This is a genomic window from Clostridium bowmanii, assembly GCF_018861315.1.
In the GTDB taxonomy this organism is placed as follows: Bacteria; Bacillota; Clostridia; order Clostridiales; family Clostridiaceae; genus Clostridium_AD; species Clostridium_AD bowmanii.
Genome location: NZ_JAHLDL010000027.1, coordinates 1 through 57,671, shown reverse-complemented (window position 1 = coordinate 57,671; position 57,671 = coordinate 1). Strand labels below are relative to the sequence as shown.

At 33.0% G+C, this 57,671-nt stretch carries 54 protein-coding genes (1 of these 54 running past the window's edge); 44 read left to right on the top strand and 10 right to left on the bottom strand.

Annotation, left to right across the window (positions count from 1 at the left end; all coding sequences use genetic code 11):
* Positions 1–350, top strand: the 3' end of a protein-coding gene (locus KPL51_RS16775; protein ID WP_216163858.1) for a LacI family DNA-binding transcriptional regulator. Its footprint begins 652 nt before the window's first position; only the last 350 of its 1,002 coding nucleotides appear in the window; its start codon lies beyond the left edge, outside the window; it ends in the stop codon at positions 348–350.
* Between the two features lie 117 nt (positions 351–467).
* Here the strand turns inward: KPL51_RS16775 and KPL51_RS16770 are convergent, their stop codons facing one another.
* Positions 468–1,841 carry an APC family permease gene (locus KPL51_RS16770; protein WP_216163856.1) on the bottom strand — a complete coding sequence of 458 codons (1,374 nt, stop codon included), beginning with the start codon at positions 1,839–1,841 and terminating at the stop codon, positions 468–470.
* A gap of 312 nt (positions 1,842–2,153) precedes the next feature.
* Between KPL51_RS16770 and KPL51_RS16765 the strand changes: the two genes are divergently transcribed.
* From KPL51_RS16765 to thrB, 31 genes are all read left to right on the top strand, one after another.
* A complete protein-coding gene (locus tag KPL51_RS16765) occupies positions 2,154–2,489 on the top strand; it encodes a cupin domain-containing protein (RefSeq protein ID WP_216163854.1) in 336 nt (111 codons plus the stop codon).
* Between the two features lie 211 nt (positions 2,490–2,700).
* Entirely contained in the window at positions 2,701–3,498 is a 798-nt protein-coding gene (gene dapB / locus KPL51_RS16760) for a 4-hydroxy-tetrahydrodipicolinate reductase (RefSeq protein ID WP_216163852.1), read from the top strand.
* Between the two features lie 120 nt (positions 3,499–3,618).
* The gene (locus KPL51_RS16755) at positions 3,619–4,845 is read left to right on the top strand and encodes a Zn-dependent hydrolase (protein WP_216163850.1); all 1,227 of its coding nucleotides are present in this window, start codon (positions 3,619–3,621) and stop codon (positions 4,843–4,845) included.
* A gap of 238 nt (positions 4,846–5,083) precedes the next feature.
* A complete protein-coding gene (locus KPL51_RS16750; protein WP_216163848.1) occupies positions 5,084–5,656 on the top strand; it encodes an ANTAR domain-containing response regulator in 573 nt (190 codons plus the stop codon).
* Positions 5,649–7,058 carry a sensor histidine kinase gene (locus KPL51_RS16745; protein WP_216163845.1) on the top strand — a complete coding sequence of 470 codons (1,410 nt, stop codon included), beginning with the start codon at positions 5,649–5,651 and terminating at the stop codon, positions 7,056–7,058. Before KPL51_RS16750 ends, KPL51_RS16745 begins: the two co-directional genes overlap by 8 nt.
* A 253-nt stretch (positions 7,059–7,311) precedes the next feature.
* Entirely contained in the window at positions 7,312–8,751 is a 1,440-nt protein-coding gene (gene eutA, locus KPL51_RS16740) for an ethanolamine ammonia-lyase reactivating factor EutA (RefSeq protein ID WP_216163844.1), read from the top strand.
* 15 nt (positions 8,752–8,766) lie between these two features.
* Entirely contained in the window at positions 8,767–10,131 is a 1,365-nt protein-coding gene (locus KPL51_RS16735) for an ethanolamine ammonia-lyase subunit EutB (RefSeq protein WP_216163842.1), read from the top strand.
* Between the two features lie 18 nt (positions 10,132–10,149).
* Complete coding sequence (eutC, locus tag KPL51_RS16730; RefSeq protein ID WP_216163840.1) at positions 10,150–11,028, top strand: ethanolamine ammonia-lyase subunit EutC; 879 nt, start codon at positions 10,150–10,152, stop codon at positions 11,026–11,028.
* A 30-nt stretch (positions 11,029–11,058) separates the two neighbouring features.
* A complete protein-coding gene (gene eutL, locus KPL51_RS16725) occupies positions 11,059–11,712 on the top strand; it encodes an ethanolamine utilization microcompartment protein EutL (RefSeq protein ID WP_216163838.1) in 654 nt (217 codons plus the stop codon).
* 14 nt (positions 11,713–11,726) lie between these two features.
* Positions 11,727–12,218: a BMC domain-containing protein gene (locus KPL51_RS16720; protein WP_216163836.1), complete on the top strand. Its 492-nt coding sequence runs from the start codon at positions 11,727–11,729 to the stop codon at positions 12,216–12,218.
* Positions 12,218–13,681: an acetaldehyde dehydrogenase (acetylating) gene (locus KPL51_RS16715; protein WP_216163834.1), complete on the top strand. Its 1,464-nt coding sequence runs from the start codon at positions 12,218–12,220 to the stop codon at positions 13,679–13,681. Before KPL51_RS16720 ends, KPL51_RS16715 begins: the two co-directional genes overlap by 1 nt.
* A 59-nt stretch (positions 13,682–13,740) precedes the next feature.
* Positions 13,741–14,037 carry a BMC domain-containing protein gene (locus KPL51_RS16710; protein WP_216163832.1) on the top strand — a complete coding sequence of 99 codons (297 nt, stop codon included), beginning with the start codon at positions 13,741–13,743 and terminating at the stop codon, positions 14,035–14,037.
* A gap of 87 nt (positions 14,038–14,124) precedes the next feature.
* Positions 14,125–14,880, top strand: coding sequence for a cobalamin adenosyltransferase family protein (locus KPL51_RS16705; RefSeq protein ID WP_216163830.1), 756 nt, complete (start codon positions 14,125–14,127; stop codon positions 14,878–14,880).
* 13 nt (positions 14,881–14,893) lie between these two features.
* Complete coding sequence (gene eutD, locus KPL51_RS16700; protein WP_224854391.1) at positions 14,894–15,550, top strand: ethanolamine utilization phosphate acetyltransferase EutD; 657 nt, start codon at positions 14,894–14,896, stop codon at positions 15,548–15,550.
* On the top strand, positions 15,551–16,336 hold the full coding sequence (locus tag KPL51_RS16695; RefSeq protein WP_216163828.1) for a hypothetical protein: 786 nt from the start codon (positions 15,551–15,553) through the stop codon (positions 16,334–16,336).
* Positions 16,337–16,412: 76 nt separating this feature from the next.
* Entirely contained in the window at positions 16,413–16,694 is a 282-nt protein-coding gene (locus tag KPL51_RS16690) for a EutN/CcmL family microcompartment protein (protein WP_216163826.1), read from the top strand.
* A gap of 58 nt (positions 16,695–16,752) precedes the next feature.
* The gene (gene eutH, locus KPL51_RS16685; protein WP_216163824.1) at positions 16,753–17,865 is read left to right on the top strand and encodes an ethanolamine utilization protein EutH; all 1,113 of its coding nucleotides are present in this window, start codon (positions 16,753–16,755) and stop codon (positions 17,863–17,865) included.
* Positions 17,866–17,900: 35 nt separating this feature from the next.
* Positions 17,901–18,353: a EutQ-related cupin domain-containing protein gene (locus tag KPL51_RS16680; protein ID WP_216163822.1), complete on the top strand. Its 453-nt coding sequence runs from the start codon at positions 17,901–17,903 to the stop codon at positions 18,351–18,353.
* A 21-nt stretch (positions 18,354–18,374) separates the two neighbouring features.
* On the top strand, positions 18,375–18,716 hold the full coding sequence (gene eutS / locus KPL51_RS16675) for an ethanolamine utilization microcompartment protein EutS (protein ID WP_216163821.1): 342 nt from the start codon (positions 18,375–18,377) through the stop codon (positions 18,714–18,716).
* Between the two features lie 2 nt (positions 18,717–18,718).
* Positions 18,719–19,165: a EutP/PduV family microcompartment system protein gene (locus KPL51_RS16670; protein ID WP_216163819.1), complete on the top strand. Its 447-nt coding sequence runs from the start codon at positions 18,719–18,721 to the stop codon at positions 19,163–19,165.
* 12 nt (positions 19,166–19,177) lie between these two features.
* Positions 19,178–20,542, top strand: a complete 1,365-nt coding sequence (locus KPL51_RS16665) for an ethanolamine ammonia-lyase subunit EutB (protein ID WP_216163816.1) — start codon at positions 19,178–19,180, stop codon at positions 20,540–20,542.
* A 14-nt stretch (positions 20,543–20,556) separates the two neighbouring features.
* Positions 20,557–21,453, top strand: a complete 897-nt coding sequence (gene eutC / locus KPL51_RS16660; protein ID WP_216163815.1) for an ethanolamine ammonia-lyase subunit EutC — start codon at positions 20,557–20,559, stop codon at positions 21,451–21,453.
* A 13-nt stretch (positions 21,454–21,466) separates the two neighbouring features.
* Positions 21,467–22,933 carry an ethanolamine ammonia-lyase reactivating factor EutA gene (locus tag KPL51_RS16655; protein WP_216163813.1) on the top strand — a complete coding sequence of 489 codons (1,467 nt, stop codon included), beginning with the start codon at positions 21,467–21,469 and terminating at the stop codon, positions 22,931–22,933.
* 89 nt (positions 22,934–23,022) lie between these two features.
* Positions 23,023–23,304 carry a BMC domain-containing protein gene (locus KPL51_RS16650; RefSeq protein ID WP_216163811.1) on the top strand — a complete coding sequence of 94 codons (282 nt, stop codon included), beginning with the start codon at positions 23,023–23,025 and terminating at the stop codon, positions 23,302–23,304.
* Positions 23,305–23,369: 65 nt separating this feature from the next.
* The gene (eutJ, locus tag KPL51_RS16645) at positions 23,370–24,212 is read left to right on the top strand and encodes an ethanolamine utilization protein EutJ (protein ID WP_224854387.1); all 843 of its coding nucleotides are present in this window, start codon (positions 23,370–23,372) and stop codon (positions 24,210–24,212) included.
* A complete protein-coding gene (locus tag KPL51_RS16640) occupies positions 24,212–24,520 on the top strand; it encodes a BMC domain-containing protein (RefSeq protein WP_216163807.1) in 309 nt (102 codons plus the stop codon). The genes eutJ and KPL51_RS16640 overlap by 1 nt, the downstream gene beginning before the upstream one ends.
* Positions 24,521–24,539: 19 nt before the next feature.
* Positions 24,540–25,865 (top strand): 4Fe-4S dicluster domain-containing protein, encoded by a 1,326-nt coding sequence (locus KPL51_RS16635; RefSeq protein ID WP_216163806.1) that lies wholly within the window; start codon positions 24,540–24,542, stop codon positions 25,863–25,865.
* A 12-nt stretch (positions 25,866–25,877) separates the two neighbouring features.
* Positions 25,878–26,426: a BMC domain-containing protein gene (locus KPL51_RS16630; RefSeq protein WP_216163804.1), complete on the top strand. Its 549-nt coding sequence runs from the start codon at positions 25,878–25,880 to the stop codon at positions 26,424–26,426.
* 62 nt (positions 26,427–26,488) lie between these two features.
* On the top strand, positions 26,489–26,809 hold the full coding sequence (locus KPL51_RS16625) for a cupin domain-containing protein (protein WP_216163801.1): 321 nt from the start codon (positions 26,489–26,491) through the stop codon (positions 26,807–26,809).
* 21 nt (positions 26,810–26,830) lie between these two features.
* Positions 26,831–27,118 (top strand): BMC domain-containing protein, encoded by a 288-nt coding sequence (locus KPL51_RS16620; protein WP_280526777.1) that lies wholly within the window; start codon positions 26,831–26,833, stop codon positions 27,116–27,118.
* Positions 27,119–27,412: 294 nt separating this feature from the next.
* Positions 27,413–28,318 carry a homoserine kinase gene (thrB, locus tag KPL51_RS16615; protein WP_216163800.1) on the top strand — a complete coding sequence of 302 codons (906 nt, stop codon included), beginning with the start codon at positions 27,413–27,415 and terminating at the stop codon, positions 28,316–28,318.
* Positions 28,319–28,486: 168 nt separating this feature from the next.
* Here the strand turns inward: thrB and KPL51_RS16610 are convergent, their stop codons facing one another.
* A complete protein-coding gene (locus KPL51_RS16610) occupies positions 28,487–29,707 on the bottom strand; it encodes an MFS transporter (RefSeq protein WP_216163798.1) in 1,221 nt (406 codons plus the stop codon).
* Between the two features lie 248 nt (positions 29,708–29,955).
* Between KPL51_RS16610 and KPL51_RS16605 the strand changes: the two genes are divergently transcribed.
* From KPL51_RS16605 to KPL51_RS16575, 7 genes are all read left to right on the top strand, one after another.
* Positions 29,956–31,212 (top strand): helix-turn-helix domain-containing protein, encoded by a 1,257-nt coding sequence (locus tag KPL51_RS16605; RefSeq protein ID WP_216163796.1) that lies wholly within the window; start codon positions 29,956–29,958, stop codon positions 31,210–31,212.
* Between the two features lie 143 nt (positions 31,213–31,355).
* Entirely contained in the window at positions 31,356–34,070 is a 2,715-nt protein-coding gene (locus tag KPL51_RS16600; RefSeq protein WP_216163794.1) for a UPF0182 family protein, read from the top strand.
* 139 nt (positions 34,071–34,209) lie between these two features.
* Positions 34,210–34,419 carry a hypothetical protein gene (locus KPL51_RS16595; RefSeq protein ID WP_216163792.1) on the top strand — a complete coding sequence of 70 codons (210 nt, stop codon included), beginning with the start codon at positions 34,210–34,212 and terminating at the stop codon, positions 34,417–34,419.
* A 58-nt stretch (positions 34,420–34,477) separates the two neighbouring features.
* On the top strand, positions 34,478–35,986 hold the full coding sequence (locus tag KPL51_RS16590) for an NAD(P)H-hydrate dehydratase (protein WP_216163790.1): 1,509 nt from the start codon (positions 34,478–34,480) through the stop codon (positions 35,984–35,986).
* 208 nt (positions 35,987–36,194) lie between these two features.
* Positions 36,195–36,731 carry a hypothetical protein gene (locus KPL51_RS16585; protein WP_216163788.1) on the top strand — a complete coding sequence of 179 codons (537 nt, stop codon included), beginning with the start codon at positions 36,195–36,197 and terminating at the stop codon, positions 36,729–36,731.
* Positions 36,732–36,895: 164 nt separating this feature from the next.
* The gene (locus tag KPL51_RS16580) at positions 36,896–38,038 is read left to right on the top strand and encodes a carbohydrate kinase family protein (RefSeq protein ID WP_216163785.1); all 1,143 of its coding nucleotides are present in this window, start codon (positions 36,896–36,898) and stop codon (positions 38,036–38,038) included.
* Between the two features lie 299 nt (positions 38,039–38,337).
* Positions 38,338–39,537 carry a hypothetical protein gene (locus tag KPL51_RS16575; protein WP_216163783.1) on the top strand — a complete coding sequence of 400 codons (1,200 nt, stop codon included), beginning with the start codon at positions 38,338–38,340 and terminating at the stop codon, positions 39,535–39,537.
* A gap of 247 nt (positions 39,538–39,784) precedes the next feature.
* On the opposite strand, the gene KPL51_RS16570 is transcribed toward KPL51_RS16575, so the two are convergent.
* From KPL51_RS16570 to KPL51_RS16555, 4 genes are all read right to left on the bottom strand, one after another.
* Positions 39,785–40,783 carry a DUF5050 domain-containing protein gene (locus KPL51_RS16570; RefSeq protein ID WP_216163781.1) on the bottom strand — a complete coding sequence of 333 codons (999 nt, stop codon included), beginning with the start codon at positions 40,781–40,783 and terminating at the stop codon, positions 39,785–39,787.
* 360 nt (positions 40,784–41,143) lie between these two features.
* On the bottom strand, positions 41,144–42,454 hold the full coding sequence (brnQ, locus tag KPL51_RS16565; protein ID WP_216163779.1) for a branched-chain amino acid transport system II carrier protein: 1,311 nt from the start codon (positions 42,452–42,454) through the stop codon (positions 41,144–41,146).
* Between the two features lie 288 nt (positions 42,455–42,742).
* Positions 42,743–44,086, bottom strand: a complete 1,344-nt coding sequence (locus KPL51_RS16560) for a sigma-54-dependent transcriptional regulator (protein WP_216163778.1) — start codon at positions 44,084–44,086, stop codon at positions 42,743–42,745.
* Between the two features lie 10 nt (positions 44,087–44,096).
* Entirely contained in the window at positions 44,097–46,124 is a 2,028-nt protein-coding gene (locus KPL51_RS16555; protein WP_216163776.1) for a transporter substrate-binding domain-containing protein, read from the bottom strand.
* Positions 46,125–46,335: 211 nt separating this feature from the next.
* Here KPL51_RS16555 and KPL51_RS16550 point away from each other — a divergent pair, with 211 nt between their 5' ends.
* Together KPL51_RS16550 and KPL51_RS16545 are read left to right on the top strand one after the other, a co-directional pair.
* Entirely contained in the window at positions 46,336–46,515 is a 180-nt protein-coding gene (locus KPL51_RS16550) for a DUF421 domain-containing protein (RefSeq protein ID WP_216163774.1), read from the top strand.
* 66 nt (positions 46,516–46,581) lie between these two features.
* A complete protein-coding gene (locus KPL51_RS16545; protein WP_224854384.1) occupies positions 46,582–46,854 on the top strand; it encodes a YetF domain-containing protein in 273 nt (90 codons plus the stop codon).
* A gap of 74 nt (positions 46,855–46,928) precedes the next feature.
* Here KPL51_RS16545 and KPL51_RS16540 read toward each other — a convergent pair whose 3' ends face one another.
* The 4 genes from KPL51_RS16540 to KPL51_RS16525 all read right to left on the bottom strand — a co-directional run bounded on the left by KPL51_RS16540 (position 46,929) and on the right by KPL51_RS16525 (position 53,509).
* Entirely contained in the window at positions 46,929–47,813 is an 885-nt protein-coding gene (locus tag KPL51_RS16540) for a gamma-glutamylcyclotransferase family protein (protein ID WP_216163770.1), read from the bottom strand.
* Positions 47,814–48,037: 224 nt separating this feature from the next.
* A complete protein-coding gene (locus KPL51_RS16535; RefSeq protein ID WP_216163768.1) occupies positions 48,038–49,021 on the bottom strand; it encodes a DUF3231 family protein in 984 nt (327 codons plus the stop codon).
* A gap of 79 nt (positions 49,022–49,100) precedes the next feature.
* Positions 49,101–51,770 carry a chemotaxis protein CheB gene (locus KPL51_RS16530; protein WP_216163766.1) on the bottom strand — a complete coding sequence of 890 codons (2,670 nt, stop codon included), beginning with the start codon at positions 51,768–51,770 and terminating at the stop codon, positions 49,101–49,103.
* Between the two features lie 269 nt (positions 51,771–52,039).
* Positions 52,040–53,509 (bottom strand): sensor histidine kinase, encoded by a 1,470-nt coding sequence (locus tag KPL51_RS16525; protein ID WP_216163764.1) that lies wholly within the window; start codon positions 53,507–53,509, stop codon positions 52,040–52,042.
* A 313-nt stretch (positions 53,510–53,822) separates the two neighbouring features.
* Between KPL51_RS16525 and KPL51_RS16520 the strand changes: the two genes are divergently transcribed.
* From KPL51_RS16520 to KPL51_RS16510, 3 genes are all read left to right on the top strand, one after another.
* Positions 53,823–54,194: a hypothetical protein gene (locus KPL51_RS16520; protein WP_216163762.1), complete on the top strand. Its 372-nt coding sequence runs from the start codon at positions 53,823–53,825 to the stop codon at positions 54,192–54,194.
* A 39-nt stretch (positions 54,195–54,233) separates the two neighbouring features.
* Positions 54,234–54,569: a DUF421 domain-containing protein gene (locus KPL51_RS16515; RefSeq protein ID WP_216163760.1), complete on the top strand. Its 336-nt coding sequence runs from the start codon at positions 54,234–54,236 to the stop codon at positions 54,567–54,569.
* A 193-nt stretch (positions 54,570–54,762) separates the two neighbouring features.
* The gene (locus tag KPL51_RS16510) at positions 54,763–57,465 is read left to right on the top strand and encodes a peptidoglycan D,D-transpeptidase FtsI family protein (RefSeq protein WP_216163758.1); all 2,703 of its coding nucleotides are present in this window, start codon (positions 54,763–54,765) and stop codon (positions 57,463–57,465) included.
* Positions 57,466–57,671 lie beyond the last annotated feature (206 nt).

Genomic DNA, 57,671 nt, shown 5'->3' with positions numbered 1-57,671 from the left:
TGGAAGGTGAATTTACAACACTATGGGGATATGAAGCAGCTAAAAAATTGATTGTAAACAAAGTCAAATTTGATAGTTTATTATGTGGAAATGACTTAATTGCACTTGGTGTTTATAAAGCGGCACATGAATTGGGCATTAATATTCCAAAGGATATAGCAGTTGTAGGATACGATGATATTAGTATGGCTGAGATTCTTGTGCCGAAGCTCACAACTGTAAGACAACCAGCCTATGAAATGGGTCATAAAGCAGCAGAACTTGTGATCAAACATATCAAACATGAGTTGATAAATAAGCATGATTATGAATTGAAAACGGAATTTATTGTTAGAGGAAGTACCAAGTAAATACTCGTATAATTGCAAAATTATAAGAACGGTCATAGGAAAAATAGAATTTCTGTAAATATTAGAATGAGCATCAGTAGCTGGTATAATAGCTGCTGGTGCTCATTCAGGTTTAGTCTATAGTCCTATTTTAGATGGTATTTTAAGATTTGCTTTTTTTGAAAACATGGCACCAATAGCCATTATAATTGCGAAAATAATTAGATATGCAACAACTGCCATTTTATGAGAAAAACAAGCAGCAATTATCATGAACACGCATCCTGCTAATGAAATACTAGGCATTACGAATCTTTTAAATGAACTTAAATCCGTTTCTTTTTTCATTATCATAATAAAAATAGGAATATATAATGCATAAATAGTAACTATAGGTAATTCTGATGAATCAAAACAAAAGAATCCAAACCAAGGTTTTGTTAAGTTAGCGCCGTAAAAGTATAACAACCATATAGCGCAAAGAAGTAGTCCTAGTATAGATGAATTTGTTGGCATATTAGTCTCACTATCTATTTGTTTAAATATTTTTGGTTTTGGCCCAAAGCCTCTTGCTGCTAATGAATAAATACCACGAGTACATCCTAGCATTAATCCATTTAAAGTTCCAAGGCAAGAAATAATAACAAAAACAAATACTAGAGTACCACCTGCAGAAGAAAATATCTTTTGAAATGCCAATTTAGCTCCTGCTTCTCCACCTTTCATCATAACTTCGTTGGTTACGGCTCCAGCTAGTCCTATATAGTAAAGAATATAAACAGCCATAATTATAAATGTTCCTCCAACAAGAGCAAGTGGAAGGTTTTTCTTTGCATCTTTTAATTCCGCATTGATACTTGTAGCAATTATCCAACCCTCATAAGCAAAGGCTGTTGCAACAACTGCTGTAAATAATGCATTTGCGGTATTTACTTTTTTTACTACTGTTGTAAAGTTAATCATAGTCATGCCACTATTGATACCTACGATTGTCCCAATTATAGCCATTAAAATTAGTGGAATGAGTTTTATAATAGTTGTACTAACTTGAAATTTACCAGCTAAAACTGGCGATAATGCGTTTAGTGCATAGCTACCTATCAAATATAGACATGCAATAGTCATACACTCTCCACCTGTAATTGAAAATCCAAATAATACGCAGGTATATCTAGCTGAAACCCATGCTAAAACTGATGTCAATGTTGGATAGTAAATTAGTGCCATGAACCAGCCAACATAAAATCCATATTTTTCACCCATAGCAGCTTCTGCATAATCTACTATACCATTTACTTTCTCATATTTAGTTGCCATTACAGCAAAAGTATAGGCACAAGAAATCATTATAACACCGCCAATAACCCAAGCCAAAATACCCAGTGTAAGACTTCCTCCAGTTGCAGTTAATACTTTTTCAGCCTTGAAAAATACTCCACTGCCAATAACAATGCCAACAACCATTGCTATTGCAGTAATCAATCCATACTTTTTTTCTAATTTTGTATCCATAATTAAACCAGTCCTCTCATAATTTATAATTTATAGTAAATTTATTTATCATTATATCATTATACTTTACTGCTTTACAAGGAAAAAGTGTGGAAATTTTGAAATGGCTTTAAAATATGATAACTTATGTAGTATCGGTCAAAATAGTGATGTTTTAGATTCTTATAGATTAGTACGTTGCAGATATTGAGAATTAATTTTTATTTTTACAAGGAATTATTAAAAACTGTAACGTAAGTTACGGATTTTTACTACTAATAGAGGTATACTATAATCAAGGAATAGAAACCAGAAACTTAAGGAGGTAACAATATGAAAAGTTTAGTTAAAAACATAGAATTTTCAAAAGTGATTAATTTAAAGGACTTAATATCTTATCAAGAGGCTCAGGTTATAAGTAGAACTATTTCGCAGACACCAACTGTGAGCATTACAATATTTTCATTGGATAAGGGAGAAGGTATTAGTACTCATGTAACTCCTGGAGATGCTATAGTTCAAATATTAGATGGTGAAGCAGAAATTACTATAGATAATAATATTTTTAATGTTAAAGCAGGAGAGACAATAATAATGCCTTCCAATGTTCCTCATGGACTTGAAGCGCGCGTGAGATTTCAAATGCTCTTAACAGTTATAAAAGGATAAATAATTTAGTAAACTATAAGACACCTATCAAATTGTAAAAATCAATTTGATAGGTGTTTTAAACTTTATATAGAACAATAAATTACAATTTAATAGAAAGAAACTTTTTAAAATAGATAAGATATAGTAGAATAAATATAATATTGTTTTTATATAAGATAGTGTATTCTTTCATGGATACACTGAAAAGAAGAGAGGGGAAGTATGTACTATGAAACTTATTGTAATTGCACCTAAAGGTAAAATGGGTAAACTCATCGTAAAGGTAGCAACTTCAAGACCTGATATGAAACTTATTTATGGGATTGGTCCAAAGGGAAGAGAATACATCAATAAAGATTTGGGGATTGTGTGTAACCTTGGAGAAGTTATTGCTGTGAGTGTTGTAGATGACCTTGAAAATGTAATTGAAGAATGTGATGTGATTATTGATTATAGTAATCCAGCCACATCTATGGAGGTATTTGAAAGCTCATTGATATCAAAAAAGGCTGTAGTTTGCGGTACTACTGGATTTTCTGTAGATCAATTAGCTAGAATAAAGGAAATTTCCACAAAAATTCCAATAGTGTATGCCGCCAATACGTCAAGAGTGATAAATCTTATGTATTCCTTATTAGAAATCGCAGCAAGTGCCATTGGTAATACTTCCGATATTGAAATTATTGAAATGCATGATAGAAACAAAAAGGATGCTCCTAGTGGAACCTCAAAAGAAATGGGTGAAGTTATCGCAAAGGCACTTGATAAATCTCTAAAGGAAATTGCAGTTTACGGAAGACAGGGCGAATGTTCTCGGGTACCTGGGACCATAGGCTATCATTCCATTCGTGCAGGAAATATTTCTAGTAGTCACACCGTGATATTTGGACTTCAAGGTGAGAGACTAGAAATTACGCATCATGCCCACAACTGGGAATGCTTTGCTGAGGGAGCATGCGATGCAGCTTCTTTTATATATGGAAAAGAACCTGGTTTATATACGGTAAAAGATGTATTGAATTTATAATAGAAAGATGGTAATAGATGGATGGTGCCTGACCCCTGGGAATGATTGGAAATATATTGATGCTAACCAATTGCTTGATAATTAAATTCTTAGGGAAAATTAAAAACGGAGGCTTGTAATATGTTAACTTGCAATAAAGATAGAGTGAAAAATAAAATTGAAACATTCTCCATGTTTGGTGATGCAGGATCTGGAGGTATCACAAGATTTTCTTTGTCGGAAGAAGCACTTAAGGCAAGAGAAGAGTTTGTAAAGAGAATGAGTGCAGTTGGTGCTGAAATCGTAACCGATGATATGGCAAACATGTATGCAACTCTTGGGGGAACGGATGCTGATTTTCCTAGAATAGTAATGGCATCACATTGTGATTCTGTTAGAAATGGTGGTAACTATGATGGGATACTTGGAGTTATTGCAGCAATGGAAGTAATTGAAACAATTGTCTTAGAAAAAATTTCTCATAGGCATCCAATTACAGCTATGATTTGGACCAATGAAGAAGGGTCGCTTTATCCACCTGCGATGATGTCTTCCGGGGTTGTTTGCGGCAAGTTTGATAAGGCCGAGATGCTGAGTTCTAAGAGTTCCCAGGGAAAGACCTTCGGCGAGGCTTTGGAGGAGAGCGGATACGTAGGTGATGCTCTTAACAGATTCAATCCTAAAGATTACATAGCAATGCTGGAGCTACATATAGAACAGGGGCCTGTACTTGAAGCTGAAAAGAAGAAAATTGGTGTTGTAGAAGGTGTTGTAGGAATGGTTAACTACAGAATCAGCACATATGGACAGGCTGATCATGCAGGAACTACACCAATGTCCTACAGAAGAGATGCCCTTTTGGCTGCGGCTTCTGCTATTAAATATCTACATACAGAACTTGATAAGCTCGATAGCAATCTTGTTTACACAACAGGCGAAATTCTTTGCCATCCATGTGTACATACTGTTATTCCTGACTTGGTTGACTTCTCATTAGATGTAAGACATCAGAATCCGGAAGTTATTAGACAGGTTGTTGAAATAATCAAAAATATGCCTAAGACATTTGATAAATGTGAAGTGAAGTATCAAGAGGCATGGGCCCGTAACACAATTGAATTTAATAAGGAATTAGTGGACTTGGTTCAGAAGAACGCGGATGCATATGGCTATACCAGTAAAAGAATGTACAGCGGTGCGGGACATGATGCACAGTTTGCAGCGGAAATTGTACCTACTACTATGATCTTTGTTCCAAGTAAGGATGGGCATAGCCATTGTGAACCTGAATTTACATCTGTTGAAGAATGCTGGAGAGGCATAAACGTAGTTTTGCAAACAGTTTTGGAGATTGATATGGGGGCCTGACCCTTGGGAATATAAGTAAGTTAAAAATAAATTCAAGAAATCTTTTAATAAACACTGTATTTGAAATATTGCAAATATTTCGTCTTTTACATTGACATATTAAATTAAGAAGTGTAATATTTAGTATATAGGAGCACAATGGTGTGCGACTCTTAAATAAATTTATATTTTTGTGTAAATTTAAGAATTATCATTCAACTTGAGTTTTTAAAGTTATTTTAATTTTAAGAGGTGAAAGATGAGTAAAAGATTAGTAATAGCCGATGATGAGCCTATTACAAGGATGGATTTAAGAGAAATGTTAGAAGCTGATGGATACAATGTTGTAGGAGAAGCTTCAGATGGATTTGATGCATTAGAATTGTGCAGAAAACATTTACCAGATTTAGTGCTTATGGATATAAAGATGCCTCTTCTTGATGGACTAAACGCGGCTAAAATAATTCAAAATGAAAATTTAGCTATTGGGGTAGTGTTACTTACGGCATATAGTGGAAAAGAATTTGTAGAAAAAGCTACCAAAGTGGGAGCTATAGCATACATAGTTAAGCCGATAGATGAAAAAACACTTATTCCAACTTTAGAGGTAGCAATATCTAAGTGTGCAGAAATAAAAAAAATAAAGAATGATATCAAAAGAGTATGCAGTAAGCTAGAAGAAAGAAAAACTATTGAAAAAGCTAAAGGATTATTGATGGAAAAGAGCGAAATTATTGAACAAGCTGCTTATGACCAGATTAGAAAACTTAGTATGAATAAAAGGTGTTCAATGAGGGATATAGCTGAGGTTATAATAATGACTTATGATTAGCGAAAACATATATGAATTATGTAGAGCATACACAAATTTAGATGAAGATGATATTTTAAAAATACAACGAATGTCATTTTGCATTAAATCTATATCTGATATTGTAAATGCAGATGTCTTTATAGATTGTCCAACTAGAGATGCTGATGAAGCTATAGTTGTTGCTGAGGCAAAACCTATTAATAGACCATCTATGTATCAAAAAACTGTAGTAGGTGAGTTAGCATTAAGAGAAAATGAACCTGCTGTGCTTAGAACATTGGATCTTGGAATAGTTACCAAAGATCTTAAGGCTTTAACTCAAGAGAATATGAATGTTAGGCAAACAGTGTCACCTATAGAAAACAAAGGCAAAATTATAGGGGTACTAATAGTAGAGAAGGACATAACAGAAAAGTTGAATAAAAATAAGCATATGGAAATGCTGACAGAATCTTATGAGCAGTTAACTAATACATTAATATCCATAACAGAACCTGAAAATAGTATAACAGATCATTTAGATGAAGCTGTTATTATTTTTGATGAGGAAGGCGTCGTTAGGTCTAAAAATCGTACTGCTGATTTATTGTACAAAAAACTTGGGTACAAAGAAAACCTAATAGGTATGGATTATAATAATTTAGCTTTAGATGATATCAACTTTAAGGAGAGAATTAGTTCTCCTGCGCAGAATGAATGCGAAGTGCATTTAGGAAAACTATTTTTTTATGTTAAAAGAATAGTGCTAACTGATAAAAATTTAAAACTTGTTACTATGATTAAGGATATAACAACTATGAAGGAAAAAGAGATGGAGCTAATTTTAAAATCTGTAGCTATTAAAGAAATTCACCACAGAGTGAAAAATAATCTGCAGACTATAGCAAGTTTACTTAGACTTCAAGCAAGAAGAAGTGATAATCAGCAGACTAAAGATGCATTAAATGAAAGCATGAATAGAATTTTAAGTATAGCGACTACTCATGAATTATTATCTAAGGAAGGTTTGGATGAAGTAAGCATAAAAGAGGTTATTTCTAATATAAAAAATAATGCTATAAGATACTTTAATGCAGTTAATAAAAATATTGAAGTAAATGTAATTGGTGATAATTTTAAATTAAGTTCTGATAAAGCAACTTCAATTGCACTTGTAGTAAATGAATTACTCCAAAATTCTATGCAATATGCTTTTATAGATAAACATTTTGGGAATATAGATCTTATAATCGAAAAAAGCAAAATTTATTCTACAATTGCAGTAGTTGACAATGGTATAGGATATGATATCAATAATGTTAGACAAAACAGTTTAGGGCTTAGTATAGTAAATAGCATAGTTAAGGACAAGCTAAATGGAAATATCAATATAGTTTCAGATTCGAGAGGAACTAAGGTGTTATTTGATTTTAAAAATTAAAATTTAATTGATATTGATATTGATATTGATATTGATATTGATATTGATCTAGAGTTATTATCAGTGGCGATAATTAAGTGTTATTTTAAGAATTATCTACTTTATAATTTAATATGGATAACCGAAACACAATGGAGTGTTTCTGGGGTAAGCAATGAGGCTTAAAGTTATTTTTTATAAATGACTTTAAGCCTTTTTGTTCCTTAAAATGTGCTTCTAAAATGCATATAGATATTTGAAAAGAGGAATTGATATGAGAGAAGAAATATTAAGTGTTGGTATAGACATTGGTACGTCTACAACACAGCTTGTATTTAGCAAGATAATTATAGAAAACCTAGCTTCAAATTTTTCTATACCTAGAATATCCATTGTGGATAAGAAAATTATATATAGAAGTGAAATATATTTTACACCGCTTAAATCTCACAGGGAAATAGATGGTGAAAAGATTAGAGAATTAGTAGAAGGAGAGTACCTCGCAGCTGGAATAGCGCCCTTAGATGTTAAAACTGGGGCTGTTATAATAACTGGTGAAACAGCTAGAAAGCAAAATGCTAATGATGTTTTGCAAAAATTAAGTGGACTTGCAGGAGAGTTTGTTGTAGCTACTGCGGGGCCTGACTTAGAATCAATAATCTCAGCTAGGGGAGCTGGATCAGATAAAATTTCTGAGGAGGAGGATGCCACTGTAATTAACTTGGATGTGGGTGGAGGTACTACTAATATTGCAGTATTCAAAGAGGGAAAGCTTTTAGATACAGGCTGTTTAGACATAGGTGGAAGGCTTATTAAAATTGATGAGGCTTCTGGTAAAATTCTATATATTGCAGAAAAGATAAAGGAATTAATTAAGTTAAAGAACATTCCTATAGAAGTAGGGCAGAAGCCTTCCCTTGAGGCTTTAAACATTGTAGTCGATGAAATGGTTAAACTTTTAGAGGAAAGTGTGAATATAAGAGAAAAGAGCGACTTCTATGAAAAAATACTTACCAATAAAGGAATTAGGGATGATATAGAAATAGAGTATATTACCTTCTCTGGAGGAGTTGCTGATTATGTTTACAATCCGAACACTAAGTATTTGTTTAAGTATGGAGATATAGGTATATTGCTTGGTATGGCTATTAGCAAATCAAATTTATGTACTAAAATTAAGGTGAGAAAATCTATTGAAACTATAAGAGCCACTGTTGTAGGGGCGGGTTCTCATACAACAGATATTAGTGGCAGTACAATAACATATACAGAAGATAAGTTCCCAATTAAAAACCTTCCAATATTAAAACTTTCAGAGGAAGAAGAAAATTCAGGTTATGAAAACATGGTTAAGGTTATAAAGGAAAAACTTATGTGGTTTAAATTAGAAAAAGAGTTTCAACCAGTAGCTATAGCTATAAAGGGAAAACTAAATCCCAGCTTTAAGGAGGTGCAAATACTAGCGAAGACTTTGATTTCTGGTCTGGAGGAGATTTTAAAAGAGGATTTTCCCACTATTTTAATAGTGGAAAATGATATAGCTAAGGTACTTGGACAAACTTTATATAGACAACTTGACTTCAAGAAAGAAGTTATTTGTATTGACACTATAAATGTGGAAAATGGGGATTACATAGACATAGGTAAACCTCTAGCAAATGGAAGGGTTGTTCCAGTAATAATCAAAACACTAATATTTAACTCAAAAAAATAAGAGGGGTGAAGTATCTTGAAATTAAAAACAAAGTTATTCGGAAAAGTGTATGATTTTAAATCAATAATGGAAGTTATGGCAAAGGCAAATGAAGAAAAATCAGGAGATAAGCTTGCGAAGGTTGCGGCAGAAACTTCAGAGGAAAGGGTAGCAGCGAAGGTAGTTTTAAGCCATTTAACACTAGAGGATTTAAGAAATTGCCCAGCAGTACCATATGACATAGATGAGGTAACGAGAATAATTCAAGATGACGTTAATGAAAAGATATATGCTGGAATTAAAAATTTAACAGTATCTGAATTTAGAGAGTGGATACTGGATGAAAATACTACTGGTGAAGATATTAAAAGGACAAGCCGTGGCCTTACTAGTGAAATGGTAGCTGCAGTAACTAAGTTAATGTCAAATTTAGATCTAATTTATGGTGCAAAAAAGATAAGAATTACTGCGCATTGTAATACAACAATAGGCGTAGATGGAACCTTATCTGCAAGACTTCAACCTAACCATACTACAGATAATCCACAGGGTATTATAGCATCTGTTATGGAAGGATTAACTTATGGTGTTGGTGATGCAGTTATAGGATTAAATCCAGTGGACGATTCTATTGAAAACGTTGTCAGAATTCTTAAAACCTTTGAGGAGTTTAAAAACAAATGGAAAATACCAACTCAAAACTGTGTACTCGCTCATGTAACAACACAAATGGAAGCTATAAGACGTGGAGCACCTGCAGATTTGATTTTTCAAAGTATAGCCGGTTCTCAAAAGGGAAACGAAGCATTCGGAATAACTGCAGATATGCTTGAAGAAGCAAGGCAGTTAGCACTTAAGCAGGGAACAGGATCCGGTCCTAATGTAATGTATTTTGAAACAGGACAAGGCTCAGAACTATCTTCAGATAGTCATTATGGTGTTGACCAATTGACTATGGAAGCAAGGTGTTATGGATTTGCTAAGAGATATAGCCCATTCCTAGTTAATACGGTTGTTGGTTTTATAGGACCTGAGTATTTATATGATAGTAAGGAAGTAATAAGAGCAGGTCTTGAAGACCACTTTATGGGAAAATTAACTGGTATACCAATGGGTGTTGATGCTTGTTACACAAACCATATGAAAGCAGATCAAAATGATGTTGAAAATTTATCGGTACTTCTTACAACTGCTGGATGTAATTATCTTATGGGGGTACCTCATGGGGATGATATAATGCTTAATTACCAGACTACAGGATACCATGAAATAGCAACATTAAGAGAACTATTAAATTTAAGACCAATAAAAGAATTTGATGTTTGGATGGAAAAGATGGGATTCTCACATAATGGAAAATTAACTAGTATAGCAGGAGATGCATCTGTATTTCTTAAATAATGAGAGGAGGCAAAAATAATGGTATCAGAAAATGAGTTAAAAAAATTGGTTGAACAGGTGTTACTTGAGATGACAGCGAAAGGTACAAAAGCTGCAAATAAAGCTGAAAATATTAACTTAGAAGAGGTTGAAGATGGATTTATTGATGATATTACAGAAGTGGATATTAAGAAACAACTTTTAGTTCCAAATCCAGCAGATGCTAAGGGATATTTGAAAATGAAACAAGCTACTCCAGCAAGATTAGGTATTTGGAGAGCCGGGCCTAGGTATAAAACAGAGACTGCTTTAAGAGTTAGAGCAGACCATGCGGCAGCTCAAGATTCCGTTTTCTCCTATGTTTCAGAGGAATTTCTTAAGGAAATGAATTTGTTTTCTGTTAAAACAGAATGTATAGATAAAGATGAATTTATAACAAGACCAGACCTTGGGAAAAGGATAAATAAAGAGGGTATTAAAGCTATAAAAGACAACTGTAAGATGAGGCCACAGGTACAAATATATGTATCAGATGGATTAAGCTCTGCAGCAATAGAAGCCAATGTTCGTGATGTACTTCCAGCTATGATACAGGGCCTGGAGGGTTACAAAATTTCTGTAGGAACTCCATTTTTTCTTCAAAATGGAAGAGTAGGAGCTATGGATGTAGTGTCTGAACTCTTAGAAGCTGATGTAACTTGTGTACTTATAGGTGAAAGACCAGGACTTGTTACAGCAGAAAGTATGAGTGCATATATAGCATATAAAGCCACTGTAAATATGCCAGAAGCTAGAAGAACAGTTGTATCAAACATTCATAGCGGTGGGACTCCTCCAGTAGAGGCTGGTGCACATATATCTGAGATTATAAAAATAATGCTTGAAAAGAAAGCAAGTGGAGTAAACCTTAAATTATAGTAATAAAATTTTAATTGGGAGGTAAATCACATGAAAAATGAAGCTATTCGTGCAACAGTATTAGGTGTGAAAATAATATCAAATGTGAGTCCGGATTTAGTAGAGGCCTTTAATTTAGCTCCACATCAGAAGAGCTTAGGGATTCTAACAGCAGATATAGATGATGTTACTTATACAGCTTTAGATGAAGCTACAAAAGCTGCAGATGTAGAGATTGTATACGCAAAATCAATGTATGGTGGTTCTGCAAATGCAAATACAAAACTGGCAGGTGAAGTCATAGGAATAATGGCTGGACCAAGTCCAGCAGAGATTAGAAGTGGACTAAATGCTGCTCTTGATTTTATAGAAAATGGAGCAAGTTTTACAAGTGCTAATGAGGATGACACAATAGTATATTATACACACTGTATATCAAGAACAGGAAGTTACCTATCAAAAAGTGCCAACATTAGGGAAGGAGAGCCCATAGCTTACTTAATAGCACCTCCACTTGAAGCTATGTATGCATTAGATGCAGCGCTGAAAGCAGCAGATGTTAAATTAGTAACTTTCTACGGACCGCCATCAGAAACTAACTTTGGTGGAGCATTACTTACAGGTAGTCAATCAGCTTGCAAAGCAGCTTGTGATGCTTTTGCTGCAGCAGTCCAATTTGTAGCTGATAATCCTACAAATTATTAAGTTAGGGAATTCATATGTATAAAGGAGCCTTAGGATTAATTGAGGTATACGGTTATATTGGGGCCGTAGAAGCTGCAGATACGGCACTTAAAGCAGCTAATGTAAACCTCATTGGTTGTGAAATAATAAGAGGAGGTTTAGTTACCGTAAAGATACAGGGTGATGTTTCTTCAGTTATAGTAGCTGTTGAGGCTGCTGAGGTTGCTATTAAAAAATTTAATATTTCAGTATTAGTACATGTAATTCCATGGCCAGACACATCAGTGTGGGATATTATTAATAAAAAAGTAAAAACACAAGATATGAAAGAGACAGAATTTGAATCTAACATTTTAGACATGATTACAAGATTAAAAAAGCAATTACAAAGTAAAAAAGTATATGAACTAAGAACCTTAGCAAGAAGTCTTAGCTTAGATAATATGACTAAGAAACAGATTAAGTTTGCTAAAAAAAATACACTTATAGAGGAACTTATTCTATTTTATCAAAGGAGGGATAAGTAGTGGATATTGATTTAATATCTATTCAAGAAGTTAGAGGCCTTATAGCTAAAGCAAAGATAGCTCAAAGAAAACTTGGTGAAATGAGCCAAAGTGAAATTGACAAAATAGTAAAAGCTATTTGTGACTCTGCTTACACAAATGCTGAAAAGTTAGGTAAAATGGCAGAAGAAGAAACCGGTTTTGGGAAATGGCAAGATAAAATTGTTAAAAACACTTTTGCTAGCAAAGCAGTTTACGAGTATATAAAGGATTTAAAAACTGTAGGAATAATAAATGAAGATAAAGATAAGAAATTAGTTGAAATAGCAGTTCCAGTAGGAGTCATTGCAGGACTTATACCATCAACTAATCCTACCTCTACAGCTATATATAAAGCAATGATAGCTATAAAAGCAGGAAATTCTATAGTTTTCTCACCACACCCAATGGCTAAAAAATGTATATTGGAAACTGTGAGAATAATATCCCAGGCAGCAATGGATGCAGGGGCACCGGAAGGAGCTATTGGATGTATGTCTGTGCCAACCATGCAAGGTACAGAGCAGTTAATGAAGCATAGTGATATTTCATTAATACTGGCAACTGGTGGTACACCTATGGTTAAAGCAGCTTATAGTTCAGGTAATCCAGCTATAGGAGTGGGACCAGGAAATGGACCAGCTTTCATAGAAAAATCTGCAGATATTCCACTAGCAGTAAAGAGAATCTTAGACAGTAAGACCTTTGATAATGGAACTATCTGTGCTTCAGAACAATCTATAGTAGTTGAAGCTTGTTCTAAAGATAAAGTAATAGCAGAGTTAAAAGCGCAAGGAGCTTATTTTTTAAATAAAGAAGAAGCTGATAGACTTTCCGGATTTATACTTAGAAGTAATGGTTCAATGAACCCTCAAATAGTAGGAAAAAGTGTGGAAGCTATAGCCAAAATGGCCAACTTAAATGTTCCAACTGGGGCAAGAGTACTTATAGCTGAGGAAACAAATGTAGGACATAAGTATCCATATTCAAGAGAAAAGTTAGCTCCCATTTTAGGCTTTTATTGTGAAGAAACCTGGAAAAAGGCTTGCGAGAAATGTATTGATATCTTAAACAATGAAGGAGCAGGACATACTCTTATAATACACTCAAATAATGAAGCTATAATTAGAGAGTTCGCACTTAAAAAGCCTGTTTCAAGACTATTAGTTAATACTCCAGGTTCACTAGGGGGGATAGGAGCTACTACAAGTTTAGTACCAGCTTTAACACTAGGCTGTGGGGCAGTTGGTGGAAGTGCAACTTCTGACAATGTTGGTCCTATGAACCTATTAAATATAAGAAGGTTAGCTTATGGAACTTGTGAAATAGAGGATTTAGTAGATACAAGTAACAACAATTCCAATATGAACAAGCAAGATTCAAATGAAGACACTATAAATAAAATAGTAGGAAAAGTTATGGAAAAATTGAGAGAAAAATTATAAAAATAACTAATATAGATAATTTTAATATATATAAAATAAAATTTTAGGAGGAATATAAAATGGCAAGTACAAATGCATTAGGAATGATTGAAACAAGAGGACTAGTAGGTGCAATTGAGGCGGCAGATGCTATGGTTAAAGCTGCAAATGTTACATTAGTAGGAAAAGAACTAATTGGTGCAGGACTTGTAACTGTAATGGTTAGAGGAGATGTTGGAGCTGTTAAAGCAGCCACTGATGCAGGCGCTGCTGCAGCAGAGAGGGTAGGAGAATTAGTTTCAGTTCATGTAATTCCAAGACCACATGCTGAAGTAGATGCAATACTTCCAAAAGTAAAATCAGAAGTAGAAGAGTAATATTACAAAAGGTACTATCCCTACAAATTAAAAAGCTGTAGAGGATAGTATGTTTATATGTAACCTTCTTAAGGGGATGTGAATTATATGAGTTTACTAACTGAAAGTGAACTAAGAAAACAACTCAAAAATACAGATATTAAAGAATATGAAGTAGTAAAGGGTGTTATTATTACACCATCTGCAAAGCAATATCTACAAGATAGAAACATTAAACTGGTAATAGTTGATACCTTGGGAGCAAAAAAACAAAGTGATTCTGACGGTATGAAGGAAGCTGAAGGAAAGATTTTTCCTAAATTTATATGTCTTCAAGGTGGCTATGTAGAGGAAAAGCCAGAGCATATGACACAGTTATATGGGAATAAATTAGTACCTAAGGATCATAGAAGAATAGAGTTTAGAGGACGTCTTGATAGTCTTCAGTCTAAAATTTTGGAAGTGCAGGTAATGGCATCAAAGCTTCAAAATGAAGGTGTAGCAAAGGACTTAGAGGAAATTCTATGTTTTGTACGTAATATATTAAGGGCAGAAGTATTAGAAGAAAAATTACCTGAATTCTCTCTTATAGGAATGAGTGAGGATGAACTTAGAGAAATATCACATAATCCTAATAAGTACTTTAATATGGAGCATTTTATGCCAAGTTATAAAATGGGTGAAATAGTAATTGCACTTAATTCTATAAGAAGTAATGCTCGGGAAGTTGAAATATGTAGCTTTAAGGCATTTAAAGATATTGATGGAGAGATAACAAGGGAGGATATTATTAGATATTTAAATAGATTAAGTAGCTGTTTATATGTAATGATGTTTAAGTTCTTATCAGGAAAATATAAATAGTGGAGGTGCATGGGTGACAGAAATAAACATTGATTATATTGTAGAAGAAGTTGTAAAAAGAGTAGGTAAAAGATTTCAGATTACAGTGGAAGCTTCAGGAAGGCACCTTCACCTTTCAAGGGAGAGCATTGATTTATTATTTGGAGTGGATTATAAATTAACAAAGGCAAAGGAATTATCACAACCAGGCCAATATGGATGCAATGAAAGGGTTAGCATAACTGGTCCTAAAGGGACAATTAAGAATGTAGTTGTGCTGGGGCCAGAAAGAAGCGAAGTACAGGTAGAAATATCTAAGAGTGATGCTCTTGTTTTGGGAATAATAGCTCCAATTCGTCAATCAGGGAAATTAAAAGGTAGTTCAGGTGTAACCATAACTTCGGATAAAGCGTCTTTAACAATTAAGGAGGGCTTAATAGTTGCAAAACGTCACATACATTTATCACCAGAAGATGCAAAAGTATTTGAGGTTCGCGATGAAGAGATAGTTAAAGCACAGGTACTTGGAGAAAGACCGTTAATTTTTGATGATGTTGTAATTAGGGTAAATAAAAATTATAGAACCTTTATGCATATAGATTATGATGAAGCAAATGCATGTGGATATAATAAAGACACCACTGCGAGAATTATAAAACATTGTAAAGCTGATATAAAGGAAGTGATTTAATTGGATATAGAAAAACTAGTGGACATGGTTATAAAGGAAGTTATGAAGAGAATTCCAGAGAGTGCAGCTGATACTGCAATGGATAAAGAAAAGATATTGGTAATAGGTTCATGCAGCGAAGATTTAACAATAGTTGAAGAGCTTTTAGAACATAAATATGAGGTTCATATTTATGATGAAGAAGATATAAACCTTAGAAACTATCAACATATAATAGTTACAAATTTATGTAATAAAGGCTTAGCATCAATGGCACTGGGTTTATGTAATGATAATGTGCAAGAATTTATAGTAGAGGCACTATTTAATGCTAAGAAGCTTTATATATTAAAAGAGGGAATTCAATATAGAAAATATTCAACAAATGCTAATGAAGCACTATATAATTTATATAAACAATACGAATGTAAAATTATGTCTTATGGAGCTAGTGTAGTCCATGAGCATGATTTATTAAAAAACATGGAAATGGGTACAAATTGCAATGTGGATTTAGCACAAAAAGATAGTTTAATAGAATCAAGCATAGTAAACAGTCAAGGTATGACATCAAGCAAGGATATGAATAGTAAATTTGAAGAGGTAGGTAAAATAGTGGTTTCAGGGGATACACTACAAGATCATCAAGTAGCAGAAATAAGTAACAAAAGACTTATTACAGAATCAGATCTGAAAAAACTATATCTGAATGGAATAAAGGAAGTAAAAGTAATTAAGAAGGCTATATTAACCCCACTTGCTCAAGATTATGTAAGAATAAAACGATTACAAATAAATAGAGTATAGTAAAGATTCTAAACCATTCAGCAGCTAACTAACAAAAAAGATAAATAGAATAGTTCGCAACTAAGGGAGGAAGGTAATGATTATTGGTAAAGTTATAGGCAATGTTTGGGCTACAAGAAAAGATGAAAAGTTAAATGGATTAAAATTCTTGGTTATTCAACCATCTAAAGCTGGAGAAGGCGACAAAAGTACAATTTTTGTTGCCGCAGATATGGTAGGCGCTGGTGTGGGTGAGAGTGTATTAGTGACTAAAGGCAGCTCTGCAAGGGCATCCCTAAATATACAAGATGTGCCTATAGATGCTGTTATAGTAGGTATAATAGATAGTCTGGAAGTTGATTCAGAATTCTTAAAATGAAAAGAACACCTGTTGATTATATTAAACAAAATAATTAGGTATATGAAAGGAGAAAAATATGGGGATAAATGAAATTATTATATATGTGATGGTTGTTTTCATGGTTTTAGGTGGAATAGATAAGTGTATAGGAAATAAATTTGGCTTAGGACAACAATTTGAAGAGGGCTTTATGGCAATGGGTTCATTAACTATTGCCATGGTTGGTGTAGTTTGTTTAGCACCAGTACTTGCTAGTGTATTAAAGCCTGTAATAGTTCCAATTTATACTGCACTGGGGGCAGACCCATCTATGTTTGCTACTACGTTGCTGGCCTGTGATATGGGTGGATATCCTCTTGCAAAAGAACTTGCACAAACAGCAGAGGCAGCTAGTTTTTCAGGTGTAATTATAGGATCTATGATGGGACCAACTATTGTATTTACTATACCCGTTGCTCTTGGAATAATTAGAAAAGAAGATCATAAGTTCTTAGCAACAGGCGTTCTTGCAGGAATAATAACAATACCTATTGGAGCATTTATAGGAGGAATTGTAGCTGGGTTTGGAGTAACAATGGTGCTAAAAAATCTTGTGCCAATAATAATAGTTGCAGCATTAATAGCTGTAGGATTATGGTTAATTCCTCAAAAAATGATAAAAGGTTTTAGTGTTTTCGGAAAAGGTGTAGTTATTATTATAACAATAGGACTTGTAGCTATAATAATAGAAACTTTAACAGGATTGGTTATTATTCCTGGCATGGCACCATTATCAGATGGTATAGCTATAGTAGGTTCTATTGCAATAGTTCTTGCAGGAGCCTTCCCAATGGTTTTTGTTATAACAAAAGTATTTAAAAAACCTCTTATGAAGATGGGGTCACTACTAGGTATGAATGATATTTCAGCAGCAGGAATGGTTGCAAGTCTTGCAAATAATATACCTATGTTTGGAATGATGAAGGACATGGATGATAGAGGTAAGGTAATAAACGTTGCTTTTGCAGTTAGTGCAGCCTTTGTATTTGGTGATCATTTAGGTTTTGTTGCTGGAGTAGAAAAAGGAATGATATTTCCTATGATAGTTGCAAAATTAATTGGTGGAGTTACAGCAGTTGCTTTAGCTTGTTTTATACTTTCAAAAAATGTAAATGTGAATATTAAAAAATCTAAGTCGGTTGAATCTTAATATAAATTTAAATAGTTATGAATGGAGGAATTAAATTGGAAAATATAGATAAAAAATCAATTGAAGACATGGTTAGAAAAATATTAGCAGAAAGTTTATCAGTGGAAAAATGCGAATTTGAAAAACATGTAGATGTTAGTGGAGTAATGTCAGTTAAATTAGACACTGTAAAAATGGACAAGTTTGAAACTGGTAAAGAAGGAGATAATGTACTTTTAAAGGATATTGTAACACTAGAAGAAAGTCCAAGACTTGGATGTGGTCTTATGGAAATGAAAGAGACACGTTTTGATTGGACATTAAAATACGATGAAATAGATTATATTATAGATGGAACTTTAGAGATAAATATTGACGGAAGAAAAGTTGTGGGAAATAAAGGGGAAATGATTTATATTCCTAAAAACTCAACAATTGAATTTAGTGTTCCACATTATGCGAAATTCATGTATGTCACATATCCAGCTAATTGGGCGGAGTTAAAGTAGACACTGTTTGGAGGGGAAAATATGAATGAAGAAAAACAGAGAGTTATACAGGAATATGTTCCAGGGAAACAACTTACTCTTTTGCATATTATTGCTCAACCAGTAGATGAATTATATGAAAGATTAGGTGTTGAAAAACGAGGAGCCATAGGAATTGTAACTGCTACTCCAGGGGAAAGTGCCATTATTGCAGCGGATATCGCAACAAAGGCCGGAGATGTTAGTATTGGGTTTTTGGATAGGTTTACAGGAGCACTTATTATTTCAGGTGATGTTGCAAGTGTTGAAGCGTCACTGGAAGCCATCAGTAACTTATTGGGAGATGTACTTAAGTTTACATCTTGCCCAATAACGAAGTCCTAATTATGAAAAAAATGATGCTTGTAGGGGCAATTGATTCCGGCAAAACAACATTAATAATGGCTTTAAATGGACAAACTGGTGTGCCATCAAAGACACAAACACTGAAGTACAGTTCTTTTATGATTGATACACCAGGGGAATATATGGAGAATCCTAGAATGTACACAGCAATTATGAGTACAGCACAGGAGGCAAAGCTAATTTTGTTTACTCAGGATGCTAGTAGTGAAAAATCAATTTTCCCTCCTGGATTTGCTCGGTCCTTTTCCGGCACAACCATTGGTATTGTAACAAAAATAGATTTCCCAAATTCAAATATTGAAAATTCGGTAAAAATTTTAAATAAACTTGGTCTTAAAGGTCCTGTTTTTGAAGTTTCATCTATTACTGGTGAAGGGATTGAAAGTTTAAAAAGTTATATTAATAGTGCGTTAAACAAATCACTTTAAGGAGGGATTTAATTGAACCTTAAAAGCAAAATTAATAATAAAATCTTTGTATTCAACTCTGTCCGTGATGTGCTAGCAAAGGCAAATAATGAGAAATCAGGAGATACATTGGCTGGCATTGCAGCAGAAAGTGCAACAGAGAGAGTAGCTGCAAAACTATGTTTAGCAAATCTTACTTTAAAAGATATATTTGAAAATCCTGTAATTCCCTACGAAAAAGATGAAATCACAAGGGTTATTATAGATGGAATTAATACTACTATTTATAATACAATAAGCCATTGGAGTGTTTCAGAATTAAGAGAATACATTTTAAATAGCCATACAACTCAAAAGGATTTATTGAAAATTAGCAGAGGACTAACAAGTGAGATGATAGCGGCGGTGGCAAAACTAATGTCCAATTTAGACCTTGTGTATGCTGCAAAGAAAATTAAAGTTCAGTCCCATTGCAATACTACACTTGGAATTCCTGGGACCTTATCTTTTAGAAATCAGCCTAACCATCCCACTGATAATATTGAGGGAATTCTAGCATCTATAAAAGAGGGCCTATCATATGGTTGTGGAGATGCAGTTATTGGAATTAACCCAGTAGAGGATAATATTGAAAATTACACGAGGGTTATGAGTGCAGTGAATGAGTTAATAAGAAAATATGAGATTCCTACACAAAGCTGTATACTCTCGCACGTTACAACACAAATGCAGGCATTAGAAAAGGGAGTACCAGTGGATCTTGTTTTTCAGAGTATTGCAGGAACGCAACTAGCCAATGATGCTTTTGGTATTTCCGTTAGCATGCTAGATCAGGCAAAAGAAATGGCGTTAAAACTTGGAACTTCTGCAGGACCTAATGTAATGTACTTTGAAACAGGCCAGGGATCTGAAATTTCATTAGATGCACATCACGGTGTGGATGAAATGACACTGGAAGCAAGATGCTATGGACTTGCCAGAAGATATAATCCATTTATGCTAAACAACGTGTCTGGGTTTATTGGACCTGAAACAATTTACAGTGGTAAAGAAGTTATAAGGGCAGATCTTGAAGACTTGTTTATGGGTAAATTTCATGGAATCCCAATGGGGATAGCACCTTGTTATACTAATCATATGAAAGCAGACCAGGATGACCAAGAGATTGGGACAATGCTGTGTGCTATGGCAGGTGCTAACTTCTTCATGGGTGTTCCTGGAGGGGACGACTGTATGCTCAGTTATCAAGATACAAGTTTCCATGATGATGCAAGTATTAGAGAAATACTAGGACTTAGGCCTGCTCCAGAATTTGAAAAATGGTTAGAACAATATGGGGTAATGAAGGATGGCAAACTAACAGATATTGCAGGAGACCCTTCATTATTTGATAAATAAGGAGGACAAAGCATATGGACAATCAAACGGAAAAGATGATTATTGATAAAGTTTTGAAAGAACTCCATCAAAGGGGGACTATTAAAAACAGTGAAAATATAATAAAAGATACCATAAAAAGTAGCATTCATAGTTTAGAAACCAATGACGATTTGCCAGTTGAACTTGAAAGTAAAGAAAAAATACAAATTGAAAACCCTCATAACATGGAAGCATTGAAAATAATGAGAAGTGCAACACCTGCAAGAATAGCTGTTGGCAGATGTGGGGCTAGACAAAAGACCTCTACATTATTAAATTTTCTAGCAGACCATGCAGCAGCGCAAGATGCTGTATTTATGGATGTAAGTGATGATTTCCTAGAGAAAAATAATTTATTTAAAACTGTAACAGTGGTTGTGGATAAGGCTGAATATTTAAAAAGACCGGAACTTGGAAAAAGATTAAGTGAAGAATCAAAGAAAATGATCCTTGAAAAATGTGAAAGTGGAAAACAGGTTCAGATTATTATTGTGGATGGATTAAGTTCTACAGCAATTGAAGCCAATGTGGCGGATGTATTACCTGCTTTAATACAAGGATTAAAATCAGAAGGATTAAGTGTGGGAACACCGTTCTTTGTTAAATATGGAAGAGTTAGAGTGGAAGATGAGATTGGAATGCTACTTAACTGTGATGTAGTGGTTGAACTTGTAGGAGAAAGACCAGGACTAGTAACGGCTGAAAGTATGAGTTCTTATATGATATACAGACCAAGTTCAAATACAGTTGAAGCAGATAGAACCGTAATATCAAATATACACAAGGGCGGTACACCTCCAACAGAGGCGGGTGCGCATATGGCTACAGTTGTAAAAAAAATATTAGAAAATAAGGCTAGCGGAATAAAATTATCTCAACTCATTAAATAAGTAAGGTGATAGAATGACTACTGAAAATTACGAAAAAATAAAGAGTGTGGGCATTGATATTGGTACAAGTACAACCCAATTTGTAATTAGCCAGCTTACGGTAAAAAATGTTGCTCCTGGAACTATAGTACCTAGAATGCAAATTACAGATAAATTAGTAGTATACAAAAGTCAGATACATTTCACACCTTTTTTAAACGACTCATTGATAGATACTGAAAAAATCGTTGAGTTAATAAAAACCGAATATGATAAGGCAGGAGTTAAACCAGAAGATATTCAAACAGGAGCTGTTATTATTACAGGTGAAACAGCTAAGAAAGAAAATGCAAGGAAAATTTCTGAGCAAATCGCAGGACTTGCGGGAGACTTTGTGGTAGCAACCGCAGGTGGAAAATTGGAAGCTATTATTGCAGGAAAGGGTTCTGGTGCTAGTGATTATTCAAGGAAAAATTATTGCGTCGTGGCAAACATTGATATTGGAGGAGGAACTTCTAATGTAGGTGTGTTTAAAAATGGAAGGTCAATTGACTCTTGCTGTATAAACGTAGGAGGTAGACTTTTAAAATTAGATAAAAATGAGGGAAAAATAGTTTATATAACTGAGCCTATGAAATCTATTTTTACAGAATGTTTGTTGGATTTTAGTGTAGGAGAAGAAATTACGACTCAGGACATTAAAAAGGTTTGTAGCAAAATGAGTCAAGTTGTTTTGGAATGTATAACAGAGGGTAAAATATCTCGTTTATCAGAAACTTTGCTTATGACCCAAAGATTAAGATTGGATTATAAAATTGATGTTGTAATGATATCAGGAGGTGTTGCTGATTTTGTATATGATAAAAATACAATAGATAATATAAAAGATACAGTGATATTTGGTGACATAGGTCCAATGCTTGGAAAAGAAATTAAGATATGTTTTGATGGACAAGAGTTCCAACTTGTAAAACCTACAGAAACCATTCGTGCAACTGTAATTGGTGCAGGATCTCAAACGGTGGACGTAAGTGGAAGTACGATTGTTGTTAATAATCAAATTCTACCTTTAAAAAATGTACCTGTAATTAAGCCTTTTATGGGCAAATTACCATTGGATGAATATGAAATTGGTGATTTTATTAAGAGGAGTATACAAAATTTGTATCAGGAGGATTCAATTGAAAATATTGCAATAGCCATTGAAGATAATGGATATTGGTCTTTCGCAGATACTCGTATAATAGCGAAAGGTATTTTAAAAGGACTTCATAAAATCATACAAATAGGTAAACCTGTAATTGTTGTTTTAGAACAGGATTGTGCAAAGGTACTAGGGCAGACGCTAAAAGCAACAAATCCAAATTGTAATGTTGTTTGTATTGATCAGGTACAAATAAATGAAGGGGATTATATTGATATAGGAAAACTAATAGCTGGAGATTGTGTGGTTCCCGTTGTGATTAAAACTCTAGTATTTGAGACTAGTCAAATTAGCTAGTAATTTATTGTAAATTATTAAGAAAACAGTTAGATGCATGACAAATAATATAAGCAAATAATATGGAAAAATAGAAGGAGGAAATAATAATGAGTTCAAATTCAGCATTAGGAATGGTTGAAACAAAAGGGTTAGTTGCATCGATCGAAGCAGCAGATGCAATGGTAAAGGCAGCAAATGTAACATTAATTGGGAAGGTAATAGTAGGTGGAGGACTTGTAACTGTAATGGTAAGAGGAGATGTAGGAGCTGTAAAAGCTGCAACTGATGCTGGTGCTGCAGCCGCTGAAAGAGTTGGAGAGCTAATATCAGTACATGTTATTCCAAGGCCTCATACAGAGGTTGAATTTATTCTTCCACATATTGAATAATAATTAAGCTCATTACATCCCAAGATGTAATGAGGAAGATACATGCGAAAGAGGAGGGAAGCCTTATGGAGATGTTCAAAAATACTGATAAACTTATAGCAGATTTCGAGCAAACAATTAAAAATCCAATTTTGCCTATTAATAAGCAGAAACTATATGTAGGAGTTGACCTTGGAACTGCGTATATTGTTTTAACTGTATTGGATGAGAACAAAATACCCATTGCTGGAGCATATAAGTTTGCTAAAGTTGTAAAGGATGGACTTGTACTTGATTTTATGGGAGCCATCAATATTGTAAAAGATCTGAAAAAAGAGATTGAAGAAAAAATTGGCTGTGAATTGAATTACGCAGCTGTAGCAGTCCCTCCTGGAACTGGAATAAATGATTCTCATGCCGTTGCGAATGTAGCAGAAGGAGCAGGGTTTGAGGTTACAAATGTAGTGGACGAACCTACGGCGGCCAATGCATTACTTGGGATCGAAAATGGAGTAGTTGTTGATATTGGTGGAGGAACAACGGGACTTGCTATTTTTAAAGATGGAAAAGTTATTTATGTTGCAGATGAAGCCACAGGAGGGACTCAATTTTCACTTGTGCTTGCAGGTGCTAATAAAATCACTTTTGAACAAGCAGAAATCTTGAAACAAGATCCGAAAAAGAAACTAGAAAATGCAGCAGTGTTAAGACCGGTTTGCCAAAAAGTTGCATCTATTATTAAAAAACATATTCAGGATTTTGATGTGAAGGCAATATATTTAGTTGGTGGAACAAGCTGTTTATACAATATTGAAAAAGTCATAGAAAGTGAAACCGGCATTAAAACCTATAAACCACAGAATCCTTTATTTGTAACACCTATAGGAATTGCTATGAATTGCAAGATGAAATATGAAGGTGACGAATAATGGATATAGAAATAATTAAATCTCCATCTAAAGGGACTTTAAGAATGCTAAAGAAAAGATCTTATCAAAGTGATTTTTTAAAAGATTCCATGTGTGATGCAGTAGGTCTTGTCCAAGGCAGACTTTCGGAAATGTTTGTAGCTTCGGACATTGCCGAAAAAGCAGCAGACGTTCTGGTGGAAGAAATTATGGGAGTTTGTCCTCAACACTTCACACTAATTGCAATTTATGGGGATACAGCTTCTGTTACGGTAGCACTTACTGCTATTTCAAAAATATTTAAGGGAAAGTTTGATGTAAATGTTTGATTTGACTGGAGGCTATAAAATGTCAAATGAGTTAATAGAAACAATTCGTTCTAACGGAATTATTGGAGCAGGTGGAGCTGGATTTCCCGCTCATGTTAAATTTTCAGCTAAAGCTGAAAATATTATCATAAACTGTGCAGAGTGTGAACCTCTTCTAAGAGTAGATCAACAATTGATTATTCTGTTTGCAGATGAGATTATAGAGACATTAGAACTAATTATGAAACAAGTTGAAGCTAAAAAAGCTTTCATTGGCATAAAAGAAAAGCACAAGGAGGCTATTGATCTTCTAAAAGAGAAACTAAAAGAACATCAAAATATTGAGGTCTTTCCGCTTGAAGATTTTTATCCAGCTGGAGATGAACAAAATCTTGTAAACGAAGTAACAGGAAGAATTGTACCAGAAGCAGGAATTCCTCTTAAAGTAGGGTGTATTGTAAGCAATGTAGAAACAGTATTGAATTTATCAAATGCATTAAAGGGGAGACCTGTGACGCATACTTATTTAACCATTGCGGGTAATGTGCCTAAACCAGTTACTTTAAGACTTCCTGTAGGAATTTCAGTTCGCGAAGTTCTTACTTTAGCAGGTGTGCATGATGTTTCTAATATCCAGGTGATTGATGGAGGGCCTGTAATGGGGAAAATTGTATCAGATATTGATTCACCAATTACAAAAACTACTAAGGGTCTTGTTGTTCTTCCTAAGGATCATAGTTTGATTCAAAAGAAAAGTATGACTCCGGAAATGGCGATTCATCAATCAAAAGCAGCATGCTTGCAATGCAGAATGTGTACTGATCTTTGCCCAAGATATTTGCTTGGACATAACCTTCAACCACATTTGATGATGAGAAAATCCAACTATGATAAGGGGAATAATACTGAAGGAGCTGAGATGGCAGCTTTGTGCTGCGAATGTGGTATATGTGAATTATATGCTTGTCCTGCAAGTTTATCGCCACGGTTAATTAACATAAAATATAAGCAAAAACTTATGGAAAACAAGATAAAATATGTACCATTAAAAAATGATTATACAGTGCTCCCATCAAAAGAATATCGAAAGATTCCAGTTAAACGGTTGATTGGAAAATTAGGACTTAAGGAATTTGATGTAGAATCACAACTAGAAGAGATAAATTATGAACCTAAAAAAGTAAGAATACCACTAAAACAACATATTGGAAGTCCTTGCATTCCAGTTGTTCAGGTGGGACAAATGGTTAACCTTGGAGATTTACTAGGGGAAATACCGGAAAATGCCTTAGGGGCAAGAATTCATGCAAGTATTGATGGAATAGTAACTGAAGTTTCAAATTTCATTGAAATTGAAAGGATATAAGGAGATGTTATTATGCTAAGAGCAATTGGACTTGTAGAATTTATCAGTATTGCCAAGGGAATTGAAGCTGCCGATGCTATGTTAAAAGCAGCTGATGTAGAGATATTAGTTTCAACTCCTGTTTGTCCTGGAAAGTATATTGTTTTAGTGCATGGAGATGTATCAGCAGTTGAAAGTTCTGTTGATGCGGGAGTGAGAATTGGAGCTACTTATGTAGTTGACAGTTTTATACTTCCCAATGTTCATCCTGCAGTTTATCCATCCATTACATCAACTTCAATTACAGCTGATATTCAAGCACTAGGAATATTAGAATCTTTCTCAATCGCATCTATGATTGTATGTGCAGATGCTGCTTTAAAAGCTGCAGACGTAGATGCAATTGAACTACGACTTGGAACAGGGGTTGGAGGAAAATCATTTTTTACTTTAACTGGTGATGTTGATGCTGTAAAAGTTGCTGTTGAGGCGGGTGCAAGAAATGCAATTGAAAAGGGTGTTCTTGTTGAAAAGGTAGTAATTCCATCTCCTAGTAAGAAATTACTGCAATACTTATTATAGCTATATACTTCCCTTATGGATGTTTGAGGTAAGGGGTCTCACTCATAAAAGGTGGTGATAATGTGAAAAAATTAATTACAGTTAATAAAGTAAAACAAAGCTTTGATGAGGGATGCAAGGTTATTGTAGTGGATAGCGATACATTAGTTACTATGGCGGCTAAGGATAAGGCAATGGAACTGAAAATTGAATTTAAAAATGCCAAGCAGGTAGAATTATGTAATACATTAAATCCACCATTAGAAAAAGAAAAGAGTGGAATAATCACGGAAAAAGATTTGAAAGATCAAGTTCAATGTGAAGAATTAAATTATACGGAGGATTTAATTCAACAAATAATTCAGGAGGTTTCAAAAAAACTTTCTGCAAATGAAAAAACATAGAAAATTTAAAGGAGGAACATAATGGGTAAAAATACGATGGCACTTGGTTTGATTGAAACAAGAGGATTAGTTGGAGCGATTGAAGCAGCAGATGCAATGATAAAGGCAGCAAACGTAACATTAGTTGGTAAAGTATTAGTAGGTGGAGGACTTGTAACGGTAATGGTTAGAGGGGATGTTGGTGCTGTAAAAGCCGCAACAGATGCGGGAGCTGCAGCTGTAGAACGAGTAGGCGAACTTATTTCTGTACATGTAATTCCAAGACCTCATGAAGAAGTAGAAAGTATTCTACCAGTTATTGAAAGGTAATTTAAGGGAGGGGTCAGACCTCTGGGAATGATTGGGAATAAAAAAATACCGAATAGATAGTTTTAAATAACTATCTATTCGGTATTTTCTTGTAAACCGAAAATGGATATTACTTGTTTCCGATATGTGGCTTTTTCTAGGTAAGTAGTGCAGTTTCATTTCTATATAAATCCTAAGAACTTGAATTCTTAGTAAAAACGGTATAATATATATTATAAAATAAATATTGTCGTATTAGGAGGCTGTACATGAATTATTTTAGTATAACAAGAAAAGAAGCAGGTGGAAATAGTTATGTTTGAGATTAAAGTACCTGCTACAAGTGCAAATATGGGACCTGGTCTGGATACTCTTGGGGTTGCTTTCAAACTGTATAATAGATTTATAGTTGAAGAGATAGAAACTGGATTTGAGATTTTTGGTTGTGATGAAAAATTTAGAAATAGTGATAACTTGGTTTATAAATTAATGCTAAAAACTTTTGAAAAGCTTGGAATAGTTCCAAAAGGTGTTAGGCTAACTTTTAAAACAGATTTGCCAGTTATGGGTGGCCTTGGAAGTAGTGCTACATGTATATTAGCAGGGATTACAGCTGCTAATATGCTATGTGGAGATGTTTTAACAAAACAAGAGGTTTTAAATTTTGCTTGCGTGATTGAAGGGCATCCGGATAATGTTACTCCTGCATTGGTTGGTGGCATGACTGCTTCAATTATGAATGAAGGAGTCACTCATTATAATAAAATTCCAATTAGTGGAGGAATAAAATTTTGTGCATTAATTCCAAAGTTCCAACTATCAACGGAGGATTCCAGGGCGGTTCTCCCACAAACAATACCTTTTAAAGATGGGGTTTATAATGTAGGTATGGTTTCGATGCTTATTGCAGCTCTTGTTAATGGTGATTATAAAGGAATAAAACTTGCTTGTAATGATAAGTTACACCAGCCATATAGGACAAGTTTAATTGAAAATTATTCAGATATTACAAGCTTTGTTCAAGATAGTGAAGCTTTAGGGGTATATCTTAGTGGCGCTGGACCAACGATTATGGTAATGCTTAAAAAGGATGATAATAATACTCTGGAAAAGTTAAAAAAATTCTTGAAATGCCTTTCTGGAAATTGGGAGATACTGAATTTAGAAATTGATGAAGAGGGTATACAAATTAGGGGCCTGACCCCTGGGGATATTTGGTAGGAATAAGAAATGATGCCACTTACATGAAATCAGAATTGACTGTTCAGGAAAATAATTAAAAGAAAAATCACGTCCTAGACAAGATTTGTGTAAAAACAAGTCTTGTCTAGGACGTGATTTTAATAATAGCTGATTTAATTATGCTGTTTTATGTTGGGTTGCTTCAATTTATACCTTATCTACAGCATATAATCTATACATCAGTAAAGACGCAATTAAAGCTAAAATAGCAACTAAAAACCATAAGTTTCTTATGTTAGTGTACTTTATATAAAAACCAGCCATCATGGGTCCAATCATAAATCCTAGCTTTCTTATTATAGGAAATACCGAATTAAACCTTCCTCTATGGGTAATGGGGGTTTGACTGGCGATATATACACTTGTATTAGTTGCTACAAGTATTTCTCCCACAGTCCATGTAGCTGCTGATAGAATAAACAAATAATATTCATTTATAAAAAACATCATTCCAAATCCAACCGCATACAATAATCCTCCAATAACTATGCATAAAGATGCTTTAATATTTTTAGTTGCAGAAGTAATAAATATTGTTAGCACGCTGCATATTACTGCATTTACGGTCATAAGACTTCCGAATATAGTAGGACCGTTATTTTTGAATATATCCCCAACTTGTATTGAAAGTCCAAAAGTGAACTGTGAAAATACTATAAAATATATAACTATGATAAAGGAGAACATTAACAATGTAGGTCTTTTTAAAAGAGCGCATACTAAGCTACCATCTTCTGCACTTTCATTAGTCTTAACTTTTGACTGTTCTATTTCCTCTTTAGTTGGCATGCTTTCAGGTACAAATATTGATATAAGGGCTATAGATAGGAAAGTTGTAATAGCATCTCCTAAAAAGAACCACATCAAATAATTTTTATATAGAAACCCAGCCAATAGGGGACCTACTGAAAAGCCAATATTTATTGCCATGTAATTCAGAGAGAATGCCGCATTTCTCTGATCTCCCTGCGTTAAATCTGTAGTTATTGTACTGTATACTGGATGTGAAAATCCACCAACAAAACTTGATACCATTAATATGCTGGTAATAATAATTGGATTATTTATAAATGCACAAAGTCCGTATCCTATTCCTGCTGCAAAACCAAACACTACAAGCACCTTTTTTCTTCCTATGCTATCTATAAGCTTGCCACCTAGCATAGTACCTATCATGCCAAGGCAAGCATTTACTGCAACTATAACACCGACGAGACTAACACTAATTCCAATTCTGTAGGTCAAAAACATTGTTAAAAATGGCCCCACAAAATTTCCCGTATTATTAATTATAGAAGCTAGAAATAGTACATATATGCTCATTGGTAACCCCTTATATGGCTTAAAACAATTAGTTAACCTTTTCATTTTTACCCCTACCCATCTTATTAAATCATTTTTTAATATTCATAAAATATCCTTTTTTTAAAATTGTTATCTATTATAAGCTTAAATAATTTTCATTAAAATATCAAATCATTTATATTGAAAAAATCTTATTAATATCTTCAGTTAATGCTATAATATTATATATAATTCACTATAAATAGTGAAATTTACCTGTAATCTTCATTTAAAGATTAATCTAAATTTATGAATATAAAGGAGCTTAGTTTATGAAAGATACAGTAGAGATATTTGGTAAAGAATTTGAGTATGATTTCTTATCTGGCTGGATTAAATATAATAGATTGCAAAACGAAATTAGTCAAGATGCTTTAGCCTATGGAATATGTTCTGTAAGTCACTTGAGTTATTTTGAAAATGGTAAAAAAACATTAAGAGGTGAAATAATAGAAGCACTTTTAAAAAAGCTAAATATACATCAAATTGAAGAGTTTGGTAATATAGGTCTTATACGACAGCAATTTTACAATATGATGTTTCAAATAGAAAACTTGAATTATGAAGATGCAAAAATAATATATGATGAACTAATAAATGTTGAAGACTTAATAAGTACCTCTCCTTATAATATTGAGTATAAAATATATCTACTTATGTATAATACTTTCGTAGAACATGTAAGTTATAATGATTTGAAACAGGATATAAAAGATTTAGACAAAATTTATTCCTCTTTAAGCCAGGAACTTCAATATTTATATCTATTTGTATCTGGAAAAATTTTATATAAATACGATGATCATAATAAAGGTATAGAAAGATTAACTAATGCCTATAAACTAAAAGAAACCCCTTGGATTAATTATAATTTGGGATTTTCCTATTGTTTTAACAATGAACCCTTGAAAGGAACATATTATCTAGAAAAAGCCCTAGAAAGCTACGAAAAAAACGGAAGGTATATTAATGCATTATGGTGTCATAACTATATAGGGATATGTTATACAAATTTAAAAATATATGAAAAATCAGAAGAACATTTTAAAGCTGCATTGACAGGAGCAAAGCATTTTAGTATCAATAAGATTTTCGGGCATTTATATATTAATTTGTCTTATTTATATTTTTGTGAAGAAAATTATGAAGAAAGCATAGTTTGGACAAAAAAGGCTTTAGAAACAGATAGTGATCCTATTTTATCTGCTTCTAATTATGTAGAGGCATGTATTAAGTTAAACAGAATTGAGGAAAGTAAAGAGGTATTTAATAAGTATTTAACAAAAGAATATGAAGGCTCTATTTACTTTAAATTACTACACTTTTTATATTTAAGTGCTTTTCACTTTGAAGAAAACTTGTTTTATGAAGAGGTTACAAAAAAAATACTTCCTTATTATGAAGGTATAAATTACTTTAACCTTTGTAAACCTATAAAACTAAAATTAATAGAACACCTAGAGAGGAAAAGAAAATACAAAGAAGCTAATATAATATATAAAGGTTTGTATGACATTCATGAATATTAGTGTACTTTATGGGTATTACTTTGAAAATAACCAAAAGGTATTTATTTTTACTTAATAGAAGGAAAAAAATGTTTTGTGTGGAATTGATTAGAGTAATGTATAAATCTCATTAATATCAATCAAAATAAATAAGAGGTGCGTTTATGAAAAAAAAGTTAGTTATATCTACTGTATTTATAATCCTTATTGTGTGTTTGCTTTTTACAGGTAACATAGTTCAATTTATTATTAATATTGAATGGTTTGATCAAGTGGGTTACCTTTCAATATACTTAACAAAGATAATTACCGTGTCTAAGTTTATGATACCTCTTTTTATCATTAGTTATCTTGGTATATGGCTGTATTATAAGAGCATTAGGAAGAGTATCATGCACTTAAAAATAGTAGTTGAGGTAAATGCCAAGAAAAGAGCTATTGAAAATAAAATTTTTATAGCTTGCAATTTAATTTTTTCCTTTATATTTTCTTTTTCTTTTGCATCAGCATATTGGTCTAGGCTTCTTCAATTTATAAATTCAGTTAGCTTTAATGAGAAAGATCCTATTTTTAATATAGATGTATCTTTTTATATTTTCAAACTTCCACTAATTGAATCTTTATATACAGTTATAATGACACTACTTGTATTACTAGTTATTGTTAAAGTAGTAGTTTTCTTTATAATTAAATCAAAGGATTTTTCTTATGTGGGGAAAATACCAAGTCCTTTTGGAGATATAAAACAACTGGGTAAGGAACTTATTGTATTTTCAGGGAGACAGATTGCAATAATATCAGCACTAATAGCACTTTTTCTTTCACTTGGATTTTTGATAAATTCATTAAATTTAGTGTATAGTCCTAGGGGAGTCGCATATGGGGCAAGTTATACGGATATTCATGTAACACTACTATTTTATAAAATATTGATTGTGGCAAGTATACTTTCAGCAGTAGTAATATTTATAAGCGTTTTAAAATCAAAGGTTAAGCCTATAATAATTTCAATTGCTGCTATAGTTTTAATTAGTGTTGTAGAAGTAATATCAGCAGCAGTAGTTCAAAGTAGTATTGTAAAGCCGAATGAAAAGGAATTCGAAAAAACATATATTCAAAATAATATTAATTTTACAAGGAAAGCTTTTAATATAGCGGATATCACTACGAAAACTTTTAATGTGAAAAATGATTTGAAACAAGAGGACATTTCAAATAATCGGCAGACGATAGATAACATTAGAATAAATTCAGCTGCGCAGGCACTTGAATTTTATAATCAAGTTCAAATATTAAGATATTACTATAATTTTAGTGATATAGATGTAGATAGATATAAACTAAACGATAAATATAGTCAGGTATTTCTTGCGGCAAGAGAAATAGACTCAAAGTCACTGACTCCAAGCACTTGGCAGAATACTCACATGATTTATACTCATGGATTTGGTGTTGTAATGAGTAAAGTAAATGTTGTTAACTCAGAAGGGCAGCCTGATTTCGTAATTAAAGATATGCCTATTGCAAACAGTACAAATATTAAGCTAATTAATCCACGAATTTATTTTGGTGAACAAACAAGTGAGTATGCATTAGTAAATACTAATGTCAGCGAATTTGACTATCCTCAAGGTGGGGTTAATAAGGTAACAAATTATGCAGGTAAAGCAGGAATTAAAATGAGTTTTGGTAACAAACTTTTATTCGCAATAAATAATGGTGAACTTAATTTCCTACTATCAAGGGATATTAAGAGTACAAGCAAAATTCTTATCAATAGAAATATAGTTGAAAGAGCAAAGAAAATAGCCCCATTTTTAACTTATGACAAAGATCCTTATGTTGTTATAAGTGGAGAAAAATTATACTATATAATTGATGCTTACACTACATCAACTAAGTATCCATACTCACAGCCTGAAAATGGAATAAACTATATTAGAAATTCAGTTAAGGTTGTAATTGATGCTTATGATGGAACTACAAATTTCTATAAGTCAGATTCAACTGATCCAATTGTGCAAAGCTACGCAAAGATGTACCCTAAGCTTTTTAAGAATATATCAGAGGTTTCTGATGACTTAAAAGCACATTTTAGATATCCAGCTGATATATTTAGTATTCAAAGTACTGTACTTGGAAAATACCATGTAACTGATCCTGGAGTTTTCTATAATGGAGAGGATATTTGGGATGTTTCGAAAAATGCAAATGCTGTAGGTGGTGAAGTAAAAACAACTATTCCACCATATATTGTGGAAAAATTGCCAGGCACAAATAGTGAAGAAATGGTATTGCAACAATATTTTAATATAAAGGGAAAATATAATATGACAGCAATTTTAGGGGCTAGAATGGACGGGGAGAACTATGGTAAACTGTTTTTAAATAAATTTCCAGCAGAAACAACAGTTTATAGTCCGTACCTCTTTAAACAAAGGATAAGTCAGGACACTACGATTTCAGCACAACTATCTTTATGGAACACAGGTGGATCTCAAGTACAGTATGGTGACACTGTAATTCTACCAATAAAGAATTCCTTACTTTATATTGAACCTCTTTATTTAAGAGCTAGTGGGAAAAATAGTATTCCTGAAATGAAAAAGATAATAATTTCCTATGACAATAAGTTATTGATGGTTGATAATATTGAAAGCGGGCTCCAGCAGATATTCAATTATCAGGCACCTAATGTAGTAATTCCAGGTAAATCGGAAATTACTACAACTCCATTAAGCGAAACTAAAATCAAACTAATCAAGCAGGCAAATGATTTATATACAAAAGCGCTTGATGCTCAAAAAGCTTTAGATTGGACTAAATATGGAGAGTATATTAAGCAACTGGGCACTATATTACAACAATTAGATAAATAATAATACAAAAACCATCTGAATAGCTCAGATGGTTTTTGTATTGATTTATTCTTTAATCAGATTTTACTGCCTTATTGAATCTTCTTGTTGATATCAGAAACAATATCAAGCATAGTGACATTTATTAGAACGTTTTCCATTGCTTCTTGTGCATAAGCAAAGTGCATTCAAAAACGCAGTTGACAGAGCATCTGCTTGTAACTATACTAAGTACAACAACGAGGATTATGCATCGGTTCTTCTTGACGAAGTTGCAAATGAAAATTTTCTTGTCAAAGAAATGGTGTATACTTCATTAAAAGAAGCTGAAAATGAGAATATATTTATGAAAGACCTTGTATTAGAATAATAAAAATATTATGTAATTAAGGGACAAGTTGGATAAAATATTTTGGAGGGAAATGAAAATGAAAATTGGAACAACACAAATAATGAGAAGCATAGATCGCTATTGTATAGATATTTTAGGGATTCCAGGTATTGTACTAATGGAAAATGCAGCACTAAAGGTGATGAAAAATATACCAGAAAATAATAAAAATGTTGTAATTGTTTGCTCCAGTGGCAATAACGGTGGAGATGGTTTTGCAGTAGCTAGGCATCTTTTGAATAGAGGAAGAGGAATTTATGTGGAGATATTCTGTCTTGGCTCAGAGGAAAATATGAGCCCAGATACCTTGGTCAATTTTAATATTATAAGAAATATGGGCGCCAAAATAATAAAAGTGAATAACAGTAAGGACTTAGATATTTTAAGAGAGAGCATAAGTCACTGCGATATTACTATTGATGCAATTTTTGGAACTGGAATTTCTAGAGAAATTGAAGGCATTTATTCCTTAGCGATTACAATTATGAATGAAACTAGTAAGTACATTTTATCAATTGATGTTCCATCGGGATTTGAGTGTAATAGTGGAAAGGTTATGGGAACTTGCATTAAGAGTAATAAAACAGTTACATTTGAACTTTTTAAAAGGGGTTTTCTTGCAGGCGGCAGTGAGCCTTATACTGGAGAAGTTGTTGTTGAGAGTATTGGAATACCAAGAAGTGTAGTAGATAAATTTCATGAAGATGAATACATAATGGATATAGATTTTGTAAAAGGGGTAATTAAGAAAAGAAGTAAGTATTCACATAAAGGTGATTATGGAAGAACACTTATTTTGGCAGGATCACAGGGGTTTACTGGTTCTGCGTATATATCAACACAGGCGGCTGTTAGAAGTGGAGCTGGTCTAGTTACACTAGGTTGTGATAGCTCAATTCAAAGCATACTAAGCGAAAAATTAGTTGAAGCTATGACCGCTGCAACTAATGATGAAAAAAGATTGGATTCCTTGATAACTAATAGTAATTGTATTGCAATTGGTCCAGGACTAGGAAATAACCAGGGTACTTTAAAGTTGCTTAGAAAGGTTTTACTAAATTCTAAATGTCCAGTTGTAATTGATTCTGATGGTTTAAATGTGCTTGAGGGGAACCTTGAAATACTTAAAAATACGACCTGCCCTATAGTTCTTACACCTCATATGGGGGAAATGGCAAGAATATCGGGGTTTTCAATAGATGAAATAAATGAAAACAAAATAGATATAGCAAAAGAATTTGCAAAAAAATATGATGTTGTTTTGTTGCTTAAGGGATTTAATACAATAATTACGGATGGTAAAACCCTGCAAATTAATCCTACTGGGAGCAGCGCAATGGCATCAGGTGGGATGGGAGACTGCTTAACGGGTATTATAGCTTCTTTCATCTCTCAAGGGCATGATATATTCACTGCAGCATGCGTTGGCGCGTATGTTCACGGTTACTCTGGGGATAAACTTTCAAAAGAAATGTTTTGTGTAAATGCAAATCATATTTTGGAGGTACTCCCTTTTATAATAAAAGAAATTCAAGAAAGCCGATAAACGTGTGCCGGCCCAGAGACATAGTAATTCAAAATGATTTGCAAAATTTAGCTATTAGCAACCGCAGGTATAAATATAAAGAGTGGAAACCTCCAGCTTATAAGTACTTTTCTATGGTAAAGAAGAATATACTACTAAAGAATTTAACTTACTTAAATAGAAAAGGAAATGCTAGAATATATAAATGAACTTAAATAGGGGGGATACTGTGATATATACTAATAAGGATATTTTGGATTCATATGATAAAAATCTATTAGATGCTCAGAACGGATTAAAGCTATTGAAATTTCGTGCTACTATCAACACACCTAGTTTTGCAGCTTTGGGAGGGTGGGTATTTGAGGAAACAATATGTAATTGCCTTTCAAAAGAATTGAAAAGCTTATCGTCAACTATATTGGACCAACTTCAAATATCGGAACAGTTCAAGCTTAGCAGTTTTAAAACCGGAAGCAAGGGAGTTACTGATTTTAAAATAAGCAAGGGAGATAAGCATATTCTTTTAGAAGTAAAATCAAGTGGTATTCATGCCACTAAGAATCTTGATACTTATAAAGTATACCTGGACATTATTAAGGCACAAGTAGGTTGCGAATATCTATATATAAATGGGTATGAAACATCAAAACACTATAAACAAAAGACTCAGAATATATTTGGAGTTGATAATGCCTTTTTTTTAGACTCTGATGCTGATGCTTGGGAAAAGTTTGTACAAAGAGTAAAGGATATTCTTATTTAATTTTAAACAACCTAAAGAAAAAAACGCAGGGAACTGTGTTTTTTCTTTAGGTAATAAATAAAATATTTCTACGTTTTCTATAGTTATATTGCTAATGCAGTGGACAACCTCTCTTTGTTGTTGTATGATTAAATAAAAAAAGACATAAAATGGGAGGGAAAATTATGATAATGGAATTTAAAACTAAGATTAATGAACTATTGCTTGATTTAGAGAGTAAAAGACCAAGTGATGAAAACGTTTTGATTGGTTTGGATGGTTTTGTTGATAAAATTGTTCATGTGGTAGGGAAAAGAAAAAGTGCAATAGAATTCGATAGAATAAAAACCATTAGTGAATTTGGGCAAAGGATAGTAAAAGCCTCTGGACTTAGCACTAATTTTGAAATGGTAGTATTGCAGGAAAAACTTGGTGGTAACGGCCCAATATTAAGCAATGCATTCTTAAACTATGGACTCGGCCTAACTTATATTGGAGCCCTTGGGTATCCTCAAATAGATAATGTGTTTGAACATATAAAAGAAAAAGGTGTGGTATATTCCATAGCGAGTCCAGGTACTACTGATGCTTTAGAATTTGATGATGGAAAACTAATGATTGGTAAACTTGATTCCCTTAATGATGTAAATTGGGAAAATATAAAAAAAATTATTGGAATACCTAAGCTTATAGAACTTATAAATGATTCAAGCCTCTTTGGACTTGAAAACTGGACTATGCTTCCACATATGAGTAGTATATGGAGGGGCATAATAGAGGAGGTTGTTCCTCATATTGATAATACTAAAGGAAAAAGATTTATGTTCTTTGATTTGGCGGATCCAGAGAAAAGAACTAACGACGATATTATTGAAGCGTTGCAGCTGATACAAACATTTAATATACACTTCAATGTGATACTTGGACTTAATTTAAAAGAAGCTGTTGAAATAGCTGAGGTTTTAGGGATAGAAGGATACAAATGCGATAATCTTGATAAGATTAACTTAAAAGGTTTAACACAGCAAGTATCAAGAAAATTAAATTTATATTGTCTTCTTATACATCCAACAATAGAAGCAACAGCAGTAGTTGGAGAGAGCTACTATCATGTTAATGGTCCTTATACAGCAAATCCAATACTAACAACAGGTGCTGGGGATAATTTCAATGCAGGTTTTTGTATTGGGCAAATTTTTAACCTAAGTCCAGAACAATCCTTAATTTTAGGAGTTGCAACCTCAGGGTATTATGTTAGAAATGCCAAAAGTCCAAGCTTCCATGATATAAAAGAATTCTTGAAAAACTGGTGTGATGATAATATCTAAAAGTAATGGGAAGTTATAAATATAAACTTAATATTAATGGAACGTATTAGTTTTAGAGGTAATGTGTTTGATAATTTTAATATTGCAGATTAATGAAAAATAGTGAATGTATGATTTTAAGTAATCATACATTTTTTTTTATTCAATTTAGACTATAATAGTATAAATAAGTTGCGAAATGGCTGTATTGGACCTATTTCAATTTGTTTAAAATTGTTGTATACTATATGGTGCGCGATACAAAGGAAAACAAATACATTTATGCGAAAGCTAGATAAAAAAAGGAAGCGGAAATTATTTTGACAAATTTTATTATACCTGCAATTATTACTTTGATAATATCAATTACATCGGGGTTAATGCTAGATTATTATAAAAATTTAGCACCTAAAATATTAGGGAATGTACAAAATGGCATACCTATAGAACTGAATAGTAAAAAACTTTGTTCATATATTATTACTGTTAGCAACCCATCAAATAAAACAATTCATGAGCTAACACTAAATATACAAAGTTCACAACCTAATTTAAAAAGTACAGGCGCCACAATAACAAAAGGTTTGAAATTTGATTCTTCAATAAAGGATAACATTTTAGAGGTTTATATCCCTTTTTTAAGTAAGGGAGATAAGTTCTCAGTTACGGCATATGTAGAAAATGAAGATGCAGTAGACACTAAGCCTTTTCTTGTAATTAGATCACCTGAAAATTTTAATCAGATAGACTCTTTAAAACAAAAGGGAAATCAATTGCTATGGTTTAATATACCTAAAAATTTGAACCAGGTAATTTTGAAGGTTATGCAAAGGTTAAAAAGAATAGTTTCTAATACAAAAAATGATTTAACAAAGTTTATGAGTAACAAAGTGAGTACTGAACAAAGAACAAATAAAAAAGGTAGAGAAGTGCCCCCTGGAAATAAGAAGCCCAGTAAGAATAAGAAGGCAATGATAATCACTGTATCAATTATTTTATTTATGCTTATCGGAGTTTTAGAAAAATTTTATCTCAAAGGGACATTTACTAATTTAAAAACGCCTACAGCAAAAATTACTGTTCCTAAACAATCCACTAAAACGGATTCAAAAGCAGGAATAACTGGTGTTACGGGTGAAACAGGATCAACTACGAAAACTACAGATACAACAAAATCAACCGGAACAACCACCGAAAAACCAGGTGCTAAAAAACCTACAGAGACAACAACTGGAACTGCAGGTGTAAAAGATTCGACAGATGAAAAAACTAAAACTACAGGTCAAACCGGATCAACAACTGGAACCGAGGGCTCAACAGATGGAACTAAGGATTCAACAGGAGAAACAACTGGAACAACAGGTTTAGAAGGATCGACATCTGGAACTACGGATTCAAAAGATGGAACCAAGGATTCGACAGGAGGAGCAAGTGGAACTAAGGATTCCACAGAAGGAGCAACTGGAACTACGGGTTCAAAAGAACAATTTGGTGGAACAGCTGAAACTACAGGAAACTAGTTATTTTGATAATTCGCTAATCTCATAAAATCCCTAACACTATATTTAAAAATCTTGGTTATATAGTCATATTTTCCAACTATTGATACAGCTTATTTAGAGTTTTTTTAAGAGTGGGTAATGAGTTGATAAGTTTGCACAAAAAAAAGACCAAGAGAAATACTGGAATCTCATGATCTTATTAAGGACAATTACTCCATAGGGTCATATAAAAAGCTTAAGAATATCATTAAGCTCTGCTTTGCTTTTAAACTTTCACTAGTATTATCTCGCCTTTACTATTAAAATAACAAAGTTTATCATTTACCATATAAAGATTAATCGTTCTATCTTTTTCAATAATATCTAATTTTTTTAATAGCTTTTTATCAGTAGAATTAATTTTAGTCACATATAAGTTTTTATCAATCACTTCATAAAGATTATTGTTTGTTGCAAAGTAGACTGAGGCTGTAGCTTCTGATAAAGTGTAAATGCTAGAAGGTGAAAACTTTGCTTTGCATAATCCAAAAATATCCTTTGAGCTTTTATATGGAACATGCAAACTAGTATAAAATATGTTGCTATCATTTATTGCTTCAATATTGGCATTCCATAAATTATAAGTTATATCCGTTTGTTTACTAAAATTATTGATGTTTGCTTTGAATAAAGTATACCTGTCATTACAATAAGCCCATCCATCATCTTTAATATATATACGATAAGCGCAAGTAGTTCCTAGAGGAGTCTTCTTATTAGTAGCTAAACTTACTTTATACACATCTTTTGGATAATAAAAAGGAGTTCGCATTGCTGGATTTATGGGCTTGAATACAGCATAATAGGCATATCCATTTACTATTTGGAAATTATCATCCACTTTATCTTTTACAAATAATTTTTTTGAGGTGCCATTATTGTTAATTTTATAAATTTCATAAGGACCGTTATTTTGCTTTAAGTAAAATATAGAGTCTTTATAAATACTTATATTAGAGGCTATATCATCGCTTAATTTAATTTTATGAGTACCATCTATATTACATTTATATAATTTACCACTATCTTGCGGATTGGAAAAGTATATATAATTACCCATATAAGCAACTTTACCAGAATTAATTTGATTACCAATGCTATTTCCTCTTATTATAGTTTTGGTCGCAACCTGCGCAGCTTTAACAGCTCCACTTGATAAGATTGTAGTTAAAATTAATGACATAAGTGTAGCTCTTACAAATTTTATTAGAATTTTTTTCTTCACTTAATATTTCCCCCTAAAGATTCAATTTTAATATTTAATATGACTAAGTAATATTTTATAACATAATGAGTAGAAAGTCTATATTTTCATTTAATGGATCTAAAAACCATGTAAAATTATGAAATATGTTATTAAATTTACAATAATATTCGATGAGAATTTTGGGAGTCATTTAACAGATGCTTATTCAATTAAAGATGTTATAGCATTTTCTTTGGTAAAAAAATAAAATACCCCCCTCCATAATTTAACGGGGGAGGGGGGGTGTCTTATCACTCTACTTGATCTTTTTGTAAATAGATTTGTTTTTTCCTCATAATAATTATCAAGTTGTTGTTTTTTAGTGCTGAATTGATATGTTTATGCTGCTTCTGTTTCAGTAGCATCTTCATTTATAGTATCTTCTTTTGCTTTTATTGAAATGTTGGAAATTATAAAAGCTAGCAAAGTAGGTATAAGCCATGAGAATCCAACACTTGCTAGAGGAATAAATTTAAGAAATCCAATACTATTTGGATATACACCATTTATAGTATCCAAAATACTTATAAATAGCGCTGTGTATGTAGTTATAGCAACAACCGTGTTGCTTTTCACAATATCCCCAAGCAAGGTAATAACTATAAGAACTATTACAATTGGATATAAAATTTGCAGCACAGGGCCTGCTAGTGAAATTATAGCATCAACATTTTTTGTAGCTATTAATCCACTTACTACGGCCATAATAACAGCAGCAGTTTTGTAAGATATTTTATTCTTTGAAACCTTAGCAAAGAATTCTGCTCCACTTGCAAGCAATCCTATAGCGGTTGTTAAGCATGCAAGAGCAACACATAAACCAAGAACAACGCTGCCAATGCTACCTAAATCTAACTTAACAAGCTGCGTAACTAGCTTAGTTCTAGCTATATCTGCTGGAAACAAAGTACTTGTTTGTGTTCCAAGATACATAAGTCCACCATATACAAAGGCAAGGCCCGCTACAGCAACTAGTGCTGATTTTATAGTCATTTTCATTATATCAGTTGCATTTTTATATCCTTTTGATTTAACAGATGCAATAATTATTCCTGCAAATACAACAGAAGCCATAGCATCCATTGTTTGATAACCTTCTATTAAAGCTTTTGATAATCCACCTTTGTAAGATGTATTTACAATTGGTCCAACAGGATTTATTATTCCTTTAAATATAATTACAGCAAGCATTAATAAAAGTGCAGGTGTAAGAATTTTGCCTATATTATCAATTATTGAAGAAGGTTTAAGCACAAATGCAAGAGTTATTGCAAAATACAATATAACTGCTATGTTTTGTGACACAGATGGAAATATAGGATGTATTCCAAGTTCGAAAGTTGTTGCAGCGGTTCTTGGAATTGCAAATAAGGGTCCTATAACAAGAATTAAAGCTATGCCGGTTATTATAGCAAATTTTTTACCTACTCTAATGGCCATTTTGTCATAAGTACCATTAATTTTGGCACAGGCAATTACTCCAGCTAGTGGAAGACCAACTCCTGTAACGAGAAAGCCTATTAAGGATGCGAAAAATGCGCTTCCTGCAGCTTTTCCGAGGAGTGGTGGAAAAATCAGATTTCCTGCTCCGAAGAACATTGCAAATAGTGCAAAACCTATAATAATTGAATGTTTTGTTGTATTTTTCATAGTTTGCCTCCTAATTATTTTTAAAGAGTGAATTTTCTGAAAACGTTACTTGCGATTTTATATGTAAGAGTTGTTCCTTACTATTGTATATAGCAATTGTTATGCCTAAATATTTTAATTCTCATATTTATTTAATAAAAATTGTGATTCTGATAACAATTTATGTTTAGCCCCATCTGTAAGGAGCGTTTTTTCAGAGTGAAGTTGTAGTTGTAATGTTTAATTTCTTTTTTAATAATAAAAGTGGGCAATTTTTTTCCGCCTAGTATGGAAAAAAATTGCCCACTTTTATTTTTGAATCTCATATTCATTGACTTTATTTTGTAGTTGCCTTCGAGTAATACCTAAAACTTTTGATGTTTTTGTCATACTAAAGCTATTTTTTTCTAAGACAGTTTCTATGTATTTTTTTTCTATTGCAGACCTAAATGTTTTTAATGTTTGATCTCCCTCATAGTCAGTAGTGGGTATTTCATGTATTAGCAAATCATCTTTTGAGATAACACCATTTTCACTAAACACTACCAGCCTTTCGATTATGTTTTTAAATTCTCGTATATTGCCTGGGTAGTCATACTGTTTTAGATATTCCCAAACTTCAGGCTCTACCTTGTGTATTTTTTTATTCATTTGTTTAGAGGCTGTAGTTATGAAGTTATTAGCCAAACTATATATGTCTTCCTTATGATGCCTTAGAGGGGGTATTTCTATGATGATGGTGTTGATTCTATAGTAAAAATCTTCTCTAAATAAACCTTGCTCTATCAATTTTACTATAGATTTGTTGGTGGCTGTTATAAGTCTAAAGTCTACGGGTGTACTTATGTTGCTACCTATTTTTTCTATAGTTCTGTCTTCAATGACTCTTAATAGTTTTACTTGTGTTGATAAGGGCATGTCAGCTATTTCATCTAGGAACAGTGTTCCCATGTTAGCTGATTCAAATCTACCAATTCTTTCTTCATTTGCACCAGTGAAAGCTCCCTTGCTATGTCCAAATAGTTCAGACTCTAAAATACTTTCAGATAGAGCATGGCAGTTAACTGCTACAAATGGTTTGTTTTTGCGCTCACTCTGAGTATGGATGAAGTCTGCAAATACTTCTTTTCCTACCCCCGACTCTCCAAGCAAAATCACGTTGACTGGTGTTTTGGCAACTTTTAGCGCCATATCAATAATCTTTTTGAACTCACTATTTTCTGATTCTAGAAGTAATTTCTCTTTTTTATCATATATTTTAGAGTTTAGTTCGAATTTTTTGTACTCTTTGTATGCTTTTTCTATTTCATTTATCAGTTCAACAGGATCATTTCCCTTTACAAAATAAGATACTGCTCCCTTTTTCATTGCTTCTACTGCGTTAGGTACAGTGGCATAGGCAGTCATGAGTATGACTTTGATATTAGCGTCTAATGCTACTATTTTTTCTAAAAGCTCTATGCCGTTCATTCCATTCATCATTAAATCCGTCACTACCATCTGATATTTTTTGTGCTTGATTTTTTCTATAGCATCTTCTGCTGACAGTACTGTTTCTAATATATATCCTTCTATTTCAAGTATTTTAGCTAGTCCTTTTGAATAGGCAGCTTCATCATCTACTATTAATATTCCATAATTTTTACTATTCATTAAATTTCTCCTATTTCAATATTAGTATGGGGTCATGTATCTTTGTGGGAAGTGTAACTATAAACTTTGAACCTTCTCCTATTTTACTTTCCACTTTAATAGTTCCTTCCATTTTTTGTACTTCGTTATATACAATAAAAAGTCCAAGTCCTGTGCCTTTGCTAACTTGCTTAGTAGTATAGAATGGATCAAACAAGTACATTTGTGTATTTGGTTCCATTCCGGATCCTGTGTCAGATACTTCTATAATTATATTGTCATTTTTTCTCCAGGATTGTACCTTAAGTATACCACCTTGCTGCATGGCATCAGAAGCATTAGAAAAAAGATTTAGTAAGATATGTTTCAGAGATTCGCTATATAGTTCTACTTGTAAATCTCTTTCCACATATAACTTGAATTCTATATGCTTTTGTTTTAAGGCCTTTTGATTAAGTTCATAAAGATTTGATATGAAATCTTTTACTGCTATATTGTGTACTTTGTTATCAGAAAGTCTTGAAAAGTTTAAAAGATTGTCTATGATTTTATTGGCTCTAGTCACTGAAGTTTCTATTGTATCTATTGCCTCTTTTTTATCTTCTTCTTTTTCCATACGTCTAAGTAAATATGTATAGTTCCTAATGATTCCCAAAGGGGTTCGTATTTCATGTGCAATGCCTGCTACAAGCTGTCCTACTGCAGCCATTTTACTTGATTGCAACATCTTTTGCTCTGAAAGTTTTAGATCTGTGATATCTTCCATCATTACAAGTACTCGCTCTCTAGTGTTTGATACTTTATCTAATAGATAAGTTCTTACTTTAAATGTTCTCTTTTGATATTCTACTTCCTTTTCTATTGAAGTTCTAGTTTCAAACATTTCTTTTATGAGGCATTCGTCACAGTTGCTTCCTAGTATTCCATTGATATTTTTGCAGTGCATATGTTTAACTCCATCTACTGAGTATCCAATATAATCACAAAATGCTGTATTGGATTCTGCAACAAAGCAGTCTTCGTTTACCACCACCATTAAATGTGTGGTAAGTCCATTGAAAGTAGTCTCTAATTCGTTTTTTGATATATTGAGAGCATTTGTTTGTTTCTTCACTTCTTTTTTTAGCTCCATGTTCCAATAGTAAAAAAATAGTGCTACTAGTATTACTAGGATTATAGCATATTTGACTAAAAGCATATATTTATCAGTGTTGTTATTTTTCATGATTAGTGGTGATGCGCCAAACCATTTTCCGTATATTTTTTCCATGGTGTTATCTTTTTGCAACTGATATATTGCTTTATTAAGTATTTTTACTAATCTTTCATTGTCTTTTTTTACCCCTATTAGAGCTGGTCTTTCGTACAAGTATTCATTTAGTATTGAGTATTCCCGGCTTAGGCCTTCCCCAGTTAAATAATAATTTATTACTGATTCATCTCCAAGGACAGCATCAACCTCACTTTTTTCCAGGCGGCTAATAGCATCTCTTAAATTTTCAGTTTCAACTCCATGTACATCAGTGTAATTTTCTGCTAGATGCTCAAATATATAGTCTCCTTTTATTGCTGCTATAGTTTTTCCTTTAATATTTTGAGGCGTTTTAATACTTGTATTATTTTTTTTTATTAAAATAGCTCCTCTTTGATAGTATATAGGGTTTGTAAAAATAAAGCTACGAGAGCGTTCTTTGGAAGAGTGCATATCACAAAAATCTATATTTCCACTTTCCAGTGCTTTAAGGGCATCATTCCAAATCATAGGCTTAACCTTTATGTTGACTCCTAGTTCGATAGAAAGAGCATTTACGTAATCTATTACAAGCCCCTCATATTGACCGCTATCTGGATTCAAATATCTTAGCGGAGGGGTATTTCGATCTGACCCATATATTAAGTCTCCATATTCTTTCAAATACTCTTTATCAGAGGCGTTTAACCGCTGGTCTTGCGAAAAATATTCGAATATGTTCATGTTATGTTCTATCTTGAAATAATTATTTGCAAATATAAGTACAGTTATTATAATTAATAATGCTAATATATATTTTTTCTTCATTGGTTTTTTCACCCCATGTTATTATAACAGTAAAAACGCAAATATGCAGTTGTGGAATTTTAAAAAGTGGTTGTTTAATGCTTGTATTTTTTTAAATATATAAATATGGAATTTTAAGGAGGCTTTTAACGGTATATGTAGAATTAAATATAATATCTATTTTAAATGAAATTATGCATCTAGAGAGATTCAGTAAGTGAGGTGGAAAATCATGACACTAATATTTCCGTATTTAAAAATTATCTTAACTTCTGTAAGTGTATATATTTTTATCGTGTTTGCTATAAGATTGTTTGGTAAAAGCGAACTAGCTCAATTATCTGTAATTGATTTGGTTTTTATTTTACTAATTAGTAATGCTGTTCAGAATGCAATGGTGGGTACGGATTAATCCTTAGGTGGCGGAATTGTAGCAGCATCTTCATTATTTTTTGTAAATTATTTGTTTAAAAGAGTAATGTATTGCTTTCCTGAATTTAACAAGTTAATTCAAGGAGAACCATTGCTGCTAATTTATCATGGTATAATTAATAAAAAAAATATGTCTAAATCCAAAATCTCAATGGAAGAAATTATGGAGGTAATTAGAGAACATGGTGTAGCAGTGGTAGAGCAAGTTGATTTAGCGGTTTTAGAAGTAGATGGGAATATAAGTGTAATGTCTCACGAGTTTAAACAAAAAACCACAAAGAAGAAAAAAGCACATAAGGCAATTTCAAAAAATGTATAAAAAATAATGGAATTAAGCATGGGCATTGAATTTAGTAAATATACTATTAAAGGGGAAAAGAGATAACTCGAAAGTTATCTCTTTTCTGATCCGCATTGGACCAAATACTTCATTACCTCAAAGTCACTCATATCTGGGTAAGTTTCTTTTATACCCATTCTAAGCACTTCAAGGTATTTATCAGAAGGGTCATGATAGGGTCTTGTATTTGTATTGGTAATGGTAACTATTTCAATTCCATTGTAATCTCCTAAGGATATGGTCTGATTATATAAATTTTCTTCACAGCCCTCTTGACGTGAAATGTCTTCAAACTGCTCTTCAGTAATAAGATACATTCTACCTAAAGATTTTCCTCTGCTATTGATATCTAAAAACGAAATTCCACCACTTCCCCATGGAGAACTTTCATTACCATAATACATTTTATAAGGAATAGTTACTGGTCTAGTATCTTTTGGTAGTGATGTATTTCTACAACCCTCGTAATTTACTCCGTTAAATTTACATTTTCCACCTTTTATATAAATCATCAATCTTTCATATATCAAGTTAGATCCATAGCTTGCATACCAAACAAAATCATTTCTTCTTACTTCTTTATCAGGTTTGTTGTCAGAATCAACTTTAATATTTTTTGAAGCAGATGTGTTATAGACATAGACATAAGCTTCTTGAACCTCATCATCATCATTAATCACTTTAATTAATTTCCTCGTAAATAAATTAGCTTTTGCTTCAGATATATCTAGTTTGTCCAATATGTTACTATCGACAATATACAGCTCACCTTTAACCTTATCAATTTCATTTTGAACTATTAATGGATAATTACCAAAATCATACAACTGAATACCGTCAGCTATAAAATAACCTGCAAATCTGGCCCCTGATAAGAATTTATCATGAAGGCTATTTCCTTTCATAAGCGTACCATAAACAAAAAGTCTATCTACCATAATTGTATCCCTCCATAGATTATTATTTTATAATATAATAATAGATTATATCACGTTATATAACTAAATTGTTAAAAAAGTCTGAATTTTCAAGGAATATTTTTTTTGCTGGGAATTATTTTAGCAAAAGGGGCCTGATATAAAAACCCCCAACCATAGTTTTATCCTACGTTTAGGGAGCACTTTTAAAATCTTCGTATAGAGTTTTTTCATATGAACTCAATTTATGTAACTGGCTCCCCAAATATTGGGACTACTCTTGTCCAACCCTTCATTTTTCCATACTTCAGATATTTATCGTAATATGCTAACTCTGCATCAAGGAGTCCGGTCCATAACCTACGCAATGATTCATTCCTAATAGTTTCAATGATTGCTCTAAGATGAGCATCTAAGGCAGATAATTGCCAGCTTAAAATGATTCGATACATAAACCTATCAGTAATCATTTCAGGATCTATTGGTGTCGTTACTGGTAGTGCAGCTCTGTTAGGCAAGGGTACATTAAGTTTTAGTGCTAACTCCTCAAGCTTTTTAATTTGCTTGTTATATACATATGACCCATGTTGAAGTATTACCTTAAACTCAGTATCATGAGCAAAGCTAGAGAATATACCTATGATTTCAAGTTGTTCATATCTCATAACAATATGATCCCAAATATGAAATGCTTCTGACACGGAAAGCTGTTCTTTTTCCTGAATAATAGCAGTCTTGTAAGTAGGATAAGTCTCCTCCCAGCCTTTCAATTTTCCAAACTTATAAAGGATATCAAAATCCTCAAAATGAATTTTTAAATCTTCTATGATAATATTTCTTAAATTATCATTCGTGCTGGTTGTACGAACTGCATGACTAAGAGACATCAGCTGCGCAACAAGGTCATGGTATATCTTTTTATAGATATAATCATCTGTTATATCATTCAGACGGGTTGCGAACTTAACATCAACCGGAGGTCTGTTTGGCATTATTATACGAAATTTTTCGCCTAATTTCTGTAAATTATCTATTTGATTTTCAAAATCTTTCTGGAATTTTTCTAGGACTACTTCCCAATCTACATCATGAACAAAGTTCTTAAATAATTGAACTGTCTGGGTACTAACATATCTTGCTCTTAGAAGACCATATATATTATATGCCTCCTGAATATCTATAATATCATCTCTCTTTTTAACTTTTTTTATTAATGAAATTATATCCAATACCTTCACCCCTCAATTGTAAATATTGTTACTAGTATGTGTAGAATACTTTTTACATATACCTTGATGGAGGAAATACTTATAACTTACTATTATCCAAATCTAAGGTTGCAGCAACTTCTTTATGACCTTGTTCTAATTCAGCAAGCAACCTGTCATTTTTAAGTAATAGCTCCGCCTCTAGCTTCTTGGACTTAGTGATATCCACAAAAGTGATGACTACACCATCTGTCTTTTCTTCTAAGGTGTGGTATGGTAAAATGCGCGCGTTAAACCAACTCCCATTGCGAGACATGACTTGTTTATCAACACTAGTCAGTGTACGTTGCACCTCCTTAACATCCGCTTCTAGTTCAGGATAAATAAGATCCGATGCAATATCAGTAACAGGCCTTCCCACGTCACTGGTAATTAACCTAGAGACTACAGTCATTTCATTGGTGAAGTGTTTAACGAGCAAGGTGTTATCCAAAAATAAGGTGGCAATCTTTGTACTGTCCATTAAATTATTCATATCGCTTGTGACTAATGATAGATCGTCTAGCTTGGACTGTAGTTCGAAATTAATGGTCTTTAATTCTTCATTTGAGGACTGAACTTCTTCCTTTGTTGTAGTCAGTTCCTCGTTTGTGGACTGGAGTTCTTCGTTGCATGACTGCAATTCCTCATTGCTGGATTTAAATTCTTCTTGAGATAGCTGCATTTCTGCACCAGCAACTTGCCACATTTGGCGAGTTTGTAGTAGTTCTTGCTCTAGTTCCTCCTCACGCTTATTACTGGCAGGGATTGGTCCCATTGTGTCTACTGTGTTACATGCACTAGGGGCAGTTACTTCGGTGAAAATAATCATTACCATTCCACGTAGTTCCTCCGGATCTTTGAGAGGATTTACTGAAATATCAACCATCAGTGTCCCGCCTTCGTTTATCACAACAGCATTTTTGGAAGTAATCTCCTTCTTTTGTCGAATAGCTTTGTAGAAGGTATCACTGAGTTTATAGTTTAGACCTTCACGTGCCATGGCAAAAATATTCCAGTTAACCTTGCCAGAGGGAGGTTCTAGGTACTTACCAGTTCGCCCGGTAATGTAGAGAATATCACCTTTACCGTTTACGAGCACAGTGGCCGGTGAATAACATTGCAAAATCAGTTTATCTGCCTGCGACTGCATGTTTTGAACATCGGTGGTCGGCTGGTTCACTTCAGTCTGATGCGGAGCAAAGGAGTTGGGGAATTCTATAGGCTCCGTCTGAATTAAGGGCCTAAGTCTCTGATAGATTCGGGATTTGAGATCAAGTGGTTTAAAAAGCTCAGTAAAGTTGCCTACTGACTCCGCGCTACCTAAAAACAAAAAGCCACCACTATTAAGACTGTAATGAAAGAGAGGAATGAGCTTTTTCTGAATTTCAGGTGTCAGATAGATAAGCAGATTTCGGCAGATCATTACATCCACCTTTGTAAATGGCGGATCCTTAATCAAGTTTTGCTGAGCAAAGATCACCATATCGCGAATTTCTTTGTTAACCTGATAGCCGCGATCCACCTTAGCGAAATATCTAGTCAGGCGCTCAGTGGACATATCTTTTGAGATGCTAAGGGGAAAAATCCCTTCTCGGGCTTTATCAATAGCTTCATTGTCAAGATCAGTAGCAAAAATTTGAATAGAAAAGTTATCGGGAGACTTTAACTTATCCATAACGTCTTTGAAAACAATGGCTAAGGAGTAAGCCTCTTCGCCGGTGGAACAGCCAGATGTCCAAATTCGAACCGTATCTGTGGGCGACCGCTGTGCTAAGAGGGCTGGTATAACTTTATCCTCTAACAATTTCCATTCCAAGGGTTCACGAAAGAAACTGGTAACCCCAATTAAAAATTCCTTAAATAATAAATTAAGTTCCTGTGGATTATTCTTCAAAAAACGGACGTAGGCGGCTATATCGTCAATTTTATGAATACCCATACACCTTTCAATCCTACGTTGTATAGTGTTTTTTTTGTATGAAGAAAAATCATGGCCTGTATGTGATCGAAGCAAGGCTATAATATTGTCGAAGTAAATCTTGAGTTTATCTGCATTGTCCTTGTCAGTCATAATCATATCAGGTTTATCCTGAATATAGGAAATAATATTTGAAGGCATTGTCTCTACAGTGGATATAACATCAGCTAAACCCGCCTCGATGGCACTGCGAGGCATGTCCTCGAATTTAGCAGAGGATGGCTCTTGTATAAAGACACCGCCTTTTTTTTCCTTAATTTGTTTAAGTCCCTCTGTACCGTCGGCGCCCATTCCTGAGAGTATGACACCAATACTTCTCTCCTTCATATCATTAGCCAGTGAGCAAAAGAAGAAATCTATAGGCAGACGCAAATTGTGGGGCTTAGTATAATCAAAAAGGTGTATCGTATTATGATTAATAGACATATTCTTGTTTGGGGGAATTACATAGACAAAGTTTGGTTGAACAGACATATTCTCATGGGCCTGTACAACTTTCATACTAGTATCACCCTGAAGTAAATCTACCAAAATAGTCTTGCTATTCTTCTCCATGTGCTGAACAATAACAAAAGCCAAGCCACTATTTTTAGGCACATTACAAAGGAAAACTGATAAAGCATCTAGTCCTCCTGCGGAGGCACCGATTCCAATAATTGAAAAGTCTGTTTTTGCTGTATTCGTTTTGGGAGCATTGCCCACAGAATTTTTAGTACTTATGTTTATGTCAAGGTTCTTATTCCCCTTCATTTTATCCCTCCATTTAGAAATTGAATCAAATATCATCTTATCTTCTTATTATAACAAAATATCTGTAATCAGAGTATAATAGTTTATAAATTTGCATTTTATTTTTTAGAGTGACTAATTAACCAAATTTAAGAAGGAAAGTCTCCCACATATATAAGTGAGAGGATTTCCTTCTGAAGTCATTAATAGTAGCTCAGCAGGGGATGCAGCTCTGCAAGACATGTATCTCTGAAAGAGATAATTTGACTATGACATATATACGAGGCTAACTAATTTAATGAATAAATGTCAGAAAACTCAATATGTATTCTCTCAATTCTTTCTTGTGATTCAGCTTCAACTACTCTACATATATCGTTCTCTTCAGGTAGTACTATTACTGGAAATACAATTATAAACTCTGTTCCTTTGCCGTATTCACTGGTTACAGAAATGCTGCCTCCATGTAGCTCCACAAGAGATTTGACTATGGAAAGTCCAATACCACTGCCTTCCTGGTTTCGTGTAAGTGACCTATCTACTTGTCTAAATCTATCAAAAATAATATCTAACTTATCATTTGGAATGCCTATACCTGTATCTTTTATTGATATATTAACATTTTCTCCACTAACATACATATTTACTAGTATATTTCCGCCTGGTTTTGTGAACTTTATTGAATTAGCAAGTATATTTAGTATCACTCTTTCAATCTTTTCTGCATCGCAGGACATTGTACACTCTTCTATATTAGTATCAAATATTAATTCAATGGACTTAGATTTAATATATTCGGCTACTGACATAGTAACACATTCAACAATATTGACGATATTACAGTTCGAAAGCGTTAACTCAAAAAAACCTGCATCAAGTTTTGTAATATCAATCATATTGTTAACCAGTCGTAATTGTCTGTAACAATTCTGTTTCATTATGTTACTATACTTTTTAAATTTCATTACTTTATCATTAACATCATTAACCTCACCGCATGAAACCACATCCAAAAGCTGTAAGGCACATAAAATTACGTTTAGAGGGGTTCTCAGTTCATGGGAAAGGTTACTGAAAAATTCCGTCTTTAAGGTTTCGGATAAATTAGCTTCATTTAATAATTTCTTGGCTGTTATATCCACAAGAGATAAGACGACTCCTTTAATTAAATTCTCAGATGTACAGTATGGTGAGCATTTCAAGAAATACCAGTTTCCATTTTTACTTTGAACTTCCTTCTCATAGGGCAGATGATTAGTTAATACTTGACTTGCACCTATATTTAAGTCATCATTGATCAGATTACTTGATATATCCTGCATTTGACGCCCAATATCCTGCAGCTTAAGGTTTATCTCTTTAGTAATACTGGGTGTAAATTTTCTTACACAAAGTTTTTCATCGAGAAAAATAGTTCCAATATCTGAACTATTTACATAGTTTATCATATCGTTATATAAATCAGCCAATTCTTCATTTTTATATTGATATTGGGTATTAATTCTTAGTAATTCATTATTTGCTGATTTTAATTCTTCGTTTGCAGTGAGTAGTTCTTCATTATAAGCAAGCTGTTCCTCATTTGATGTTTGTAGGCTTTCCTTGGTACACTGTAGTTCCTCTTCAAGTATTATAATTCTTTCATTTAAACTTTCTTCTAAATCAAGTTTCTCTATATATTTATTTTTTTCTACATATTCATTTTTATTAATACTGTCATTTTTATAATGCAAACTTTTAACTGGCATTATATTATTCATAATGAATATCCCCTTTGTTTAATTATTTAAATAATGGCTTTAATCAAATTATTAATTACTGCATGATATATATTATAGTTGTATTTCTACAAATAGCTACGAGTTACCTTTAAATACATCACATTTAATGATATAATTCATTCGCAACTTTCGTCAAACTTTGCATATGAAAAAATTATACATCACTTTTAGTACAATTAAAATGAGAGTTTTGTTATTGTAGACAAATCAGCTAATCCATTAGGTAAATAAAAAGGTGTAATAATTCTATTTTATGTAAATAATAAATATGATCCAGATGGAGGTGGAAATTATGAAAAATAATAATGATATGAGACTTGCTATTGGGATAACTTGGGTAATATCTTTTACTGTTATGTGGATCATATTTAATGCTTTTTTGCCTAGAATTGAATTTAATCTACAATTAAATCAAATCGAAAAAAGTGTTTCAATAAAAGATTGGAATCAAGCCAAAAAATCAATGGAGAAATTAAAAAGTATTTATAATAGAAAAAGGATATTGATTCAATCAAATAATTCAACAGAAATCTTCACAACTTTCGAGTTCACATTAGGACAGCTGGATATTTCAATACGACATGAGCAGGATTATGCGCTTGAATATATTGGAGGACTGAAATCTTCTCTTAACTTTGTTATGAAGGCATTTTGTGGGCCTTGAGTTAGGTTAGAGCTAAACTAATTTTTTTGGAGGAACAACATGATTGATTTTATAGCCCTTAGTATAAGAGTTATAATAGTTTTTTATTTCACTTATCTTTGTACTAGAGTTTTGACTAAAAAAGCTATGGCCCAAATGACAGCCTATGAGTTAGCAGGGCTTATGATACTCGCAAACGTTGCGGCTGAAGCACTTGTAGACAAGGTTACGTTGAAGTCAGTTTATGGTTCTGGATTACTCGTAGTTTTAATGTTTATAAGTGCTAGGTTAGCATTAAAAAACAAATTCACACCTATACTAGAACATACGCCAACTATTATTATCAATAAGGGAAAGCTTGATACGAATTGGAAGCTCAATATTTTAAAAAAATAGGTGTACTGTAATATAAAATATTAATTGATTCTTTTTGTACGGGCTACCTCAATGGTGGCCCGTCTTTATTTTCGCAGAGTTTCTAGAATTTCTTATAAATTCTTACTTTTGGGGAGTGCACAAAATGAAGATAATAACGAAAATTATGATATAATAATTAAGACTTAAGTCATGAAAGGTGTGTACATAAAAAATGAAAGTTTACAGTGGTGATGAAATGGAAGCAGAAAAGAAACTTAACAGGTATAATGTCCTATTTGTAATTATGGTAGTTATATTTTCACTAATAATTGCAAAGCTATTTACTATACAAGTATTAAAGGGGCAATACTACAAGGAGTTAGCAGAAATTAAGACTCATAATATTTTAACAGTAGAGGCACCGAGAGGTCTCATAACAGACAAAAATGGAATAGGACTTGCAACTGAAGTTCCAGGATATAACCTTACATATACCGATACAGTTAAGGCTGATCTAGAGATATTTGTAACACTACAAAAGGTATTTAAAATTTTAGATGAAAATGGAGAAGCTCAGGTAGACAGTTTTCCTTTAAAGATTAAACCTTATAGATTTGAATTTAGTTCAAGTAATCCTAAGGAAATACAAGTTTTGAAGTTGAGGTTTTTGAAAGATAGAGGTCTTCAAGCTAATATATTAAAAACAAAATTTGATAATAAAAAAGAAGATGATTTAACTCCAGAGGAAATTACTAAGCTAAATAATGAGCTTTTAAAATTAACCCCAGAGCAAACATATAATGAACTTCTAAAAGAATATGAGGTAATAAAGGGAGTTTCAAGTTTACATATACAAGAAACACAAGAGGTATTAAGAAGATATTTAATTGTGGAAGACGGTATAAAAATGAACACTTTTTCAAAATATAAATCAATTAGCATAGTAACTAATATAAAGAAAGATACATCACTTATATTTGAGCAAAGTCTTTCAGAATTACCTGGAATTAAGGTAGAAATTCAGCCTGTGAGGCAATATCCATATGGACAGCTTGCTTCATCGGTTTTGGGATATATAAGCAAAATAAGTTCTGCAAATCAGGATAAATATGCAGCAAAGGGTTATGACACAAGTAAGGATTATGTGGGAGTTTCTGGAATTGAAGCTGCCATGGAAAGTTATCTTAAAGGAGAGAAGGGTGGAATAGATGAGGTTACTCAATCTTCTAGTAAGAAGGTAACTCCCGGAAAAAATGTCAAGCTTACATTAGATGCAAATTTGCAGTATACCACAGAAAATGCTTTAAATAGTGAAATGAAAAAATTGCAAAGCAAAGGATTTGTGAATGATTTAAATGTATCAAATGCTACAAGAGGCGCCGCTGTTGCCATAGATATTCATACTGGTGGAATACTAGCACTTACTAGTTTGCCAGGTTACAATCCAAATGATTTTTCTACGTCGCAGGGCTTAACGCAGGCTCAATCAGAAAAATATTTTAATCCAGACTATGAAAAGATGGCAAAAGCTCAGGGAAAATCACAAAGTTTAATTGATTATATGTTCCCAATAAATACAAGCATAAAGGGGAATACTACAATTAGAAAGGACAATTTTGATTATTATCCTAAATACCTATACAATTATGCAACTATGTCACTTATTCCTTCAGGTTCTACTTTTAAGCCAATGACAGCAATTGCAGGTCTTCAAACTGGAGTTATAAATGGTAATACAACTTATTATGATGAGGGCCAGTTTGATATGGGTGGTGGAAATATAAATCATTTCTATACAGATGGGGCACTTGGTGAAGTAGACGTAGTAAGTGCACTAGAAAAATCCAGCAATCCATTTTTTATGAATGTGGGTGGTTTGTTAAGGACAAAATATGGAGATGATATTTTAGCTAAATATGCCTGGGGGTTTGGACTAGGAGCTGATCCTAAGTCCACGAGTCCTGGTACAGGGATAGAAATAAACGAAAATTTTGGACAAGTATATAATACTGTATCACAGAAAAACTTGTCAGCAACTCAATATCTTTTGAATATCGAACAAGATTTAACTATTGGAGTTTCTGGGAATGGAGTTAAATTCCATAAGATAGATTTATACGATAGAGATGGAGACAATAAAATTGTTTATGAAGGGAAAAAACTTTCGGAAATTAAAACTGAAATTAAAACTGAAATAACGAATTCTGTGAAAAATGGAGCTTTTTCAAAGGAGAAGTACGAGAATTTATTTAAACAATTAATTACTGCGGATCCTAAGAATAAAGGACAAAATTTCACTACTGGTGATTTACAAGCAATTTTAAATGATGTAAACTACCAAGCGATAAGTGAAGGACATGCTTCTTTAAATTTAGCATACAATATGTATATTGCATCTATTGGTCAGGGTATGGACAATTTCACACCTGTTCAAATGGCTAATTATATAGCAACTATTGCAAATGGTGGGACAAGATATAAGCTTCATTTAGTTGATAACATAAAAGATTCTAATGGAAAGTTAGTATCTCAAATAAAACCTGTGGTTTTAGGCAAAGCCGATATGAGTGCGCAGACCAGAAATCTTATTATGCAGGGTATGAACAATGTTACAGGAGCAGGCGGAAATACCGATGGTACTGCAAGTGGTGCACTTGGTGATTTTCCTATACCTACAGGTGGTAAAACAGGTACGGCACAGTTTAGTTCATCTGATATACAAAATAAAGTGGGTAGAGGAGATTATGCATGGTATGTGGGATATGCTCCAGCTACCAATCCAGAAATTGCAATATCTGTAGTAATATTTGACGGAGGGTATGGAAGTGATGCTGCAAATGTAGCTAAAGGTATATACGAAGGTTATTTTAAAAATGATCCTAGAATGGCAAAGTATAAGAATAATTATGATATGAAGTTAAAACGTATTAATTAAATTAATTAAAAGATTAATTTGTGATAAAAGCAGTAGCAATGGTCGGAGTAGCGGCCACTGCTGCTGCTTTTTTAATAAACTGAAGATATTCACTATAGTGACAATGTCTATTTTGTAACTTATATTCCGCTGAATGAATTTAGAAACTAATTATTTACTTAAAAGATATTTATTTACAATTATTTACAAAAAGGAATTTTTAGTTT

Bases quoted from the DNA above. Each gene is read 5' to 3' on its own strand.
- KPL51_RS16600 (WP_216163794.1), top strand. From the start codon at position 31,356: ATGAAAAAAAAGTTAGTTATATCTACTGTATTTATAATCCTTATTGTG.
- KPL51_RS16555 (WP_216163776.1), bottom strand. From the start codon at position 46,124: ATGAAGAAAAAATATATATTAGCATTATTAATTATAATAACTGTACTT.
- KPL51_RS16550 (WP_216163774.1), top strand. From the start codon at position 46,336: ATGACACTAATATTTCCGTATTTAAAAATTATCTTAACTTCTGTAAGT.
- KPL51_RS16750 (WP_216163848.1), top strand. From the start codon at position 5,084: ATGAGTAAAAGATTAGTAATAGCCGATGATGAGCCTATTACAAGGATG.
- KPL51_RS16605 (WP_216163796.1), top strand. From the start codon at position 29,956: ATGAAAGATACAGTAGAGATATTTGGTAAAGAATTTGAGTATGATTTC.
- KPL51_RS16560 (WP_216163778.1), bottom strand. From the start codon at position 44,086: ATGAATAGTAAAAATTATGGAATATTAATAGTAGATGATGAAGCTGCC.
- KPL51_RS16670 (WP_216163819.1), top strand. From the start codon at position 18,719: ATGAAAAAAATGATGCTTGTAGGGGCAATTGATTCCGGCAAAACAACA.
- KPL51_RS16755 (WP_216163850.1), top strand. From the start codon at position 3,619: ATGTTAACTTGCAATAAAGATAGAGTGAAAAATAAAATTGAAACATTC.
- KPL51_RS16580 (WP_216163785.1), top strand. From the start codon at position 36,896: ATGATAATGGAATTTAAAACTAAGATTAATGAACTATTGCTTGATTTA.
- eutA (WP_216163844.1), top strand. From the start codon at position 7,312: ATGAGAGAAGAAATATTAAGTGTTGGTATAGACATTGGTACGTCTACA.
- eutH (WP_216163824.1), top strand. From the start codon at position 16,753: ATGGGGATAAATGAAATTATTATATATGTGATGGTTGTTTTCATGGTT.
- KPL51_RS16765 (WP_216163854.1), top strand. From the start codon at position 2,154: ATGAAAAGTTTAGTTAAAAACATAGAATTTTCAAAAGTGATTAATTTA.
- thrB (WP_216163800.1), top strand. From the start codon at position 27,413: ATGTTTGAGATTAAAGTACCTGCTACAAGTGCAAATATGGGACCTGGT.
- KPL51_RS16620 (WP_280526777.1), top strand. From the start codon at position 26,831: ATGGGTAAAAATACGATGGCACTTGGTTTGATTGAAACAAGAGGATTA.
- KPL51_RS16630 (WP_216163804.1), top strand. From the start codon at position 25,878: ATGCTAAGAGCAATTGGACTTGTAGAATTTATCAGTATTGCCAAGGGA.
- eutJ (WP_224854387.1), top strand. From the start codon at position 23,370: ATGGAGATGTTCAAAAATACTGATAAACTTATAGCAGATTTCGAGCAA.
- KPL51_RS16610 (WP_216163798.1), bottom strand. From the start codon at position 29,707: ATGAAAAGGTTAACTAATTGTTTTAAGCCATATAAGGGGTTACCAATG.
- KPL51_RS16530 (WP_216163766.1), bottom strand. From the start codon at position 51,770: ATGAAGGGGAATAAGAACCTTGACATAAACATAAGTACTAAAAATTCT.
- eutC (WP_216163840.1), top strand. From the start codon at position 10,150: ATGGTATCAGAAAATGAGTTAAAAAAATTGGTTGAACAGGTGTTACTT.
- KPL51_RS16520 (WP_216163762.1), top strand. From the start codon at position 53,823: ATGAAAAATAATAATGATATGAGACTTGCTATTGGGATAACTTGGGTA.
- KPL51_RS16515 (WP_216163760.1), top strand. From the start codon at position 54,234: ATGATTGATTTTATAGCCCTTAGTATAAGAGTTATAATAGTTTTTTAT.
- KPL51_RS16720 (WP_216163836.1), top strand. From the start codon at position 11,727: ATGTATAAAGGAGCCTTAGGATTAATTGAGGTATACGGTTATATTGGG.
- brnQ (WP_216163779.1), bottom strand. From the start codon at position 42,454: ATGAAAAATACAACAAAACATTCAATTATTATAGGTTTTGCACTATTT.
- dapB (WP_216163852.1), top strand. From the start codon at position 2,701: ATGAAACTTATTGTAATTGCACCTAAAGGTAAAATGGGTAAACTCATC.
- KPL51_RS16705 (WP_216163830.1), top strand. From the start codon at position 14,125: ATGAGTTTACTAACTGAAAGTGAACTAAGAAAACAACTCAAAAATACA.
- KPL51_RS16640 (WP_216163807.1), top strand. From the start codon at position 24,212: ATGGATATAGAAATAATTAAATCTCCATCTAAAGGGACTTTAAGAATG.
- eutL (WP_216163838.1), top strand. From the start codon at position 11,059: ATGAAAAATGAAGCTATTCGTGCAACAGTATTAGGTGTGAAAATAATA.
- KPL51_RS16770 (WP_216163856.1), bottom strand. From the start codon at position 1,841: ATGGATACAAAATTAGAAAAAAAGTATGGATTGATTACTGCAATAGCA.
- KPL51_RS16745 (WP_216163845.1), top strand. From the start codon at position 5,649: ATGATTAGCGAAAACATATATGAATTATGTAGAGCATACACAAATTTA.
- KPL51_RS16635 (WP_216163806.1), top strand. From the start codon at position 24,540: ATGTCAAATGAGTTAATAGAAACAATTCGTTCTAACGGAATTATTGGA.
- KPL51_RS16540 (WP_216163770.1), bottom strand. From the start codon at position 47,813: ATGGTAGATAGACTTTTTGTTTATGGTACGCTTATGAAAGGAAATAGC.
- KPL51_RS16710 (WP_216163832.1), top strand. From the start codon at position 13,741: ATGGCAAGTACAAATGCATTAGGAATGATTGAAACAAGAGGACTAGTA.
- KPL51_RS16655 (WP_216163813.1), top strand. From the start codon at position 21,467: ATGACTACTGAAAATTACGAAAAAATAAAGAGTGTGGGCATTGATATT.
- KPL51_RS16590 (WP_216163790.1), top strand. From the start codon at position 34,478: ATGAAAATTGGAACAACACAAATAATGAGAAGCATAGATCGCTATTGT.
- KPL51_RS16545 (WP_224854384.1), top strand. From the start codon at position 46,582: ATGTATTGCTTTCCTGAATTTAACAAGTTAATTCAAGGAGAACCATTG.
- KPL51_RS16525 (WP_216163764.1), bottom strand. From the start codon at position 53,509: ATGAATAATATAATGCCAGTTAAAAGTTTGCATTATAAAAATGACAGT.
- KPL51_RS16510 (WP_216163758.1), top strand. From the start codon at position 54,763: ATGAAAGTTTACAGTGGTGATGAAATGGAAGCAGAAAAGAAACTTAAC.
- KPL51_RS16650 (WP_216163811.1), top strand. From the start codon at position 23,023: ATGAGTTCAAATTCAGCATTAGGAATGGTTGAAACAAAAGGGTTAGTT.
- KPL51_RS16690 (WP_216163826.1), top strand. From the start codon at position 16,413: ATGATTATTGGTAAAGTTATAGGCAATGTTTGGGCTACAAGAAAAGAT.
- eutS (WP_216163821.1), top strand. From the start codon at position 18,375: ATGAATGAAGAAAAACAGAGAGTTATACAGGAATATGTTCCAGGGAAA.
- eutC (WP_216163815.1), top strand. From the start codon at position 20,557: ATGGACAATCAAACGGAAAAGATGATTATTGATAAAGTTTTGAAAGAA.